This is a genomic window from Actinomyces sp. zg328 (genome assembly GCF_009829635.1).
Classification (GTDB): Bacteria; Actinomycetota; Actinomycetes; order Actinomycetales; family Actinomycetaceae; genus Actinomyces; species Actinomyces marmotae.
In genome coordinates, this window is record NZ_VWPE01000002.1 from 172,689 (window position 1) to 230,359 (window position 57,671).

Consider the following 57,671-nt stretch of genomic DNA (forward strand, 5'->3'; position numbering starts at 1 on the left):
CCGCCATCCTCGGCTTCATCGGCCTCAAGCTCATCAACCACGCCCTGCATGAGAACGAGCTCGGCCTCATCAACGGCGGCGAGCACTGGGAGGCCATCCCCGAGCCATCCATCCCCATCTCGCTCGGCTTCATCGTCGTCGTCATCCTCATCACCGTTATCGCCTCCGTCATCGCCTCCAAGCGGCAGGCCCGCGAGCAGGCCGAGGCCCCCGCCGAGCGGGCGGTGGTGGGGCGATGAGGGCCACCGCCGCCGAGGGCACCAGCGGCCTGACGAGCCAGGAGGTCGCCGCCCGCGTCCGCGACGGCCTCACCAACGCCTACGAGGAGACCACCTCACGCTCCGCGCTGGACATCCTGCGCGCCAACGTCCTGACGATCTTCAACGCGATCCTCGGCGCCGCGCTCGTCCTCATCCTCCTCATCGGGCACTGGGCCGACGCCCTGTTCGGCTTCGTGCTCATCCTCAACACCTCCACCGGCACGATCGCCGAGATCCGCGCCAAGCGCGCCCTCGACCGCCTCGCCGTCCTGGAGGCGCCCCGCGCCCACGCCATCCGAGACGGCGCCGAGAGCGAGATCGACGTCGCCGATGTCGTCCTCGACGACGTGCTCCGCCTGCGCTCGGGAGAGCAGATCCCCGCCGATGGGACCATCCTGGCCACCGACGGCCTCGAGGTCGACGAGTCCATCCTCACCGGGGAGTCCGACCCCGTCCGGCCCCAGGAGGGCGGGCGGGTCCTATCCGGCACCACCGTGACGGCCGGCGCCGCGCTCATGCGCACCACCGCCGTCGGCGCTCAGGCCTATGCCCACCGGCTCGCCCGCGAGGCCCGCCAGTTCTCCACCGTGCGCTCCGAGCTCCAGGACGGCACCAACCGGGTCCTCACCTGGATCTCCTGGGTTATCGTGCCCGTGGCGCTCCTGCTCATCTGGTCGCAGATGCGCCAGGCCGGGGGGCTGTCCGCAGCAATCGAGTCAGGCGCCTGGCGCCCCGCGATGGTCGCCGGCATCGCCGGTGTCGTCGGCATGGTCCCCCAGGGGCTCGTCCTGCTCACCAGCGTCAACTTCGCCACGGCCTCCCTCAAGCTCGCCCGCCAGAAGGTCCTCGTCCAGGAGCTCCCCGCCGTGGAGGTCCTGGCCCGGGTCGACACGCTCTGCCTGGACAAGACCGGCACGATCACCACCGGCCGCATCGCCCTGCGCGACGTCACCGCCCCCGACGGCGGGCCCGCCGACCCGCCCGCCCTCGCCGCGCTCGACGCCCTCGCCGCCGGCGGCGACGCCAACGCCACCGCCCTGGCCCTGCGCGAAGGCCTGCCCGGCATCGAGCCCGCCCGCGTTGCCGCCCCCGTGAGCGAGGGCCTCGTGCCTTTCTCCTCCCGGCGCAAGTGGTCCGCCGTCGTGATCGACGGGATCACCTGGATCATGGGCGCTCCCGAGATCGTCCTCGGCGCTTGCCCCGACGACGCCCCGCACCGGTGTCTCGCCCTTGAGCGGGTCCGCGAGGCGGCCGCCACCGGCGCCCGCGTCGTCGCCCTGGCCCGCTCCGAGCAGCCCTGCGGCCAGAGCGGCGCTGATTACGCGCTCCCCGGCGGCCTGCGCCCGGCCGCCCTCGTCATGCTCGCCGAGCAGGTCCGCCCCGACGCCCCCGAGACCCTCGCCTACTTCCGGGCCCAGGGCGTCGATGTCAAGGTCATCAGCGGGGACAACCCGGTCACCGTCGCCGCCGTCGCGCGGGCGGCCGGCATCACCCGCTCCGACGGCGAGGGGCTCACCGTCCTCGACGCCCGTGAACTGCCCACCACCGCTGATGACCCCGCCGACCTGGAGCGCCTCGCCGACGCCGTCGCCGACGCCCAAGTGCTCGGCCGCGTCGTCCCCGAGCAGAAGAAGGCCCTCGTCGCCGCCCTCCAGGCGCGCGGGCGCACCGTGGCCATGACCGGCGACGGCGTCAACGACGCCCTGGCCCTCAAGCGCGCCGACCTCGGCATCGCCATGGGCAATGGCGCGCCGGCCACCAAGGCCGTGGCGCGCCTCGTCCTCCTCACCGGCCGGTTCTCTGCCCTGCCCGGGGTCGTCGCCGAGGGGCGGCGCGTCATGGCGAACACCGAGCGCATCGCCTCGCTGTTCCTGTCCAAGACCGTCTATGCCTCCCTCATCGCCGTCGCCGTCGCGATCACGGCGATCCCCTACCCGTTCCTGCCCCGGCAGCTCACCATCGTCTCCTCACTGACCATCGGAGTGCCGGCGTTCGTCCTGGCACTGGCGCCGACCAACCAGCGCTACCGCGCGGGATTCCTCGGGCGCGTGCTCACCCTGGCCGTGCCCGCGGGCGTCGTCGCGGGGGTGGGGACGCTCGCCGCGCGCACCTGGCTGCGGGCCGCGGGGCTCCCGCTTGAGCAGATCACCTCCGGCACCACCCTCGTTCTCGTCGCGGCGGGCCTGGCCCTGCTCACCCTCACCGCGCGCCCGCTCCTGGGGTGGCGGCTCGGGCTCGTGGCTCTCATGGGAGCGCTGGCGGTGCTCGGCGTCGTCATCCCGCCCGTGCGCCGCTTCTTCCTCCTGGCCTGGCCGACCAGCACGACATGGCTGATCGTCGCCGCGATGGCCGCGGCGGTCGTCGCGGGCATGGAGGCGGTCCACGTGATGCGCCGCCGCGCCCGCCCGCGGGGCTGAGGCGCCCGATCAGGCGATCGCCAGCACCCGCAGCCAGCCTCGGCGGGGGTGGAGGTCCCAGTCCACCTTGGTGAAGCCGGCCTGGGAGGCGAGCGCGGACAGTTCCTCGCCGTCGGGAACGCTCATGTCCAAGCGGTCCGCCCAGAAGCCCGCCGCTTCCCTGCTGGCGTAGTCATTGATGATGAGCAGCCTCCCGCCGGGGCGCAGGACGCGATGGACCTCCGCCAGCCCCGCGAGCTGATCGGACCAGAAGTAGAGCGTCTCGAAGGCCGTGGCGGCATCGAAGTAACCGCTGCGCATCGGGATCCGATCGACGGGGGCCTCCAGGACGCGAAGGCGGCCGGTCTCGGCGGCGGCGCGGTTGAGCGCCAGGGACGTCCGGACGGCGTCAGCGGAGTGGTCGATCCCCGCCACCTCCCGGCGGGTCAGACCCAGGAGCCGCTTGAGGATGGCGCCGCCGCCGCATCCGATGTCGATGACGCGCTCATCGGGCTGGACGCCGAGCCCCTCCAGGCCCCACAGGTGCAGGGGGCGATGCCCCTTGTTCATCCCGCGCAGCAGGAGCCTGCCCGTGAGCGACCTGGGCCGCGCGAACTGGGAGTCCTGGGGGGCCTTCGTCATGAGATCGTCCCGATGACGGGGTTCCACTCGCGTGGCGCGCGCTCGGCGATAAGCCCGGCCTTCTGGAAGGGATCATCGTCGAGGAGGGTCAGGGCGCCGGCGGCGTCCTCGGCGCGCACGATGATGAGGGCCTTGTTCGTGCCCGTGTAGGGGCCCGCGGCGATGAGGCGGCCCTGATCGGCGAGGGCCCCGTTGAAGGCGCGGTGGCTCGGGCGGATGGCGGACAGCTCCTCATCCCGGCCGGTGACGTAGGTGTACTCGACGGCGAAGATCTTGCTCATGACGGCAGCCTATCGTCCCGGGGGCGCGCGCGTGAGCCATGGCACAGACCAACCCTGACGTGGCGAGTCGAACACACGTACGACGCCGGCCTGCCCCTAGACTCGCGCCCGTGAACGACACCCTCATCATCCGTGGAGCCCGCGAGCACAATCTCAAGGGCGTCAGCCTCGACCTGCCCCGCGACAAGATGATCGTCTTCACCGGGCTCTCCGGCTCCGGCAAGTCCTCCCTTGCCTTCGACACGATCTTCGCCGAGGGGCAGCGCAGGTACGTGGAGTCCCTGTCCTCCTACGCCCGGCAGTTCCTCGGCCAGATGGACAAGCCCGACGTCGACTTCATCGAGGGACTGTCCCCAGCGGTCTCCATCGACCAGAAGTCCACCTCCCGCAACCCCCGGTCCACCGTCGGTACCGTCACCGAGGTCTACGACTACCTGCGCCTGCTCTACGCGCGCGCTGGCATCCAGCACTGCCCCGTCTGCGACGCCGTCATCTCCTCCCAGACCCCCCAGCAGATCGTCGACCGGGTCCGCTCCCTGCCCGAGGGGACGCGTTTCCAGGTGCTCGCGCCCGTGGTGCGCGGCCGGAAGGGCGAGTACACCGAGCTCTTCGAGGAGCTGCGCTCGCGCGGCTTCAACCGGGTGAGGGTCGACGGCGGCATCCACCGCCTCGATGCCCCGCCCGAGCTGTCCAAGCGCCTCAAGCACGACATCGAGGTCGTCATCGACCGGCTCGTCGTCCGCGAGGGCATCCGGGGGCGCCTCACGGACTCCGTGGAGACGGCCCTCGGCCTGGCTGATGGCCTCGTCATCATCGAGGAGGTCGACCGCGACGAGGACGACCCCGCCCGCCTCCACCGCTACTCCGAGAAGCGCGCCTGCCCCAACGAGCACCAGCTCGCCCTGGACGAGATGGAGCCCCGGACCTTCTCCTTCAACGCCCCCTACGGCGCCTGCCCCGAGTGCACCGGAATCGGCGTGCGCCTCGAGGTGGACCCCGACCTCGTCGTCCCCGACGAGGAGCTCACCCTCGCCCAGGGCGCCGTCGCCCCCTGGACCATCCACCAGAAGCACTTCGACCGGACACTGTCCGCGCTCGGCGCCGAGCTCGGCTTCGACATCAACACTCCTTGGCGAGCCCTTCCCGAGCGCGCCAAGGACGCGATCCTGCGCGGCAAGGACTACGAGGTCAAGGTCAGCTACCGCAACCGTTGGGGGCGTGAGCGCGTCTACTCCACCGGCTTCGAGGGCGTCCTCAGCTACGTCATGCGCAAGCATGAGGAGACCGAGTCCGAGTGGTCGAAGGAGCGCTACCAGGGCTACATGCGCGAGGTGCCCTGCCCGGTGTGCTCCGGCACGCGCCTCAAGCCCGAGGTCCTCGCCGTGCGCGTGGGGGGCAAGTCCATCGCTGAGCTCTGCGACCTTCCCGTGGGGGAGTGCCGAGACTTCCTCGCCAGCCTGGAGCTCACCGGCCAGGCCAAGCAGATCGCCTCCTCCGTGCTCACCGAGATCAACGCCCGCCTGGGCTTCCTCGTCGATGTCGGACTGGACTACCTCAGCCTCTCTCGCGGCGCCGCCACCCTCTCTGGCGGCGAGGCCCAGCGCATCCGCCTGGCCACCCAGATCGGCTCCGGGCTGGTCGGCGTCCTCTACGTCCTCGACGAGCCCAGCATCGGGTTGCACCAGAGGGACAACGCCCGTCTCATCGAGACTCTTTCCCGGCTGCGCGACCTGGGCAACACGCTTATCGTCGTCGAGCACGACGAGGACACCATCCGCTCGGCCGACTGGATCGTCGACATCGGGCCCGGGGCAGGGGAGAAGGGCGGCGAGGTCATCCACTCGGGCGAGCTCTCCGGCCTTCTGGAGGCCGAGGACTCCTGCACGGGCGACTACCTCGCCGGGCGCCGCCGCATCACGATCCCACCCGCCCGCCGGCCCGTTGACAAGAAACGTCAGGTGACCGTCGTCGGCGCCCGGGAGAACAACTTGAGGGACGTCACCGTCGCCTTCCCCCTGGGTGTGCTCACCGCCGTCACCGGGGTGTCAGGCTCCGGCAAGTCCTCGCTGGTCAACTCCATCCTCTTCCAGGTGCTCGCCAACCGCCTCAACCGGGCCCATGGCGTGCCCGGGCGCCACAAGACGGTGCGCGGCCTCGACCAGCTCGACAAAGTCGTCCACGTCGACCAGTCGCCCATCGGCCGCACGCCGCGCTCGAACCCCGCCACCTACACCGGCGTGTGGGACCACATCCGCAAGATCTTCGCCGCCGTGCCCGAGTCGAAGGTCCGCGGCTACGGGCCCGGCCGCTTCTCCTTCAACGTCAAGGGCGGGCGCTGCGAGTCCTGCAAGGGCGACGGCACCCTCAAGATTGAGATGAACTTCCTCCCGGACGTCTACGTCCCCTGCGAGGCCTGCCACGGGGCCCGCTACAACCGCGAGACCCTCGAGATCCGCTACAAGGACCACACCGTCGCCGACGTTCTCGACATGACGATCGAGCGCGCCGCCGAGTTCTTCTCCTCCACGCCCATCATCGCCCGGCACCTGAGCACCCTCGTGGAGGTGGGGCTCGGCTACGTGCGCCTGGGGCAGGCCGCCACCACGCTGTCCGGCGGGGAGGCCCAGCGCGTCAAGCTCGCCACCGAGCTGCAGCGCCGCTCGACCGGCCGCACCATCTACGTGCTGGACGAGCCGACGACCGGCCTGCACTTCGAGGACATCCGCAAGCTCCTGGAGGTGCTCCAGGGACTCGTGGACAAGGGCAACACCGTGGTGGTCATCGAGCACAACCTCGACGTCATCGCCAATGCCGACTGGGTCATCGACATGGGCCCCGAGGGGGGCAAGGGCGGTGGCACCGTGGTGGCCACCGGCACCCCCGAGCAGCTCACGAGGGTGGCGGGGTCCCACACGGGCGCGTTCCTCGCCGAGGTGCTTCAGCGGCGCCGCTGCTGACGCGGTGGGGGCGGGCCCCGCCCGCCGCTGGGGGGGGGAGTCCTGGGTGGCCCACCCGCGCGCGGCGCCGCACGGACCCGCCCGGGGCGCTCAGTCGGCGATGTCCCCGGGCCCCAGCGCCTCCCGGAGGGCGTCGAGCAGTTCGCGCAGCCGCTCGGGCGAGCGACTGCCCAGGCCCAGGACGATCCCCGGCCAACCACCCCTTCCCTCCACCGACCAGTACGAGCCCAGGCCCTCAACGCCGAGCCCCGCCGCCCGGGCCCTCGCCACGGCGGCGGCCTCATCGGCGCCCGGGGCTAGCGGCACGACGGCGTGCAGCCCGCCCTCCATGGGGGTGCCGGAGGGGAAGACCTCGAGGAACACCCCGCGCCGCCTCCGGTCGAGGCGGCGGGCCCTGGCCGCGTGGCGGCGCAGGCCGTCCTGGCGGAGGTAGCGGGTCATCGCGTCCTGGACGATCCCAGACACCGGGACGCAGCGCTGGGCGACATCGTCGACGAGCCCCTCGGGGACCACGGCCCAGCCGAGCCCCAGGGCGGGAGTAAGGCTGGGCGAGAACGACCCCAGCAGGGCCACGGGCCCGTCGGTCCCCGAGGCGAGCAGCGGCGCCGGCGCCTCATGGAGCTCGGCGTCGAAGTCGTCCTCGATGAGCAGCGTCCCTCTCGACGACGCCGCGGCCAGGAGCGCGTGGCGCCGCACCGCGGGCATGCGCCCACCGGTGGGGAACTGGTGGTTCGGGGTGAGGAGCGCCGCCTCGACCCCCTCCAGGGACTCGGGCAGCGCGCCGTCGGCGTCCATGGCCAGGGGTCGCGCGCGCCACCCCAGCAGGCCGGGGATGGCGCGAAGGGAGGGGTAGCCGGGGTCCTCGACGCCGATCCTCCCCGCGACGCGCAGGGCGGAGAGGATGAGCCGCAGGCCATCACGGGCCCCCGCGGTGACGAGGATCCGGTGGGGATCGATCGTGACGCGCCTGGTCAGGCGCATGTGCTCAGCCAGGAGCTCGCGCAGTTCCTCCGATCCCCGCGGCGGATGGGGCCGAGGATCGGCCGCGGCGGCGCGCCAGGCCGCCCGCCACAGCGCTGACGTCACATCCGAGGCGTCCGGCGTGCCGGGCTTCAGCGCGGATGGGCCGGGGGCCGCGGCGGTTGACCGGGCCCTGGACGCGGTGGGCGAGGCGGGGCGGGGGAGCGCGGGGTCCACGCGCGTGCCCCCATGTGTCGCCATGAGGTAGCCCTCGCCGATGAGCTGCTCATAGGCGGCCACGACGCTGCCTCGGGAAACTCCCAGCTCGGCGGCCATCCGGCGGGAGGACGGGAGCCGATCGCCCGGCGCGAGGAGGCCGGAGGTGATCCGCTGGTGGATGTCGGCGACGATCCGCTGCGGCACTGACCTCCCCGCGGCCGGCCGCTCCCGCCCCGGCCGCCCGGGGAGCCCCGGGAGTGCCGGGAGCCCCGGGAGCGCCCCGGTGGGCTCCTCCCGCCGCGCCCGGGGCGCCTGTCGATTCGCGGTCATGACCGCAAGGGTAGCGGTGGTCCATGAGAATCGATCAGATGTGGACTCATCAATGGGCCACAAGAGCGGGGAGGATCACGCCATGACCACCATCACAAGCACCTCGCACCCCGCTGACCACTCAGTACCCGCCTCCACCACCGGCTCCCCACTCGTCAAGCGCGGCCTGGCCGACATGCTCAAGGGCGGCGTCATCATGGACGTCGTCACCCCCGAGCAGGCCGTCATCGCCGAGGAGGCCGGCGCCGTGGCCGTCATGGCGCTTGAGCGCGTGCCTGCGGACATCCGCGCCCAGGGGGGAGTGGCCCGCATGTCCGACCCGGACCTCATCGCGGGCATCATCGACGCCGTCTCGATCCCGGTCATGGCCAAGGCCCGCATCGGGCACTTCGTCGAGGCCCAGGTCCTCCAGCACCTCGGCGTGGACTACATCGATGAGTCCGAGGTGCTCTCCCCGGCCGACTACGCGAACCACATCGACAAGCAGCCCTTCACCGTCCCCTTCGTCTGCGGGGCCACCAACCTCGGGGAGGCCCTGCGCCGCATCGCCGAGGGCGCGGCCATGATCCGCTCCAAGGGCGAGGCTGGAACCGGCGACGTCTCCGAGGCCACCCGGCACATCCGCACGATCAACGCCGAGATCGCCCGCTTGCGGGGCCTGCCCGCCGACGAGTTGTACGTCGCCGCCAAGGAGCTGCGCGCCCCCTACGAGCTCGTGGCCGAGGTGGCGCGCACCGGAGCCCTCCCCGTGGTGATGTTCACCGCCGGGGGCATCGCGACCCCGGCCGACGCCGCCATGATGATGCAGCTCGGCGCTGATGGCGTCTTCGTGGGCTCGGGGATCTTCAAGTCCGGGGACCCGGCCGCCCGCGCCGCCGCCATCGTGCGCGCCACCGCCGCCTACGACGACCCCGCCGTCATCGCCGAGGTCTCCCGGGGCCTGGGTGAGGCGATGGTCGGCATCAACGTGGCCGACCTCCCCGCGCCCCACCGCCTGGCGGAGCGCGGCTGGTGAGCCGGCGCGTCGGCGTCCTCGCCCTCCAGGGCGGGGTGGTTGAGCACGCCCGGATGGTGGAGGAGCTCAGGAGCGAGGCGGTCCTCGTGCGCCGCGCTGGCGACCTGGACCGTCTGGACGCGCTCATCCTGCCGGGAGGGGAATCCAGCGCCCTCCTGCGCCTGCTCGCCGCCTTCGACCTCACGCGGGCCCTCGCTGACACCGCTCGGGCAGTGCCGACCCTGGGCACCTGCGCGGGCCTCATCCTGCTCGCGCGCCTGGGCGTGCTGGACGTCGACGTCGAGCGCAACGCCTTCGGTCCTCAGGTGGACTCCGCCGAGGCCGTCCTGCCGTGGCGCGGCGGGCAGGTGCGGGCCGCCCTCATCCGGGCGCCGCGCATCACCCGCATGGGGGAGGGCGTGGAGGCGCTGTCCACGTGGACGGATCCCAAGCGGCCGGATGAGGCGCCCAGCGTCGTCGGCGTCGAGCAGACCGGCGCGGGCGGGCGGATCATCGGGGTCGCCTTCCATCCCGAGCTCACGGGGGACACCACTATCCACCGCGAGCTGCTCGCATGAGGGCGCGCGCCGTCGGGGGAGCCCAACCGGGCGTGAGCGGATCAGGCCCGGGGCGCTGAGCGTCATCGTTCGCATCCGGCGGTCGCGCGGGTAGGCTCTGGCCATGAGCGAGAGCGGATTGCGAGCAGCGCAGGCAAAGATGCGGCGGGGCGAGGTGGCCCCGGAGGCCATCGACGTCTTCACCCACTACTACAAGGAGTTGGAGGCCGGCGCCACCGGCCTCATCCCCGAGAGCACGATCGAGCCACTGACCTCCATCGACTCCATCGACGACGTCGAGATCAGTGACGAGGACGCTCGTGAGGCCCTGTCGCGCACCGTCCTGATCAAGCTCAACGGCGGGCTTGGCACCTCGATGGGGATGAGCCGCGCCAAGAGCCTGCTGCCGGTGCGCGACGGCAAGTCCTTCCTCGACCTCCTCGTGGGGCAGGTGGAGGCCGCCCGCGCCAAGCACGGCGTCACCCTGCCGCTCATCTTTATGGATTCCTTCCGCACCCGTGAGGACACCCTGGCCGCGCTGGGGCGCCACCCGGGGATCGCCGTCGACGGCCTGCCGCTCGACTTCCTCCAGAACCGCATCCCGAAGATCCGGCAGGACGACCTCGAGCCGGTCGAATGGGAAGCCGACCCCTCCCTGGAGTGGTGCCCCCCGGGGCACGGCGACATCTACACCGCCCTCGTGGCCTCCGGCGTGCTCGACGCCCTCATCGAGCGCGGCTACAAGTACGCGATGACGTCGAACGCGGACAACCTGGGCGCGGCGCCCTCGGCCCGCATCGCCGGATGGTTCGCGGCCTCCGGCGCCCCCTACGCCCCGGAGATGTGCCGCCGCACGCCGGCGGACGTCAAGGGCGGGCATCTGGCGGTGCGCAAGTCTGATGGGCGCATCATCCTCAGGGACACCGCGCAGACGCCGGCCGACGAGATGCACTACTTCACCGACCAGTTCCGCCACCCGTTCTTCCACACGAACAACATCTGGTTCGACCTGGAGGTCCTGCGCGCCACGCTCGCCGAGAGGAAGGGCATCCTGGGGCTGCCGCTCATCCGCAATGAGAAGACCGTCAACCCCTCGGACGCCTCCTCAACGCCCGTCTACCAGTTGGAGACGGCGATGGGCGCGGCGGTCGAGGCCTTCGAGGGCGCCACCGCCGTGGAGGTGCCGCGCAGCCGCTTCCTGCCGGTCAAGACGACGAACGACCTCCTTCTCGTGCGCTCGGACGTGTACGAGGTCGATGAGGACGGCCTGCTGCGCATGGTCTCCGAGACCTCCTGCACCGTTGACCTCGACCCGCGCTACTACAAGAGGATCCAGGACTTTGAGGCGCGGTTCCCCGACGGGGTGCCCTCGATCCGGGGGGCGCTAACGCTGACGGTGCGCGGCGACTGGACCTTCGGCAAGGGCGTCGTGGCCTCGGGCGACGCCGTCGTGACGGAGGAGGGCTCACCCGGCTCGATCGCCGATGGGGCGAGGCTCTGAGAAGCGTCCACCATCCCGGCGCGCGGGGCCTCCGGCCGCCGCGCGCCGGCACGCCCGGCACCCGCCGAGAGCGTGAAAAGCACTGGGGCCCGGACTGTGAAGTCCGGGCCCCAACGCGCTGGTGGGCGATACTGGAATCGAACCAGTGACCTCCTCGGTGTGAACGAGGCGCTCTAACCCCTGAGCCAATCGCCCGATGCCCGCACAGACTAGCCAGAACCGGGCGCGCCCGGCAAACGGGAGCCCGGTGAGGTGAGTCACCGCGATGTCATTTGCATAGGCGCGGAGGTGGGGTGATATGGTTGCGCAGCACCGAGCGAACCGGCGTCGAGCCGGGGAGAGCGGCAGCCATGCGGATGTGGCTCAGTTGGTAGAGCATCACCTTGCCAAGGTGAGGGTCGCGGGTTCGAGTCCCGTCATCCGCTCCGAGGAGCCGGGCGGCCACCCAGCCCCCAGCATCTCACTGGTGGGTTGGCCGAGAGGCTAGGCACCGGCCTGCAAAGCCGTTTACACCGGTTCGAATCCGGTACCCACCTCGGGCGATTGGCGCAGCGGTAGCGCGCTTCCCTGACACGGAAGAGGTCACTGGTTCGAACCCAGTATCGCCCACTCGCAGCCCATCCCGCCCGGACCCCACGGTCCGGGTTTTTCTGTCCGTCCCCGGGCTGCGGGAGTGAGGCACCGGCCATGGCAGACCCCTCGACGTACCGGCCCGCCGCGGGCGAGATCCCTACGTCGCCCGGCGTCTACCGCTTCCTCGATCCCGAGGGCCGCGTCATCTACGTCGGCAAGGCCAAGAATCTGCGAGCGCGCCTGAGCAACTACTTCCAGGACCTGGCGGCCCTCCACCCGCGCACGCAGAGAATGGTCACCACCGCCTGCGCCGTCGAGTGGACCGTCGTGGCCACCGAAGTGGAGTCCCTTGCCCTGGAGTACTCCTGGATCAAGGAGTTCCACCCGCGCTTCAACGTCATGTACAAGGACGACAAGTCCTACCCCTACCTCATGGTCTCCCTGAACGAGGAGTTCCCCCGCGCCCAGGTGGTGCGGGGGGCGCGCAAGCGCGGCGCCCGGTACTTCGGCCCCTACGTCCAGGCCTGGTCCATCCGCGACACCCTCGACCAGCTCCTGCGCGTCTTCCCCATCCGCTCCTGCTCCGCCGGCGTCTTCCAGCGCGCCAAGGCCGCCGGTCGCCCCTGCCTGCTGGGGTACATCGACAAATGCTCCGCCCCCTGCGTCGGCCGCGTCTCCGCCCTCGACCACCGGGCCCTCGCTGAGGACCTCTGCTCCTTCCTCGCCGGCCGCACCGGGCCCTACCTGCGCGAGGTCGAGTCCCAGATGCGCGCCGCCGCCGGCGCGCTCGACTTCGAGAAGGCCGCCCGCCTGCGCGACGACGCCGCCGCGCTGCGCAAGGTCATCGAGCGCAACGCCGTCGTCCTGCCCGACGCCACCGACGCCGACGTCTTCGGCCTCGTGCGTGACGAGCTCACCGCCGCCGTCCAGGTCTTCCACGTCCGCGGCGGGCGCATCCGCGGCCAGCGCGGCTGGGTCATCGACACCCCCGACGACGCCACCGACTCAGAGCTCGTTGAGCGCCTCATCCAGCAGGTCTACGCCGATCTTCTCGACCCCGGGGACACCGGCGCCCCCGAGTCGTCGTCGGCCGGCGCGGCGGCCGCCCCCAGCGGGCCCGTCTCCGGTCCCACCACCTCCGTCGGCGTCGGGCGCGCGCCCGCCTGCCCGGCCCCGCGCGCCCGACGCGAGGATGAGCCGACTCCCAGGCGGGCCGAGGCGGCGGCCACCAGCGTCGACGACGTCGCCCACGCCTCCACCACCGCCGTGCCCCGCGAGGTCCTCGTCCCCGTGCTTCCCGATGACGCCCCCGCCGTGCGGGCCTGGCTCGCCGGGCTGCGCGGCGCCGCCGTCGACCTGCGCGTGCCCGCGCGAGGGGACAAGGCGGCCCTCATGGAGACCGTGCGCAAGAATGCCGAGGAGGCCCTGCGCCTCCACAAGACCCGGCGCGCCGGCGATCTCACCCAGCGCTCCGCCGCCCTCGACGAGCTCGCCGAGGCCCTCGACATGCCCGAGGCGCCCCTGCGCATCGAGTGCTACGACATCTCCCACACCCAGGGCACCCACCAGGTCGGCTCCATGGTGGTCTTCGAGGACGGCGCCCCCCGCAAATCCGACTACCGCCGCTTCATCATCCGCGGCGAGGACGGCGGGGGCGCGACCGACGACACTGCCGCCATGAGCGAGGTCCTGACCCGGCGCTTCAAGCGGCTCCTCGCCGAGCAGGGCCGGGGCGCGGCCGGGCTGAGCGCGACCGAGGCCGCCGAGCAGGTTGAGGACGCCGAGGGCGTCGCCGTCGTCTCCGGGCCCATCGATCCCGAAACGGGGCGGGCCAAGCGCTTCTCCTACGCGCCCGGCCTCGTCGTCGTCGACGGCGGGCTGCCGCAGGTCGGGGCCGCCCGCGCCGTCCTCGACGAGCTCGGCATCGACACCCCCATCGTCGGCCTGGCCAAGCGCCTGGAGGAGATCTGGATCCCCGGCGAGGAGTTCCCCGTCATCCTGCCGCGCACCTCGCCCGCGCTCTACCTCCTCCAGCACCTGCGCGACGAGTCCCACCGCTTCGCCATCACCCACCATCGGGCCAAGCGCTCCGCCGGCATGACCCGCTCCGCGCTCGACGGCGTCCCCGGTCTCGGGCCCGCCCGCCAGGCCGCGCTGCTCAAGGCCTTCGGATCGGTCAAGCGCCTGCGCGCCGCCAGCGTGGAGCGGATCGCCGAGGTCAAGGGCATCGGCCCGGCGCTCGCCGCCGCCATCCACGAGCACCTGGGCGACGGAGGTGAGACGGCGGGGTGAGGAGCGTGGCGCGGCGTCGTTCAAGAGGGTCCTCGTGGTGGCTGGGAGGCCCGTGCCCCGCCCGCTTTCGTGTGACGCGCAGCACATGGAGGTGCTCTTGTCGGGTCAGGAGCGCTCCGCCTATCGTCACCCGTGGGCAATAGCCCACCAGGATTGTGACCCACCCGGGGCAAGACCTGAGACGCCTCGCGCCATGCCGCGCGAATCGCGCCTCGGGTCTTTTTTATTGCCCAGGCGCGGATGATGGGAAGGCAAGGAGGCTCTTCATGGCAAAAGTCGACTACGCGGCAATGGCGCCGGACCTGCTCGAGCGGATCGGTGGGGAGGCGAATGTCTCCGCGCTCTCCCACTGCGCCACGCGCATGCGATTCGTCCTCAGGGACGCCTCCAAGGCCGACACCGCCGCCATCAAGGACATGACCGGCGTCGTCACCGTGGTGCAAGCCGGGGGCCAGTACCAGGTGGTCGTCGGCAACGACGTCCCGCTGCTCTTCGGCCAGATGCAGGCGCTCCTGCCGGGTCTCGGATCGGAGGGGAGCGATGGTGGTAAGGGCGGGTCCGCGCGGTCGCGCAACCCGCTGGACGCCTTCATCGGCCTCGTCTCGGCGATCTTCTCCCCGGTGGTGTGGACCCTGGCGGCGACCGGCCTCTTCAAGGCCTTCCTCGCCATGTTCGCCACCTTCAACTGGATCGACCAGGCTTCGGACACCTACACGGTGCTCAACGCCGCGTCCGACGCCTTCATGTACTTCCTCCCCCTCGTCCTCGCGGTGACCGCGGCCCGGCACTTCAAGGCGAACCAGTTCACCGCGATGGCGATCGGAGGGGCGCTGGTCTACCCCTCGATCGTCGCGATGAATGACGGCGGCTCCCACGCCTTCCTCGGCATCCCGCTGGTCATCATGAGTTACACGTCCTCAGTGCTGCCTATCATCGTGGCCGTGTGGGTGCAGAGCCACGTGGAGAGGGCCTGCGACCGGCTCTTCCCCGGCGCCCTGCGCAACTTCATGACCCCCTGGGCCAGCGTGCTCGTCATGGTGCCGCTCACCCTGCTCACGATCGGCCCGCTCACCACGACCATCGCCGATGGCATCGCCTCGGGCGTCCAGTGGCTGTTCATCCACGTCCCGCTGCTCGGCGGCATCGTCATCGGAGGGTTCTGGCAGGTCTTCGTCATGTTCGGCCTCCACTGGGGCCTCGTGCCCATCATGACCCAGGAGATCACCACCAACGGCTACTCCCTCATCTACGGGCCCATCGAGGCCGCCGTCCTCGCGCAGGCCGCCGCCGGCCTGGCCGTCATGCTCCGGACCCGCGACGCCAAGGTCCGCGAGCTCGCCGGCCCCGCCTCCCTGTCCGGCTTCCTCGCCGGAGTGACCGAGCCGATCATCTACGGCATCAACCTGCCCCGGAAGCTCCCCTTCTACTTCGGAATCCTCGGAGGCGCCGTCGGCGGGGCCATCGGGGCGATCGCCGGGGGCCGGGTCTCCCAGGCCGGGGTCTTCCCCTCGCTCATCGCGATTCCCGCCTACCTGGAGACCCCGCGCCTGCTGCTGTGGGCCATCGGCGTCATCGTCGGCGTCGCCATCGCCTTTACCCTCACCTTCATGTTCGGCGTCAAGGACGATGTCGCTGCTGGGCCGGGGGAGCGGGCGGGCGGCCCCGCCGGACCCGACGCGACCACTGGCTCCAGCGCCGTCGCCGACGCCGAGCCCACCCGCGCCCTGGTTGCCCCCGTCGATGGATCCGCCGTCCCGCTGGAGAGGGTCAAGGACCCGGTGTTCTCCTCGGGCGCGCTGGGCAACGGCGTCGGCATCGTCCCGGCCTCCGGCCGCCTCTGCGCACCGGCTGCGGGGACGGTCGTCACCGCCATGGAGACCGGGCACGCCTTCGGCATCAGGACCGACGACGGCGTCGAGATCCTCATCCACGTGGGCATCGACACCGTCAACCTCAAGGGCGCCGGCTTCACGCCGCGCGTGGCCGTGGGGGACCGCGTGATCGCCGGTGACCCGCTCGTGGACGTCGACCTCGAGGCGGTGCGCGCCGCCGGCTACGACACCACCACTATCGTCGTCGTCACCTCCACCGCCGGCCTGAGCGCCGTCGTGCCTATCGTTGACGGCGATGCGCGCGTGGGTGAGACCATCATCGAGATCGACCACTGACGCCCCGGCGGCAGCAGACCACCATCGACCAGGAACGACCCAGGAGACCGCAATGACAGGATCAACCACGTTCACGCCCCGATTCCCCGAGGGATTCCTCTGGGGAGGCGCCACCGCCGCCAACCAGGTCGAGGGCGCCTACGACGCCGACGGCAAGGGGCTGTCCATCCAGGACGTCATGCCCAGGGGCATCATCGCCCCCCGCACCGAGAGGCCGACCCCCGACAACCTCAAGCTCGAGGCGATCGACTTCTACCACCGCTACGCCGAGGACATCGCGCTGTTCGCCGAGATGGGCTTCAAGGTCTACCGCTTCTCCATCGCCTGGTCCCGCATCTTCCCCCTCGGTGATGAGACCGAGCCCAACGAGGCAGGCCTGGCCTTCTACGACCGTGTCCTGGATGAGCTCGAGAAGCACGGCATCGAGCCGCTTGTGACCCTCAGCCACTACGAGACCCCGCTGCACCTCGCGGAAACCTACAACGGCTGGACCGACCGGCGGCTCATCGGCTTCTACGAGCGCTACGCCCGCACGGTGATCGAGCGCTACGGCCACCGCGTCAAGTACTGGCTGACCTTCAACGAGATCAACTCCGTGCTGCACGCGCCCCTCCTGTCAGGGGGCATCAACACGCCCAAGGAGCACCTCGCGCCCAAGGACCTTTACCAGGCGATCCACCACGAGCTCGTGGCCTCGGCCAGCGCCACGAGGATCGCCCACGAGATCAACCCCGACATCAAGGTCGGGTGCATGGTCATCGGCGTGCCGATCTACCCGCTGACCCCCGACCCGCGCGACGTGCTCGCCTGCCTGGAGGCCGACCACGCCAACCTCGCCTTCTCCGACGTCCACGTGCGCGGCGAGTACCCCGGCTACCTCCTGCGAACCCTGGCCGACAAGGGCATTGAGCTCGACATCGCCGAGGGTGACCTGGCCACCCTCAAGGAGCACACGGTGGATTTCGTGTCCTTCTCCTACTACATGTCCGTGTGCGACACCGCCACCGAGGCGGCGGGCCAGGGGCCGGGCAACATCATGGGCGGCGTGCCCAACCCGACCCTCAGCGCCTCGGAGTGGGGCTGGCAGATCGACCCGGTCGGCCTGCGCATCATCCTCAACCAGTTCTGGGACCGCTGGGGCAAGCCGCTGTTCGTCGTCGAGAACGGGCTGGGGGCGAAGGACGAGCTCATCGAGGGGCCTGACGGGCCCACTGTCGAGGATGACTACCGCATCGCCTACATGAACGACCACCTCGTGCAGGTGGCCGAGGCCATCGCCGACGGCGTCGAGGTCATGGGCTACACCTCCTGGGGCTGCATCGACTGCGTCTCGGCCTCCACGGCCCAGATGTCCAAGCGCTACGGCTTCATCTACGTCGATCGCGACGACGACGGCGCGGGCAGCCTGGCGCGCTACCGCAAGAAGTCCTTCGGCTGGTACAAGGAACTCATTGCGTCCAACGGGGCGACGCTCCGGGTCTCCGGCGGCTGACGACCGGGCCCGGGCCGGCGCTGGGGCCGGCCCGGGAACCACGGCCGGGCCCAGCGCCGGTTCGGGAACCACGGCCGGGCCAGGGGAGGGCCCCGGGGCGAGCCCGCCCCTGGCCTGTGGAGAGCGGACCGGTCTCGATCCTGTTTTCGACCGGTCTCGATGGGAGGGGTGGGCGTGGTGTGGCACACTCAGGGAGTGAGAATCCTGCGGGTCTTCAACAATAACGTCGTTCTGGCCCGTGACGCCCTGGGGCGGGAGGTCGTCGCCACGGGCCGGGGACTCGCCTTCGGGCGCAAGGCGGGTCAGGACCTCGATGAGTCCCTCATCGCCCGCCGCTACGTCACCGCGCAGGACGCCGGCCTCGTCGGCCAGATGCTCTCCGAGATCCCGCTCGGGCGCATCACCCTCATCGAGGAGGTCTTCACCCAGGCGGTCAAGGAGCTCGGGGCCACCATCACCTCGGCGGGCCTCATCGCCGTCGTCGACCACGTCCACCAGGCGCTCGAGCGCACCCGGCGCGGCGAGCGGATGGACTACCCCCTGCGGGCCGAGGTCGCCCACCTCCACCCCGAGGAACTGCGCCTGGCCGAGCGGATGGTGGCCGACCTCAACGCCTCCCAGGCCGTGCGCCTGCCCGACGGCGAGGCCTTCGCCCTCGCGCTCCACCTCTTCGCCGCCTCCACCGGGGCCGGCTGCCTCCAGGAGGCCGCGGCGCAGTCACGGATCGTGGCCCGGGCCATCGAGTTGATCGATGGCGCCGCGCCCGGCGGCATCGATCAGGGCTCCATCCACGCTGCCCGGTTCGCCACCCACCTGCGCTATTTCCTCGCGCGCGCCCGCACCGGCGCCCAGATCGACGATGGAACCGCCGACATCATCTCCGCGCCCCTGCGCGGGCGCCATCCTGACGCCTTCAGGCTCGCCGAGGAGGTGGCCTCCCTCCTCGGCGAGTGCATCGGGATTGCGGTCCGGCCGGACGAGATCAGTTACCTGGCCATCCACATCGCGCGGCTTCTCAGCTCCTCCACCCCAGCGGGGCAGTAGCGGGCGATGCCGGGGCCGCCTGGAACCACTGCCCCCGCGCCGGGGCCTTGTCGGCCCGGCTTGTGGAGGGCCGACCGGTTTCGATCTTGTTTTCGACCGGTCTCGCTCCTGATTTCGACCGGTCTCGGTGGAGGGAGTGGGAGCGGGCCACGGGCCCGCTTGGCGTGCCATGCTTGGCCCATGGAGAACCAACGCACGCCACGGCCCCGGTCCTCCGGGCGCGAGGACGGCGCCGACGGCGGCCGGGCCGCTGGGCCCCGCCAGGACACGGTGCCCATCGAGATCCCCCGGATCGACGAGGAGGCGCCGCCCGTGGCCCCCGCCACCAGCCCCCAGATGATCATCGTCACCGGCATGTCGGGGGCCGGCCGCTCCCGGGCCGCCAACGCCCTGGAGGACCTCGACTGGTACGTCGTCGACAACCTCCCGCCCCAGCTGCTGCCCGCGCTGGCGGGCATGATGACCACCGTCGGCGCGGGCGTCCACCGGCTGGCCGCCGTCGTCGACGTGCGCAGCCGGGAGTTCTTCGCCCACTTCATGCGCTACCTCTCCGAGTTGCGCGAGAGCGGGACCAATGTGCGAGTCCTCTTCCTCGACGCCTCCGACGCCGTCCTGGTGCGGCGCTTCGAGTCCTCCCGCCGGCCCCACCCGCTGCAGGGCACCTCCTCCATCCTCGACGGCATCGAGCACGAGCGCACGCTGCTGGGCGGCCTCAAGGGCGCCGCGGACATGGTCATCGACACCTCCGACCTGTCCGTCCACGACCTCGCCCGCCGCGTGCGAGACCTCGTGGCCACCGAGTCCGACCTCGCGCTGCGCGTCAACATCATGAGTTTTGGCTTCAAGTACGGCCTGCCCGTGGACGCCGACCACGTCCTCGACGTCCGCTTCATCCCGAACCCGTACTGGGTCTCCGAGTTGCGCCACCTCACCGGGCGCGACGATCCCGTGGCCGAGTACGTGTTCCGCCAGCCCGGCGCCGCGGCCTTCGTCGACGGGTACGCCGACCTGCTCGCGCACGCGCTACCCCGCTACGTCGACGAGCTCAAGCCCAACGTCACCATCGCCGTGGGCTGCACCGGCGGCAAGCACCGCTCCGTCGCCTCCGCCGAGCGCGTCTCGGCTCGCCTGCGCTCGCGCGGCTTCCGCGTCAACACCCAGCACCGCGACCTCGGACGGGAGTGAGCCATGCCGACCACCATCGACCCCGGGGGCTGGCCCCGGCGCGGGGAGGAGGGCCCCGCCGTCGTGGCCCTGGGCGGGGGTCACGGGCTGTCGGCCACCCTGCGGGCCCTGCGGCACGTGACCAACCGGCTCACGGCGGTCGTCACCGTCGCCGACGACGGCGGCTCCTCGGGCCGCCTGCGCCAGGAGTTCGACTGCCTGCCCCCGGGCGACCTGCGCATGGCCCTGGCCTCCCTGTGCGATGAGTCAGAATGGGGTCTCACCTGGCGCGACGTTCTCCAGCACCGCTTCTCCGGTGAGGGCGAGCTGGACAACCACGCCCTGGGCAACCTCCTCATCCTGGCCCTGTGGCAGTTGCTCGGCGACGAGGTCGAGGGGCTGAACTGGGTGGGCCGCCTGCTGGGGATCCACGGCCGGGTCATCCCGATGAGCGCCTCCCCGCTGGTTATCGAGGCCGATGTCGTCGACGGCGATGAGCGCTCGCGCGTGAGCGGCCAGGTCGCGGTGGCCACGACGCGCGGCCGACTCGAGAACGTCGCCGTCGTCCCCGAGGGCGCCCAGGCCCATCCCGAGGCCATCCGCGCCATCGAGGAGGCCGAGTGGGTGGTGCTCGGCCCGGGCTCCTGGTACACCTCCGTCCTGCCCCACGTCATCCTGCCCTCCCTGCGCGAGGCCCTGGTCACCACCCGCGCCAGGCGGGCCGTCGTCCTCAACCTCACGGCGCAGAGCGGGGAGACCGATGGCATGACGGCGGCCGACCTCCTGAGGGTCCTGCGCGAGCACGCGCCCGCGCTGCGCCTCGACGTGGTCCTCGCCGACCCCTCCACCATCGAGGATCTCGGTGATCTTGAGCGGGTCGCGGGGGCCATGGGCGCGACTGTGATCCTGCGGCAGGTGCGCACCGGGGACTCCATGTGCAACCATGACCCCTTGCGGCTGGCCGCCGCCTTCCGGGACGCCTTCGACGGCGTCGTGGGCGATGTCGGCATCGGCGGCGCCCCGGGGGACTGAGCCCGGGCGGGGCCCAGCCCCTCAGCCAGGCACGAGCGAGGAGAGCGGAAGGTATGTCGCTGACCGTCACCGTCAAGGACGAGTTGGCGCGCGTGAGCGCGGAGAGCGCCGCGCAGCGCCGCGCCCAGGTGGCGTCGATGCTGCGCTTCGGCGGTGGGCTCCACATCGTCTCCGGGCGCATCGTCGTCGAGGCCGATCTCGACCACGGCGGGGCGGTGCGCCGCCTCCATCACGACCTCAAGGAGCTCTTCGGAATGGAGCCCGAGGTCATGGTCGTCCAAGGCGGCTCCCTGCACCGCGGCACCCGCTACGTCCTGCGCGTGAGTGAGCGCGGCAAGGAGCTCGCCCGCCTCATCGGACTGGTCGACGGGCGCGGCCGCCCCGTGCGCGGGATGCCCGTGGCCGTCGTCCACGGCGTGCGCACCTCAGCCGCCGCCGCCTGGAGGGGCGCCTTCCTCGCCCGCGGCTCCCTGACCGAGCCGGGCCGCTCCTCCTCCCTGGAGGTCACCTGCCCGGGCTCCGAGGCGGCCCTGGCGCTTGTGGGCGCCGCCCGCCGCTTCGACGTGACCGCCAAGGCCCGCGAGGTGCGCGGAACCGACCGCGTCGTCGTGCGCGACGGCGAGGCCATCGGCGTCCTGTTGGACCGGATGGGCGCCAAGGAGGCCTTCAAGACCTGGGGCGAGAGGCGCAGCCGCCGCGAGTCGCGCGGAACCGCCAACCGCCTGGCCAACTTCGACGACGCCAACCTGCGCCGCTCCGCCCGGGCCGCCGTCGCCTCCGGGGCGCGGGTGGAGCGGGCCTTCGAGATCCTGGGCGACGACGTCCCCGCCCACCTCGTCGAGGCCGGCCGGCTGCGCATCGCCAACAAGCAGGCCAGCCTCGAGGAGCTCGGGCAGCTCTCCGACCCCCAGCTCACCAAGGACGCCGTGGCCGGGCGCATCCGCCGCCTGCTCGCCATGGCGGACAAGCGCGCCCACGACCTGGGCATCCCCGACACCGAGTCCGTCCTCACCCCGGACATGCTCGACCTGTAGCCGTCGGCGCCCGCTCGGAGCCCGCGCCACGCAGGGTCCTGGGACGTCCGTCCCCCTCACTGAGGCCGTCACGATGAGATCACGCCGGTGGCGCCGGGGGCGTTCGCCGAGGGCGTGGACCCCAGTCGCGCCTCACCGCGCCACGACGGTAGACTCGGCGAGCCGGCTCACGGAACCTCTTGAAAACTCTTCCGGCGGGCCGGGGCGCATCGATGATGCGCTGGAACTACGTAACCGTGCGCCTCACCGGCGCATTAGGAGGACACAAAGTGACCACCCGCGTTGGTATCAACGGCTTCGGCCGCATCGGCCGCAACTTCTTCCGCGCCGCGCTTGAGCAGGGCGCCGACATCGAGATCGTTGCGGTCAACGACCTGACCGACAACAAGACCCTCGCCCACCTCCTCAAGTACGACTCCATCCTCGGTCGCTTCGACGGCGAGGTCTCCTTCGACGACGACGGCATCACCGTCAACGGCAAGCGCATCAAGGTCCTGGCGCAGCGCGACCCTGCCGAGCTCCCCTGGGGCGAGCTCGGCGTCGAGGTCGTCGTGGAGTCCACCGGCTTCTTCACCGATGGCGAGAAGGCCAAGGCCCACATTGACGCCGGCGCCAAGAAGGTCGTCATCTCCGCTCCCGCGAAGAACGTCGACGGCACCTTCGTCGTGGGCGTCAACGAGGCCGACTACGACAACGCCACGATGAACATCGTGTCCAACGCCTCCTGCACCACCAACTGCCTCGCGCCGCTGGCCAAGGTCCTCCACGAGAACTTCGGCATCGTCCAGGGCATCATGACGACCATCCACTCCTACACGGGTGACCAGCGCGTCCTCGACGCCCCGCACGGCGACCTGCGCCGCGCCCGCGCCGCCGCGCTCAACATGATCCCCACCAAGACCGGTGCCGCCCAGGCCGTGGCCCTCGTCCTGCCCGAGCTCAAGGGCAAGTTCGACGGCCTCGCCGTCCGCGTGCCCACCCCGACGGGCTCCCTGACCGACCTGACCTTCCAGGCCGAGAAGGAGGTCTCCGTCGAGTCCGTCAACGCCGCCGTCAAGGCCGCCGCCGAGGGCGGGCTCAAGGGCATCCTCGCCTACACCGAGGACCCGATCGTCTCCACCGACATCGTCGGCGACCCGCACTCCTCGATCTTCGACGCCTCCGAGACCAAGGTCATCGGCAACCTCGTCAAGGTCCTGTCCTGGTACGACAACGAGTGGGGCTACTCCAACCGCCTCGTGCAGCTGACCGCCCTGGTCGGCTCCAAGCTCGCCTGAACCAGCGCACGAGCTGAGCCGGCGATCGGGAGGCGCGGCGTGCTGAGCACCGTGAGCCCCCGATGAGAAGACGCCCGCGCACGCCCAGCGTGCGCGGGCGTCGGCCACCCGTCCTCCATCCACCGTTCACTCGAACGCCACAACACACCTTGAGAGGTTCCATGAAGACCATCGAGTCCCTCGGCGACCTGGCCGGCAAGCGCGTCCTGGTCCGCTCCGACTTCAACGTCCCGCTCGACGCCGACAAGAACATCACCGACGACGGCCGCATCCAGGCCGCCCTGCCCACCCTGCGCGCGCTCCTCGAGGCCGGCGCCAAGGTCATCATCACCGCCCACCTGGGCCGCCCCAAGGGCCAGGCCAACCCGGACTTCTCGCTGGCGCCCGTCGCCAAGCGCCTGGCTGAGGCCACCGGCGTCAAGGTCGTCCTCGCCGAGGACACCGTCGGCGAGTCCGCCAAGGCCGCCGTCGCCGCCATGAGCGCCGGCGAGATCGTCCTGCTGGAGAACGTGCGCTTCAACGCCGCCGAGACCTCCAAGGACGACGCCGAGCGCGAGGCCTTCGCCGCCCAGCTCGCCGAGCTCGCCGACGCCTTCGTCTCCGACGGCTTCGGCGTGGTCCACCGCAAGCAGGCTTCCGTCTACGACATTGCCAAGATCCTCCCGGCCGCCGCGGGCCTGCTCGTGGTCAAGGAGATCGAGTCCCTCGGCCGCGCCGTCAACGACCCCGAGCGCCCCTACACCGTGGTGCTCGGCGGCTCCAAGGTCTCCGACAAGCTCGGCGTCATCGCCAACCTCCTGTCCAAGGCGGACCGGCTCCTCGTCGGCGGCGGCATGGCCTACACCTTCCTCGTCGCCCAGGGCCACGAGGTCGGCGCCTCCCTGCTGGAGAAGGACCAGGTCGAGACCGTCAAGGGCTACCTGGAGACCGCCAAGGCCAACGGCGTTGAGCTCCTGCTGCCCGTCGACACCGTCGTCGCCCCGGAGTTCAAGGCCGACGCCCCCGCGACCGTCGTGGCCGCCGATGCCATCCCGGCCGACCAGATGGGCCTGGACATCGGCCCCAAGACCGCCGAGATCTTCGGCGAGGCCATCGCCTCGTCCAAGACCGTCGTGTGGAACGGCCCCATGGGCGTGTTCGAGTTCGACGCCTTCGCTGGCGGCACCAAGGCCGTGGCGCGGGCCATCTCCGACTCCGAGGCCTTCAGCGTCATCGGCGGCGGTGACTCAGCCGCGGCTGTGCGCACCCTCGGCTTCGACGAGTCGACGTTCTCCCACATCTCCACCGGCGGCGGCGCCTCCCTGGAGCTCCTCGAGGGCAAGACCCTGCCGGGCATCGCCGTCCTCGAGGACTGATCGCGCCAGCCGACCCACACACCGATAGACAACGAAGGACACCACTGAAATGTCGAACCGCACCCCCCTTATGGCGGGCAACTGGAAGATGAACCTGGACCACCTCGAGGCCAACCACCTCGTCCAGGGTCTCGCCATGGAGCTCAAGGACGCCGGGCACGACTTCGCCAAGTGCGAGGCCGTCGTCATTCCGCCCTTCACCGACCTGCGCACCGTGCAGACCGTTGTCGACGCCGACGACCTGGAGATCAAGTACGGCGCCCAGGACGTCTCCATCCACGACAACGGCGCCTACACCGGTGAGATCTCCACCGCCATGCTCACCAAGCTCGGCTGCTCCTACGTGGTCATGGGCCACTCCGAGCGCCGCGAGTACCACAACGAGTCCGACGAGCTCGTCGGCGCCAAGGCCCGCAAGGCCCTCGACGCCGGCATGACGCCGATCCTGTGCTGCGGCGAGGCCCTGGAGATCCGCAAGGCCGGCACGCACGTTGAGTTCGTGCTCGGCCAGATCCGCGCCGCCCTCAAGGGCTGGAGCGCCGAGGACGTCGCCAGGATCGTCATCGCCTACGAGCCCATCTGGGCCATCGGCACCGGCGAGACCGCCACCGCCGCGGACGCCCAGGAGGTCTGCGGGGCCATCCGCGCGGCCCTGCGCGAGGACTTCGGCGAGGCCACCGCCGAGGCCACCCGCGTGCTCTACGGCGGCTCCGCCAAGCCCGACAACATCGTCGAGCTCATGGCCCAGCCCGACATCGACGGGGCCCTCATCGGCGGCGCCTCCCTCAAGGCGGACTCCTTCGCGGCCATGTGCCGCTTCTACGCCGCCTGAGCCCGACCGGGCGCCGCGCCACCCGCCGCCGCATGAGTGGCGCGTGGGCGGGGCGGCGCCCGTGACGCAACCGCGATCGGGGCCAGGGCGCCTCACAGGAGGCGGGCCCTGGCCCCGGCGCGCGATTCGGGTAGAGTCGGCCACGGTCGTGCCGCGCGATCACCCGCCAGCGGCGCATCAGCTCCTCCCGGGCCCCGCGGGCCCCTCAATGAAAGGACGACGGCGTGGACATCCTCCGCATCATCCTCCAGGTGCTCCTCGTTCTGTCGAGCTTCTTCCTCATCATGTCGATCCTCCTGCACAAGGGGAAGGGCGGCGGTCTGTCCGACATGTTCGGCGGCGGCATCTCCTCCTCGGCCGGCTCCTCCGGCGTCGCCGAGCGCAACCTCGACCGGATTACCGTGGGCGTGGGCCTCGTGTGGAGCGTGACGATCATCGGCCTCGGACTCCTGGCGAAGTTCTCCTGACCACCCCGTACAGCCACGTAGCAGACCCGCGTGGGGACGCCCTCGAGCGCTCCCTGCGCGGGTATCTCGCGCATCTGCGGGTCGAGCGGGGCCTGAGCCAGAACACCCTGGCCGCCTATCTGCGGGACCTGTCCCGATACGCGGGGTTCCTTAGGGGACGCGGCATCACCGGGCCCGGCGGAGTCGCCGAGGAGGACGTCTCCGTCTTCTCCCAGGCCATCCGCACCGGCGAGGACGGGGGGCGCCCCCTGGCCGCCTCTTCCGCCGCCCGCGCCGTCACCGCCGTGCGCGGCTGGCACCGGTTCCTCCTCGACGAGGGCACCACGCCGACCGACCCCTCGGCGGCCGTCCGACCCCCGCAGGTTGGGCGCCGCCTGCCCAAGGCCCTCAGCGTCGAGGAGGTGCGCGCGCTCCTGGAGGCGGCCGCCGTCGACGACTCGCCCGTGAGCCTGCGCGACCGAGCCCTCCTGGAGATCCTCTACGCCACGGGGGCCCGCATTTCCGAGGCGGTCGGCCTCGTCGTCGACGACCTCGACGCCGGCTCGGGCGTGCTCCGGCTCTTTGGCAAGGGGCGCAAGGAGAGGATCGTCCCTGTGGGTCAGTACGCCTGGGCGGCCCTCGACGCCTACCTCGTGCGCGGGCGGCCGGCCCTGGCCTCCAAAGGCAGGGGAGTGCCCGAGGTCTTCCTCAACACGCTCGGGCGGCCCCTGTCCCGCCAGACCGCGTGGAGCGTCCTCCAGCGGGCCGCCGCCCGCGCCGGCCTCGGCGGCCAGCCCACCGGGCAGGCCCCGGCCGCTCCCGATGGCGTCATTGGGGGGGACGGCGGCGCGCGAGCCGACCGCCATATCTCGCCCCACACGCTGCGCCACTCCTTCGCCACCCACCTGCTCGCGGGCGGGGCCGACGTGCGGGTCGTCCAGGAGATGCTCGGCCACGCCTCGGTCACCACCACCCAGATCTACACGAAGGTGACCGTCGACCACCTCAGGGAGGTCTACGCCACGAGCCACCCCCGGGCGCACTGATGATGCCTGCTGATGATCCCAGTGCCGTCCGCTACCCTGGCCCTGTGAGTGACTCCAAGCAGCCCGGCCTGATCGACCTTCCCGCCCCTGAGCAGAAGGAGTTCCCCGTCCCCGCGCCCCTGGAGTCCCACGGGCCGGCCCGGATCATTTCCATGTGCAATCAGAAGGGCGGCGTCGGCAAGACGACGACCACGATCAGCCTGGGGGCCTCCCTCGTGGAGTACGGGCGCAAGGTGCTCATCGTCGACTTCGACCCGCAGGGAGCCGCCTCCGCCGGCCTTGGCGTCAACGCCAATGAGCTCGACACCACCATCTACGACCTCCTCGTGGCCGCCCGCCCCGACATCCTGCCCGTCATCCAGCAGACCTCCATGCCGGGCCTGGACCTCGTGCCCGCCAACATCGACCTGTCGGCCGCCGAGGTCCAGCTTGTCAACGAGGTGGCTCGCGAGCAGGCGCTCGCCCGGGTGCTTCGCCCCGTCGTCGATGACTACGACGCCATCATCGTGGACTGCCAGCCCTCCCTCGGCCTGCTCACGGTCAACGCGCTGACCGCCTCCCACGGCGTCATCATCCCGCTGGAGACCGAGTTCTTCGCCCTGCGCGGCGTGGCCCTGCTTGTGGAGACCGTCGAGCGGATCAAGGACCGCCTCAACCCGCGCCTCGACATCGACGGCATCCTCGCCACCATGGTGGACTCCCGCACCCTGCACTCCCGCGAGGTCCTGGAGCGCCTGGATCAGGCTTTCGGCGAGCGCCTCTTCGACACGCGGATCCGCCGCACGGTGAAGTTCCCCGACGCCTCCGTGGCCGCCGAGCCCATCAACACCTACGCCCCCACGCACGTCGGCGCTGAGGCCTACCGGCGCCTGGCACGGGAGATCGTCGCTCGCGGCTGTGTCGCCTGAGCCGGCCGCCGCGCTCGACGCCCGGGCGCGCGCCGGCATCGGCGGGCGCGAGGGCGCCGGGCAGGAGGGGCCCGCCAGGCTCCCGGGCTTCTCCGTCAGCCTTCCCCAGTTCGAGGGGCCCTTCGACCTCCTTCTCAGCCTCATCGCCAGGCGCCGGCTCGATGTCACCGAGCTCGCCCTGGCCGAGGTCACTGACGAGTTCATCGCCCACATGCGCGCCGACTGGGACCTCGGGCACGCCAGCGAGTTCGTCGTGGTGGCATCTACGCTCCTGGCCCTCAAGGCCCACCGCCTCCTGCCCCAAGTCGACGGGGAGGACGACGAGGACCTGGAGTTGCTGGAGGCCCGTGACCTGCTCTTCGCCCGCCTCCTCCAGTACCGCGCCTACAAGCGGGCCGCCTCCGCCCTGTCCGCCATGGCCGCCGAGGCGGCCACCGCGCACCCGCGCGTCGTCGCTCTCGCCCCTGAGTTCGCCACGCTGCTGCCCAGGCTCGTGGCCACTGTCGGCCCCGCTGAGCTGGCCCGCATCGCTCTGGCCGCTTTCAACCGCCCCGACGCCCCGGGCGTGCAGACCGTCCACCTCCATGAGGCGGTCCCGGTCGGCGAGCAGATCACCCTGCTCGCCCAGCGCCTGCGCGCCGCTGGGACGCTCACCTTTTCCGAGCTCACTGGCGACGCCGAGCGCGTCGCCGTCGTCGTGGCCCGCTTCCTGGGCCTGCTCATCCTCCACCGGCAGGGCAGCGTCGACCTTGAGCAGGGTGAGGCCATGGGCGAGATCACGGTGACGTGGTGCGGCGGGCAGGACGGTCCGGCGGGCATGATGGCCCCGGATATGGACGGCTTGGGGGAGGAGTTCTCATGAGCGCGGATGCCGCTGCGGCGCGGGCCGCCGCGGGGGTCGACGGCCAGGGGGCGCCCGCGGCCGGCGTCACCGTGAGCGATGAGCTGCTGGCCGCGGCTGAGGCGGTGCTCGTCGTCTCCGATGAGCCCGTGGCGCCCGCCGCGCTCGGCGGGGCCCTGGGCCTGGGGGCCGAGGAGGCAGAGGCGTTGCTTGAGGCCTTGGCCGCCGAGTACCGGGGCGAGTCCGCGGGCGGGGCGGCCACGCGCCGTCGGGGGTTCATCCTGCGTCGCGTGGCCGGGGGGTGGCGCCTCGCCTCCGCGCCCGAGCACGCCGGGATCGTCGAGGGCTTCGTCGTCGGCGGGGCCTCCGCGCGCCTGTCCCAGGCGGCGCTGGAGACCCTCGCCGTCGTCGCCTACCGCCAGCCCGTCACCCGCGGGCGCATCGCCGCGATCCGCGGGGTCAACGTCGACGGCGTCGTGCGCACCCTCCACGCCCGCGGGCTTATCGAGGAGGCCGGCAATGAGACCTCCGGCGCGATCCTCTACCGTACGACCAACGAGTTCCTCGAGTACCTGGGGATCGACAGCCTCGACGAGCTGCCGCCCCTGGCACCCCACCTCCCGGACGCCTCCCAGTTGGAGGACATCGAGCACGAGACGGAGACGCGATGAGCACCCGCGGTCACAGCACCGGCAATGACGAGGTCCCCCTGGGCGACTTCGGGGCCGAGGAGTTCTACGACGAGGACGACATCGAGGAGCTCGGCGACGCGGGCCTGACCCCCGGCCAGATCGCCGCCTTCGACGACGGCGCCCTGGCCGAGGAAGAGGAGCTCAGGCTCATCGAGGAGCGCCGCAGGGCCTCCCGGGGCGGTGAGGATGACCCGCACGTCGACTCCGGGCAGCGCCTCCAGAAGGTCCTCGCCCACGCGGGCGTGGCCTCCCGCCGGGCCTGCGAGGCGATCATCGCCCAGGGCCGCGTGAGCGTTGACGGCGTCGTCGTCACCGAGGTCGGGGTGCGCGTGGATCCCGCCCGCCAGGAGATCCGGGTCGACGGCTCGCGCATCCTGACCAACCCCGACGTGCTCACCGTCATGCTGCACAAGCCCGCCGGCGTCGTGACCACCATGGAGGACCCCGAGGGGCGGCCCACCGTCGCCGAGCTGGGGGAGCGGTACGTGGCCGAGCGCGCCGAAGAGCTCTCCCAGCGGGGCGGCGCGCGGGGCGCGGATCGCGGGGATGGCGCGGGCGGGCGTATCAGGCTCGTCCACGTGGGGCGCCTCGACACCGACACCGAGGGCCTGCTCCTGCTGTCCAACGACGGCGAGCTCTCCCACCGGCTCATGCACCCCAGTTACGAGATCTCCAAGACCTACGTGGCGATCGTCCAGGGGAGGGTCGAGCCCTGGGTGCCCCGCAAGCTCAAGCGCGGCATCGAGCTCGAAGACGGCTTCATCAGCGCCGACCGCGTGGTCATCAAGGACTCCGGGCCCGCGGGCTCGATCCTAGAGATCACCCTGCACTCCGGGCGCAACCGGATCGTGCGCCGCATGTGCGACGCCGTCGGGCACCCCGTGATCCGGCTGTCCCGCACCAGGCTCGGGCCATTGGCGCTCGGCGGCCTCAAGCCCGGCGCCATGAGGGCTCTCACCGGTGAGGAGATCGCGGCCCTCCAGAGAGAGGTCGGACTATGAGCCGGTTGGAGGGGAATGTCATCCAGGCGGCCCAGCCCGGTCGGGGGACGGGCGAGGCCGCGGAGGGGGCAGGGGAAGGCCTGGCGGCGCGCCCTCCCGCCGCCACGCGCGGCCCCGTGCTCATCATCGGCACCGGACTGCTCGGCACCTCGCTCGCGCTCGTCCTGCGGGCGGCCGACGTTCCCGTTCAGCTCCAGGACACCTCGCCCACCTCGCTCGCCCTCGCTCGGGACATGGGCGCTGGGGCCATCAGGAGGCAGGGGGACCCCGAGCCGGCGCTCGTCGTCGTCGCGACCCCACCCGATGTGGCCGCGCAAGTGGTCGTGGGGGCCCTGGAGGCCCACCCCGGGGCGGTGGTCACCGACGTCGCCTCCGTCAAGGCGCGCGTGGGCGCGGAGGTGAGGGCCCGGGCCGGCGCGGCGGCCTCCCGCTACGTGGGCTCGCACCCCATGGCCGGCCGGGAGCGCTCGGGGGCCGGGGCCGCTGACTCCGACCTCTTCGCGGGCCGCCCCTGGGTGATCGTCGCCGACGGCGCCGAGCCGGCGGCCGAGATCGCCGTGCGCAACCTGGCGATGGACGCTGGGGCGGCACCGCTGCGCCTGGGCGCCACCGAGCACGACGACGCCGTCGCCGCCGTCTCGCACATGCCGCAGCTGGTCTCCTCCCTCGTCGCCGCCCGTCTTGAGGCCCTGCCGGAGGCGGCGCTCGAGCTCGCGGGCCAGGGCATCAGGGATGTGACTCGCATCGCCGCCTCCGATCCCCGGCTGTGGTCCGCGATCGTGGTTGGCAACGCCGGCCCCGTGGCCGGGCTGCTGCGCGAGCTGCGCGATGATCTCGACGCGCTCATCAGTGGGATCGAGCCGGCGGCCGTTGACGTCGCCGGAGAGGAGCGAGCCGCTCCGGGCAGGGCCGAGGAGATCGCGCCCGGCGCCGTCAGCGCCATCTCGGACGTCATGAGGCGAGGCAACGCGGGTCAGGCCCGCATCCCCGGCAAGCACGGCGGGGCCCCCAGGCGCTACGCGGTGGTGCAGGTCCTCGTCCCCGACAAGCCCGGCCGCCTGGGCCGCCTGTTCACAGAGGTCGGCGAGGCGGGGGTAAACATCGAGGACTTCTCCATGGAGCACTCCGCCGGACAGAGCGCCGGCGTGGCCATGATCTCCGTGCTGCCCAGCGCCGCCCAGCCCCTGGAGGCCGCGCTGGATGAGCGGGGCTGGCGGGTAGTCGTCGCCTAAGGCAGGGCGGGGCTCGCCCGTCTCGGCCCGCAAATACCGTCTCAGCCCGCAGGAACCGTCTCAGCCCGCAAATACCGTCTCAGCCCGCAGGAACCGTCTCAGCCCGGATTTGCGCCCTCATTCTCGCAGTTCGAGGGCGCAACGCCGGGCCGAGGCGGTATATCTGGGGTGAGGGCGTATTTGCGGGCCGAGACGGTTTCTGCGGCGTGACAGAGTGCCCGGATCGAGCGCGAGCCCCTTACGGATGACCCCTACCCGGCCCGCTGGTCTCTGCGGCGTGACAGAGCCCCCGGATCGAGCGCCCACCCCCGTCGGACCGGTCTCGGTCCTGTTTTCGACCGGTCTCGGTGAGGGGGAGGGGGCGGACGGGGTGGCTTTGGCGCGAGCGCGGGGGAATATGGGACGCTTGGCCGGTTGAGCGCGCGAGCGCATCGCGAGGAAGGGCCGGGAGCACATGGGAATCGTCGTCGCCATCGATGGGCCGAGCGGGTCGGGAAAGTCCACCGTCGCCAAGCGGGTCGCCGCCGCGCTGGGCCTGGCCTACCTCGACACCGGCGCCATGTACCGGGCCGCCGCCTGGTGGTGCGAGCGCACCGGCATCGACCTGACCGCCGAGGAGGTGGACGCGGGAGCCGTCACCCGCGCAGTCCTCACCATGCCCCTCGACATGGGCCTCGATCCCACGGCCCCGGGGGTGGCCTGCGACGGCGTCGACATCGCCGAGGCCATCCGCGACCCGCATATCGCCTCCGTCGTCTCGAGGGTCGCCACCAACCTGGACGTGCGCGCCGAACTCGCCCGCCTCCAGCGCGAGATCATCGCGGGCGAGTCCCGCGACGCCGTCGGTCCTCACCGCTCCTTCAGCGCGGGGGAGGGGATCGTCGCCGAGGGGCGCGACATCACCACCGTCATCGCCCCCGACGCCGACGTCCGCCTCCTGGTGACTGCCAGTGAGGAGGCCCGCCTGGCCCGCCGCGCGGGGGACCTGGAGGCCGCGGGCAAGAGCGTGGACGCCGCCGCCCTGCGCGACCAGGTGGTGCGCCGCGACCGGGACGACGCCACCGTCTCCCAGTTCCTCACCGCCCCCGAGGGCGTCACCGTCGTGGACTCCTCCGATATGACGCTTGAGGAGACCGTCGAGCACGTCCTGGGCCTCATCGAGGCCGCCCGCGTCGAGGCCGCCGAGCGCGACCAGGATGATGAGCGTCGGGCCGACGCCCTGCGCGCGGGCCTGGAGGAGTACGAGCTCGTTGAGGAGGACGTCGCCCTCCTCAACGGCGAGGAGGAACTCCCCTCCGGCGACGGCGCCTTCGAGGCGGGGCTGCCGGTGCTCGCCGTGGTGGGGCGCCCGAACGTCGGCAAGTCCACCCTCGTCAACCGGGTTCTCGGGCGTCGCGAGGCCGTCGTCCAGGACAGGCCGGGCGTCACCCGCGACCGCGTCTCCTATCCCGCCGAATGGGTCGGCCGGCGCTTCACCATCGTGGACACCGGTGGCTGGGAGGTCGATGTCGAGGGCCTCGAAGCCTCCGTCGCTTCCCAGGCCGAGGTGGCCGTGGAGCTCGCCGACGCCGTCCTGCTCGTCGTTGACGCGCAGGTGGGCATCACCGAGGCCGACGCCCAGGTGGTCCGCCTCCTGCGGCGCAGCGGCAAGCCGGTTGTGCTGGCCGCCAACAAGGTGGACTCCCCGGCCCAGGAGGGCGACGCCGCGGCCCTGTGGAACCTGGGCCTGGGCGAGCCCTACCCCGTCTCGGCCCTCCACGGGCGCGGCAGCGGTGAGGTTCTTGACGCCTGCATGGAGGTGCTACCAGAGGTCTCGGCCGTCGCCCCCGCCGCCCCCGAGGGGCGGATGCACCGCATCGCCCTCGTGGGGCGCCCGAACGTCGGCAAGTCCTCACTGCTGAATTCCATCGCCGGGCAGGACCGCGTCGTCGTCAATGAGTTGGCCGGCACCACCCGGGACCCCGTGGATGAGATCATCGAGCTCGACGGGCGCCAGTGGGTGTTCGTCGACACCGCGGGCATCCGCCGCCGGGTGCGCCAGTCGCGGGGTGCCGACTACTACGCCGTCCTGCGAACCCAGGGGGCCATTGAGAAGGCGGAGGTCGCCGTCGTCCTCCTGGACGCCTCCGAGCCGATCACCGAGCAGGACGTGCGCGTCATCCAGCAGGCGGTTGACGCCGGGCGCGCGCTCGTGCTGGTCAATAACAAGTGGGACCTCGTGGACGAGGACCGCCAGAAGATGCTCCGGTGGGAGATCGAGCACGACCTCGCGCATGTCTCCTGGGCTCCGCACATCAACCTCGCCGCCGCCACCGGCTGGCACACGAACAGGCTCGTGCGCGCTCTCGACGCGGCCCTGGAGGGGTGGGGCACCCGCGTGCCCACCGGCCGCCTCAACTCCTTCCTCGGCGAGCTCCAGGCCGCCAACCCGCACCCGTTGCGAGGCGGCAAGCAGCCCCGCATCCTTTTCGCCACTCAGGCGCAGGTGCGCCCGCCGCGCATCGTCATTTTCACCACCGGTTTCCTTGACGCCGGCTACCGGCGCTTCATCGAGCGCCGCCTGCGCGAGGAGTTCGGCTTCGTCGGCTCGCCCATCCAGATCGGCGTGCGGGTGCGCGAGAAGCGCGAGCGCAGGCGCTGAGACGAAGGCGCTCCCAGACTCGCGGGAAGCGGCGGGCCCAGGGCTGGAATCCCGGACCTCGCGCGGCGGCAGGCCCTACGATGGGCGGATGATTGACCACATCTCGCTGGCCGTCACAGTGCCCGACGTCTCAACCGACTTCTACGCCAAGGCCCTTGCCCCGCTCGGCTACGCCGTCGTCATGGAGATGGGGCCCGTGCGCGCCCTGGGAGCTGCGGGGGAGGAGGGCAGGAAGGCTGCCCCCGAGCTGTGGCTTGTGCCTGAGCAGCATCCCACGACGATCCACCTGGCGCTGGCGGCCGCGAGTCCGCAGCAGGTGGACGCCTTCCACGCGGCAGCACTGGCGGCGGGCGGGCGGGACAACGGCGCCCCTGGGGAGCGCGCCCACTACCACCCTGGCTACTACGCCGCCTTCGTCCTGGACCCCGACGGGCACAACCTTGAGGTCGTCTGCCACAACGGCCCCGTGGAGCCGGTGCCGGCCTGACACTCCTGACGGGCGGCGCCCAACGCTCGTCTTAGGCAGGGGACCGGAGTCCGGGTCCCAAGCGGCTGGGGAGGGCGAGCGACTAGGCTGGGTCCATGCTGAATCCGGTTGACCCCACCACCACGCCCGCCTGGACCCGCCTCACCGAGTTGCGTATCGGGATGCGCCCTGACCTGCGCGCCTGGTTCGCCCAGGACCCCGAGCGCGCCGAGCGCTTCACCTACCAGGTCGGGGACCTGACCATCGACCTGTCCAAGAACCTCCTGACCGACGACGTCCGCGACGCCCTGGCCTCCCTAGCCATCGAGGTGGACGTTCCCGGGCGCCGCGACGCCATGTACGCCGGTGAGCGCATCAACGTCACCGAGGACCGCGCCGTCCTCCACACCGCCCTGCGCCGCCCGGCCGACGACGCGTTCATGGTCGATGGCCAGGACGTCGTCGGCGACGTCCACAAGGTCCTCGACCGCGTCTACGACTTCGCGCGCCGCGTGCGCTCCGGCCAGTGGGTCGGCGTGACCGGCAAGCGCATCGAGACCGTCGTCAACATCGGCATCGGCGGGTCCGACCTCGGCCCCGTCATGGTCTACGAGGCCCTCAAGCCCTACGTCCAGGACGGCCTGGAGTGCCGCTTCATCTCCAATATCGACCCCAACGACTGCGCGGAGAAGGTCAAGGGCCTCAACCCCGAGACCACCTTGTTCATCATCGCCTCCAAGACCTTCACCACCCTGGAGACCCTCACCAACGCGCGCATGGCCCGCGACTGGTTCCTCTCCGCGCTGGCTGAGCGCGGCATCAGTGCCGAGGGCGCCATCGCCAAGCACTTCGTTGCCGTCTCCACCGCCCTGGACAAGGTCGCCGAGTTCGGCATCGACCCCGACAACGCCTTCGGCTTCTGGAACTGGGTCGGCGGGCGCTACTCCGTGGACTCCGCCGTCGGCACCGTGCTCGCCGTCGCCATCGGCCCGGAGAACTTCGCGGACTTCCTGGCCGGTTTCCACGCCGTCGACGAGCACTTCGCCACCAAGGACCCGGCGGAGAACGCGCCCATGCTCATGGGCCTGCTCAACGTCTGGTACGTCAACTTCTTCCACGCCGCCAGCCACGCGGTGCTGCCCTACTCGCAGTATCTGCACCGCTTCCCCGCCTACCTCCAGCAGCTCACCATGGAGTCCAACGGCAAGTCCGTGCGCTGGGACGGATCCTCGGTCACCACCGAGACCGGCGAGATCTTCTGGGGCGAGGCCGGCACCAACGGGCAGCACGCCTTCTACCAGCTTATCCACCAGGGCACCCAGCTCATCCCCGCTGACTTCATCGCCGTGGCCAACCCCGCCCACCCGGTGACCGACGGCGGCGTCGACGTCCACGAGTTGTTCCTGTCCAACTACCTCGCCCAGACGGCCGCGCTCGCCTTCGGCAAGACCGCCGAGGAGGTGCGCGCCGAGGGAACGCCGGAGCCGATCGTCCCCGCCCGGGTCTTCGCCGGCAACAAGCCGACGACGTCGATCCTCGCCCCCGCGCTCACCCCGAGCGTCGTGGGCCAGCTTATCGCCCTGTACGAGCACATCACCTTTACCCAGGGCATCGTGTGGGGCATCGACTCCTTCGACCAGTGGGGCGTCGAGCTCGGCAAAAAGCTCGCCCTGGAGATCGCGCCGGCCGTGCAGGGCGACGCCGACGCGCTGGCCGCGCAGGACTCCTCCACGCAGGCCCTCATCCGCCGCTACCGGGAGCTGCGTCACTGAGCGCCGCCATGACCCCTCAGGACCGCGCCCCGTGGGCGCCCATCATCAGTGACGGGCGCCTGCGGGCCCTGTCCGACGCCGAGCGCGCCCGGTACTCGCGCAACATGCTCGTCCCCGAGGTTGGCGTGACGGGACAGCGGCGCATCCGGGCCGCCCGTGTGCTGCTCATCGGGGCGGGCGGCCTCGGCGCGCCCGCCGCGCTTTACCTCGCCGCCGCCGGAGTGGGGACGCTCGGGATCGTCGAGTTCGACGTCGTCGACGCCTCCAACCTCCAGCGGCAGATCATCCACACGACGGCGGGAGTTGGCGCCTCGAAGGCGCGCTCGGCGGCGTCGGCGATCAACGCCCTCAACCCCGATGTCGAGGTCATCCTCCACGAGGAGCGGCTCGATGCCGCCAACGCGCTCGACCTTCTGGAGGGCTGGGACGTGGTGGTGGACGGCACCGACAACTTCCCGACCCGCTACCTCGTGGGCGACGCCTGCGCCATGCTCGGCATCCCGCTCGTCCACGGCGCGGTCCTGCACTCGGCGGGCCAGGTGGGGGTCTTCGACGCCGCCCGGGGGCCCTGCCACCGATGCCTCCACCCAGAGCCGCCGCCACCGGGCTCCGTGCCCTCCTGCGCCGAGGCCGGCGTGCTCGGCGTCCTGCCGGGCATCATCGGCACCATGCAGGCCGCCGAGGCCCTCAAGCTCATCGTCGGGGGAGGCGAGCCGCTTATCGGCCGCCTCCTGCTCCTGGACGCCTGGGGCGCCGACGTGCGCGAGGTGCCCGTGGCCAAGCGACCGGGCTGCGCCCTGTGCGGGGCGAGCCCGACCATCACGAGTCTTGAGACGGCGCAGGACGCCTGCGCCGCGCCTGAACCAGCACAACCGAACGAGGAGACCATGAGCACCATCACCGTATCTGAGCTGCGCGCCCGTATCGCGGCGGGGGAGAGGCCCGGTGAGGCCTACACCATCCTGGACGTGCGTGAGGCCGACGAGGTCGCCGCCATGCCCGTGGAAGGGGCGGTCCACATCCCGCTGGGGGAGGTGGTCGAGCGAGCCGGGGAGTTGGACACCGGCAAGGAGACGGTGGTGACCTGCCAGGGCGGCACCCGCTCCAAGAGGGCCATCGAGGCCCTTCAGGCCGCAGGGTACGCGGGAGCGCTGACTAACCTTGAGGGCGGCGCCCGCGCCTGGTACGAGAGCGCCTGAGGTGCCCGCGCGGGCCGGTCACGGCGGGATCGTGACGCGGCGGGATCAGTTGACTCCGCCGTCGCCCCTGCCGTGACCGGCGTCACCGCGCTCCGGTTTCGCCTGCGGGGCCGTGGTGGGCTAAGGTTCTACACGTTCCAAGCGGAGCCGAGCGGTGGAGGGGACTCCAGTCGCAGGGCCGTGAGGCAACGGGCTGTGGCGCAGTTTGGTAGCGCACTTGACTGGGGGTCAAGGGGTCGTGGGTTCAAATCCCGCCAGCCCGACCATCAACTTCATACATTTATCCGCGTCATGGTTCCCATGGCGCGGGTTTTTGCTTGTCTCGGGCTGCTTGATGGGTCTTCTGGGCGGGGTCGGGCTTGGTCTGGTGGATCGGATGGGGGCTCATGAGGCCGACTCCCAGGCCTGATCCGTTCTGGTGACTCCCTGCTTCTGGGCCTGGAGCGCCCACCTTCTCTGCTTCCTCTCGCTCTTCAGGCTCCTCCTGTGCTCCCAGGGTGTCTGTGTTCTCTCCAATCCAGGCCAGGATGCTGTTGAAAAGTGGTTGACTGCTTGCCTTATCTCGGTGACCAGGTTCTTGGATTTGAAGTCGGTGATGTAGGCCATGATGCCGTGCAGGAGTAGACCGCCGGGGCTGGTCGATGTTCTCGCTGATGGGGACCAGGCGGGTTCCCTAGTCGTCGAGGCTCTGCCCCAGGGCGGTTTCGTTGTAGCAGTCGCGCACCAGGCGGTCGAGTTTGTGCACGATGACGTAGTCGGTGCCCCGCCGTGCCACTGCCTCCTCTCATTGAGAAAGCGCAGCATGTCCTGGAGGGCGGGTCGTCGGGTAGTAGCAGCGGACAGGCCGCCTTCGATGAGCTCCTTGACGATGATCGCCCTGAGGCTCATCGCCTTGCGCGTGTAGGCGGCCCGTTGGGCGGGGATGGAGAAGCCCTGCTCCCAACCACCGCGTCTGGCCTGTTCACGGGAGGAGACCGGTAAGTAGGCCACGACTCGTCCTGGTGTCAGGTCGGCTGCCATGGCGGCCAACGGATCCTGGCGCGAGGGGCAGGCCAGCCCGTGGGCGTGGCGTTCCGGTTCCCGGCCACAGTGTCTCTTGACGGGCGTGGCCTTCACTTGGGTATTGATCGCCCGAGCAAGGACTTAGGCGGTAAGTTGAGCTACGACCCTCAAGTGGTGGGTCAAGTTTCTCTGATGGACTTTGCCCCCGTGATGACGGAGGCAAAGTATTGGATGAGCCGGACGCCTCCACCTTGCGCTACCGCTACGACGGCTGGCTGTTCCCGAGAGTTGGCCCGGTCTTCGTCTGGACGCTCCCCTCCGAGGAACTTCCAGCACAGCCGAAATCTCCGGAGGACTCAGACGCCACGCACCCCGCGCCTCACACCCCACCAGTACCTCTCCGCCCCACAAGACAACGTCCACCGCACAGGAGCCGTCTGACGGCGCCGCCACAGCCGGAACGTCCACTACGCCAAGTTGCATGAACCAAGAGTCACAGGCTCCGTCTCATAGCACTCATCCCTCAGTCTGTCGGCAGAGCACAGAGCACCCGCGGGACTCATTGTCTCTGGATCAGGGGTCGTGAGACCTATCGGATGTGCTGGTGGTTAGCTCCACCTCCAAGTCATCGCTCTCCGCCATGACTGGTAAGGTCGGTAGACGGGTGAGCCGGGGTCGTGAAGAGCCGAATCTGTCCCAAGATAAACTGGCCGAGCGCCGCACCTGTCACCCGATCGTTGCTATGGCCACTGATATCGTGACCGCCATCAGCCTGAGCACTGAACCGGCCATTATATCCAATATACGACGTGCGCATAGAATTGATGTGATGCATCATAGTCCTATATCCCACGCCGCCGAATCGGCCAGATAAACTCGTTCGCAACTCCATGGCAGAGTTTCTTATATTCACCGTCAAAGAAGGTGGCGATTCAATTCAGGTGCGCTATGAAGATGAGATGCCCTGGTTGACCAAGCAGCTCATGGCGGAACTGTTCGGCACGACTCAAGCTAACATCTCTATCCACCTTCGCAACATCTACGAGTCCGGGGAGGTGACGCAAGCAGCAACCTGTAAATAATTTTACAGGTTCGAACCGAAGGATCGCGTCAACTCAGTTAGAGCCACCCAGTTCCGCCAGTGGGCGACACGGGTGTTGCACGACTTCGCCATCCGCGGCTACGTCATTGACAGAGAGCGCATGGCCAATGGTGCCTTCCTGGGCTCGGATTACTTCGAGCGCCTTCTCGAGGAGATACGTGAAATCCGGCTGCCTGAACGACGCTTCTACCAGAAAGTCACTGACGTCTACGGCACCAGTGTCGACTATAACCGCCACGCTCAGCGGGCCTCAGGCGACCTCGGCGATCGCGGCCAGCACGGCGTCGGGGACTCCCACGGCGCGCAGGCCGCCGAGCAGCGCCCCGCCGGTCGCCCCCGACCGGACGACGTCCCAGGCGCGATCCTTCACCACGTAGTCGATCTCCACCGGCTCAAGGATCGAGAACACCTCATCGGCCAGAGCCGGCGGCGCCGCCCGCAGCCCCTCCAACTCCACCACCACGCCGTCGGCCGGGCGAACCTCTCCCAGCGCGATATCGAGCCCCGCGCCCAGCGTGAAACCATCGGCCAACCGGCCACGCACCTCCAGCGCCCGCCCATCCAAGGACGCCCGCACATCGCCACCGGTCGACAGGAGGCGCACGGTGATCTCCCGCGCCTCGGGCACCACGCCCCGCGGGCCCTCCTGGCCGATCTCCAAGCGCGCGCGCCCGGCACTCTCATCCCAGGTCAGGGTCAAGCGCGTGCGCACCACGGCATCCGGGCCGGGCTCGGGAGAGCCATCGTCCTCCTCCAGGACGAACACGCCGTCGGCCCCCGGCACCACCACGACGTCGAGGCGCCGGGGATTGGCGCCCGCGGCCTCGGCCAGGTCGCCTGCGAGCACGAGGAGGCTGCCCGCGCGCGCCAGCACCGGCACCTGCTCCAGGCGCCGCGAGAGCACGAGCTCGGCGCCACCCTCGACACCGGCCGTGTAGCGACGGCCGGTCGGCAGGTCGAACCAGGTCCCCTCGGGGAGCCAGGCGCTCTCCTGGGCGAGCCCGGTGGCGGCATCGGAGCGGTGAACCATGGGCACCACCAGGAGGTCGCCGAACAGGAATTCCGCGTGGTGGGAGTAAGCCCCCGCACGCCACGGATGGTCGTGGTAGAGCGGGCGGATCGGGGCGAGGCCGTCGGCCGCGGCGCGCCGGGCCCACGTGTACAGGCTCGGAACCAGCCGGTGGCGCAGGCGCAGGTAGGCGCTCATCGTGGCGCGGGCATCACGGGAGTAGCGCCACGGCTCCTTGGAATTGAAGACCGACGCCGTGGAATGGAGGCGATTGATGGGGGAGAAGCAGCCCAGCTGCGCCCAGCGCGCCATCATCTCGGAGTCCTTGACGCCGAGCATGTGACCGCCGATGTCATTCGACCACCAGAAGTACCCGATATTCGCGGCCCTCGCCGTGAACTCCGGCTGGAAAGCCAAGGAGTTCCAGCTGGTGACCGTGTCACCGGAGAAGCCGATGGGCGTGCGGTGGCTGGAAGCGTCCGCGAAGCGGGAGAAAGTGATGGGGCGGCGCCGTCCACCCGGGCGCTCCCTACCGGAATCCAAGTAGTGGATGTGGTTGAGCATCCACAGGGGGTCGAGGCCCGGGATATCGGTGACGCCTCCCTGCTGCCAGTCGAGCCACCAGAAATCGACGCCGTCCTCCTCCAGCACGTGGTGGGCGCGCTCCAGGTAGGCGGCCACGAAGGCCTTGTCCGTGATGTTGAAGGGGATCTCCTCGCCGGAGTCGGGATCACGGCCCAGATCCCGCATCATCGGGGCATAGGCGTCCTCGTGGCGCCGGATACCGGCCGCCGGATGCAGGTTGAGGGTCACCATCATGCCCCGCTCATGAAGCGCGGCGAGGAAACGCGAGGGGGAGGGGAAGAGCTCGGTGTTCCAGGAGTATCCGGTCCAGCCGTTGCCGATGGCCGGGTCGATGTCCACCCAATGCCAGTCCATGTCGAGCACTGCCACGGAGAAGGGCAGGCCCTCCGCGGCAAAGCGGTCGATGAGCGCGAGGTACTCCTCCTCAGAGTACGGGTGGTAGCGGCTCCACCAGTTGCCCAGGAGCGCCCGGGGCACCAGCGGCGTCGGGCCCGTCAAGGCGAAGAAGGCGCGCAGGGCGCCGCGGTAGTCCTGGCCGTAGCCGAAGAGGTAGAGGTCTTCCCCGCCCGGGGCTCCGTCCACCGGGCTGGCGCCCGGGCGCGGCCGCACCCACTGGTCCTCCTGGAGCAGCAGGGATCCGGAGTCGTCGACGACGGCAATGCCGTCCGTGGACAGCAGCCCCGGCCCCAGGTCCACCCGGCCGTCGGCCTCGTCCAGGGTACGGCGGGTGCCGCCGAGGTTCGTCGGGTAGTTCTCGTGGGGGTCCCACGCATCGCCGTGGTGCCAGGTGCCCCCGTGGAGGTTGAGGACCGCGGTGCGCAGGCTGACGCTCAGCCCGGACCGGGAGAATCCCCGCGAGGGCTGGTAGGCCAGGTGGAGGTGCTCGGTGAGTATCTCTAGGCGGTCATCGCCCCGCACCACCTTAAAGGCCGGCGTGGGGCCCAGGTTCCGGGACAGGACGAGCTGGGTGGCGGCGTCGGTGAAGACCCCGTCAGGGGAGTGCTCCATGCGGATGAGCCGATCGGTGAGCACGGTGAAGCGGGCCGATCCCGCCATCACGACGGCGTCGGGGCGGGCGGGGGCCATCCGGGGCTGGCTGGAGGCGGAGGACAGGGGAGAGGGCATGATCGGTCTTCGACTACGGCGGTGGCGGCGCCCGCCAGGGGGCGCTTATGGACGACGGGGCGGATGAGGAGCACCGGCCTGACCCCATCATCCATCACGGGGCGCCACCTGGGGTAGCCCTCCCGGGCCAGCCCGGGTGGGGGAGCGGCGCGGCGGCGCCATCCATCGATCGTTCTGACGCCGTGTGCTCATAAGCACACGTTTTGCACTTGGTGCAAGGCTGCACCGAGTGCAACGCTCATGCCATGACTCATCCACCCGCGAACGGCGCCGCTCCCCAGGCGGGCCTGCGCGCTACCAACACGCGCCGCACCCGCGAGGCCATCCAGGCCAGCGCCCTGCGCCTGGCCGCCGAGCGCGGCTACGAGGCCACCACCGTCGAGGACGTCGCCGCTGACGCGGGAGTGTCCCGCCGCACGGTCTTCAATTACTTCCCGACGAAGGCCGATCTCATCCTCCGCGCCCCCCAGGTGCCCACCCAGGCCGAGGTCGAGGTTTTCGTCGCCTCCGACGGCGAGCTCCTGCCCGATCTCCTCGGGCTGATCACTCACGCCGTCGCCCCCATGGCCAGCGATGCCGAGGACTTCCAGCGGCTGCGCCGCGTCCTGCGCGACGCCCCGGGCATCTTCCCCGAGCTCCAGTCGCGCGTGCGCCTCGTCCAATCAGTCATCCGCGCCGCCCTCGCCCGGCGCTTGGGGGCGGACCTCGACTCCCCGCGGGTCATCACGGCCGCCGCGCTGGCCACCACGTTGCACAGGGCGGCCTTCGAACTCTGGGCCGGCGACGGCGGCGATCCCGGTGCCGATGCGCCCTGCGACGGGGCGGCCCCGTCCTCCCGCGCATCGGCCGCGCCCGAAACCCTCGCGGAGGCGCTCGACCTCGTCACCGCCAGCCTCCACGACATCCTCGACAACCCCACGGCGCCCGCCGCCACGAGAAAGGACCACGCGTGACCAAGCGCGACACTGACTCACTCACCGCGCGCGCCGGGGCGTCAGGCACCGTCACGGCGGCGGACGTGTTCAAGCCCGACCGCCGCTTCTGGGCCGTTTACGCCTCCCTGCTGGTCGTCATGTTCCTGTCCGCCCTCGACCAGATGATCGTCGGCACCGCGCTGCCCACCATCGTCGGCGACCTCGGCGGCGCCAGCCACATGGCGTGGATCATCACCGCCTACACCCTCGCCATCACCGTGGCCATGCCGGTCTACGGCAAGCTCGGCGACCTCGTGGGCCGCAAGACCCTCTTCCTGATCGCCATCGCCCTCTTCCTGGTCGGGTCCGCGCTGTGCGGCACCGCCGACTCCATGACGGCGCTCATCGCCTGGCGGGCCCTCCAGGGATTGGGCGGCGGCGGCCTCATGATCTCCTCCCAGGCGATCACCGGTGACCTCATCCCGCCGCGCGTGCGCGGCACCTACATGGCCCCCATGGGCGCCATGTTCGGCATCGCCTCCGTCCTCGGCCCCATCATCGGCGGCTGGCTGACCGACTCCGTCTCCTGGCACTGGGTCTTCTGGGTGAACCTGCCGCTGGGCATCATCGCCTGGATCGCCGTGTGGGCGGTCCTCAAGCTTCCGGCCCACAGGCTCCAGGCCAGGATCGACTGGGCCGGGCTGGGCCTGATGAACCTCGGGGCCGTGCTCATCGTCCTCGTGGCCACGTTCGGCGGCAACCAGCTCGACTGGACCAGCCCCGCGCTTATCGCCATGGCCGTCGTCGGCGCGCTGGCCTGGCTCCTCCTGCCCCTGGTCGAGAATCGCGCGGCTGAGCCGATCCTGCCCATGACGGTCCTGATGAACCGCACTTTCGTCCTCTCCACCGTCCAGGGGATGCTGGCCATGGGCGGCATGATCGGCGCCAGCCTCTACCTGCCGACCTTCCTCCAGATGAGCTACGGCTACTCCGCGACCGCCTCCGGCATCCTCCTGGTCCCCATGACAGTGGGGATGCTGGTCGCCGGGATCGGCTCGGGCATCCTCGTCACCCGCACCGGGCGCTACCGGGTGTACCTCATCATCGGGCCGGTCATCGCCGGCGCGGCACTGCTGTGGATGGGCACGTTCAGCGCCTCCACCCCCGTGGGGATCATCTCCACCGCCGTCTTCGTCCTCGGCGCGGGGATCGGGCTGTTCTTCCAACTGCTGATCACGGTGGTGCAGAACGACGTCGAGCCGCGCCACCTCGGCACGGCCACCAGCGGCAACAACTTCTTCCGCGAGGTCGCCGTCTCCCTGGGCGCCTCCCTCATCGGCGTGGCCTTCTCCAACAACCTGACCGACCAACTCGGCTCCAAACTCATGGCCCTGGCCATGAGCGAGGACCCGCGGATCCAGGAGGCGCTGCGGGGCTTCCACGGCGCCGAGGCCGGCTCCTCGCTCACGCCGGCCCTCGTCAACCAACTCCCGGACGCCCTCCACACGGCAATCACCAACGCCTACGCCGACGCGCTCACCCCGATCTTCCTGATCATGGTGCCCGTCTTCGGCCTGGCCACGCTCATCGGGTTCCTTTACAAGGACGTCCCGCTGTCTCGCCAGTCCGCTCTTAAGCAGGTCGCGCAGGCCGAGGGCGTCAGTGCCCGCAACGCTGACAACGACGGCGAGCCCGGCGATGCTGGTGCCGCGGCCAAAGCGGGGCTCGACCGATGAGGCCGAATCACGGGGCCCTGTTCCTCTCATGGTGAGGAGGCTCTGACATGATGAGCGCCGTGAAACGTGAACCGCTCGACGCCCGCCTGTCCGCCTCCCTGCCCGAGACCGTCGACCTGAGACTGGTGGTCACCGACATGGACGGCACGCTCGTCGACGGCGAGGAGCGCCTCCCTGAGGGGCTCGAGGCCGCCGTCGCCGAGATGCGCGAGCGCGGCGTCCTCTTCGCCCCGGCCTCGGGGCGGCAGATGGCCAACCTCCGCCACGTGCTGGGCGGGGCCGTGGAGGACTCCCCCCTCATCGCGGAGAACGGGGCCCTCGTCGTGCATGACGGCGCGGAGATCCACTCCGTGACCATCAGCCCCGATGAGGCCCGCGCCGCCATCACCGCCGTTCACCGCCTCGCCTCCGAGGGGCGCGATCTGGGAGCGGTCGTGGCTTGCAAGGAGCGCGCCTACACCGAGAGGGATGACGCCCCCTTCGCCGCTCGGATCAGCACCTACTACACCGCCCACCGCCGCGTCGACGACCTCCTGGCCCTCCCGCTGGACACCGTCATCAAGGTCGCCGTGTTCGACTTCGACGACGTCGAGGACGGCACTGCTGAGGCGATGCGCGCGGCCGTTCCCACCGTCCAGGCCGTTGTCTCGGGCAAGCACTGGGTGGACCTCATGTCCCCCGGCGCAGACAAGGGGCGCGCCGTCGGCGCCATCCAGGAGCGCCTGGGCATCACCCCCGCCCAGACCGCCGTCTTCGGCGACTACCTTAACGACCTCAGCCTCTACGACTACTCCGAGCTCTCCTTCGCGATGGCCAACGCCCATCCCAGCATCCTGGCGGCCGCCAACCACATGGCTCCGGCCAACACCGAGGACGGAGTGCTGCGCGCCGTGGCCGCCCTTATGGAGCGGCTGCCGGCCGACCGCGGCTGAGGTCCCGCCCGTCATCGGGTCGGGGGCCGAGCCCCTCAGGCGCGGCGCAGCGCCCGCCCGAGCGCGTCGATGGACTCTGCCCGGAAGTCCCGCATCGAGCGGGCCCACTGGCAGATATCCGCCCCGTGGTACATGCCAGGCTCCACGCGCAGCCGCGCGGGCACGCCACTGGCCCCCAGCCGACCCGCGTAGTCGACGCACTCGTCGACGAACAGGTCGAGGTCTCCCACCCCGATCCACGCCGGGGCGAGGCCGGTCAGGTCCTCACAACGGGCCGCGACCGCCCAGGGGCGGTCCTCGGGCTCCCCCGGGGGATGCGAGAGATAGGCCTGCCAGCACTCCGCGTTCTGCCGGGCCGTCCATACGAAGTCGCCCCTGCCCGGGATGCCGACTCCGCCGACGCCGGTGCGGTCATCGAGCATGGGGTAGATGAGCATCTGGAAGACCAGGCCGACCCCCTCATCGCGGCAGCGCTGGGCCAGCGCCGCCGCCAGGCCCCCGCCGGCGCTCGCCCCTCCCACCGCCACGCGCGAGGTGTCCACATCCAGGGCCGGGGCGCTCATGCGCAGCCACCGCAGCGCGCTCCGCGCGTCGTCGATCGCCGCGGGGTAGGGGTGCTCGGGGGCGAGGCGGTAGTCCACCGAGACCACGAGGATGCCGAGCTCGCGGGCGATGCGCGAGCACAAGGCGTGATCCTGGGCGGGGCTGCCGGCGATGAGGCCGCCGCCGTGGATCCAGATCAGAGCGCCGCTCGGCCCGCCCTCGCGCCGGGCGGCCGTCTCGTAGAGCCACAGGCGCAGGCTCCGCCCGCCCGAGTCGATGACCTGCTCGCGGCCCAGTCGGCGGGGGAAGATCCTTCCCTGGGTGGCCAGCCGCGGCATTCCGCGGAAAGTCTCGGGGGTAATCGGCTGGGGCTCCCCCGTGGGCCCGTGGCCGTGGACCAGGAGGGGAGCGCGCAACTCAGGGGCGACGTCGTGGAACGCCGGGCCCAGGTCACGGCGCCGGGTGCCCACCGCCCTCGCCGTGACGCCGAGCGCGGCGAGGCCGGCCAATGCCGCGGCGCCCATGGACGGGCGCCCTCCGAATCCCGGCATCTCAATCCTCCTCATCAAACGCCCTGGCGAGCTTGGCGTCCAGTTCATCGACGATCACCCGCTCGCCGTGATCCGCCGCGGCGCCTCCCATAAGCGCGTCGAGCCGGCGGCGCTCCCGTTTCGTGGGGCGGCCCGCCCCACGGTCCCGGATGATCGCCGCCGGGGAATCCAGGGGGGAGGGCCTGGGCGCGGAGAAGTCCTTGTAGGCGGCGCGGGCGATAGGGGCGCCGACCCGCTTGACGAGGATGCGCGTGACCAGCAGCAGGCGGTCGAAGCCATCCACCCGGTAGCGGATCTCGTCACCGACCTTGACCTGCTGGGCGGGCTTCGCCGACTCCCCGTTGACGCGCACGTGCCCGGCCTTGCAGGCGGCGGTGGCCGCCGACCGGGACTTGATCTGGCGCGTGCTCCACAGCCACACGTCCACGCGCGCGCTGGTGGGCCCGCCCGCTCCCGCGGCGTCCTCGATCGCGCGTCGGCGCGCCTGATCGAGGGACTCCCGCCTCCCGGAGCCGTCGTCGGTTCTCACAGGGGCATCCTAGCCTTGGAGGGGCTCAGCCTCGACGCCGACGGCCGGGCGCCCGCCGGAGGCAACGGCGCGCCCGCGCCACGATCCCTGCGCCCAGCAAGAGCATCCCCGCGGTGAGGAGCGCCCGGTGGTAGCCATCGCCCAGGAGTGCCCCGGGCAGGCGGGCGACGGCGTCCCTCGTAGTCCCGATGATGCTGGGGGCGCCATCCCCGCCGGCCGCGCAGTCGGCGAGCGTGGACCGCAGGGCCTGGCGATCCGCGTCCGGCAGGCCGAGCCGGTAAGCGGCGGCCACGCTCACGAAGCGCTGCGCGTACTCGCACCGGAACGAGTCATTGGGGGGCCACCAGCCGGGGGAGGCAGCCGTGGACCACGTGCCGGTCTCGGTGGAGCCGATAGGGCAGGTGGCCGGACCGCAGGCCCCCTTGGACTGGTTGGCCTGGCCCTCAACGGCCACGAGGTTAAGCGGGTCGTTGGCCACCAGCAGGCGGGTGCGGGCGTCCCACGCCCAGGCTCCATGGGCGTAGAGGTAGTTGAGCGGGATGACGTGGTCGATCTGGACGGCGTCGGAGGTTGAGCGCCCGCGCTGGAAGCTCACCGAGGCGCCGGTGTACGGGTCGTGGAGGACCCCGCTCCACACCGTGGCGTCGGGGCAGACCGCCGCGCCCTGGCCCCTGCCGTCCTCACGGCCCTGCTGCCCGTCGGCGCGGGAGAAGTCCGCGTGGGACAGGTCCCGGGCCAGGATCTCGTTGCGCGTGTCGCAGCCATCGCCGTCGACGTCTTCCCAGGCCTTGCCGAACCAGCCGGTGCGGCTGCCGCCGGCGCTCCAGGACTCGGCGGCGGGCTGATCGGCGGGGAGCGCGTCGAGCGCCGCGATCGCGGCGGCCGGATCGAGGACGGCGCTGGCCCGATCGTCCCAGGCCACACCGTCGAGCCATGCCTGGGTGGCGGGGGCACCGACGGGCATGGCGGGAGGCGACGGCTCCGACTCGGCGGGCGCGGCGATCGGGGCGGTGGCCAGGGCGAGGGCGCACGCCGCCATGCCGAGGGGCAGGGCGTGGATGGGACGGCACATGGACCGACCGTACGTCGCCGCGCCGACCCGTGAGTGCAGGCCTGTGGACAGCGCGCCTTACCGGCCTGGATCCACAGGCCCGGGGCGCGATGCGCCCGGAGGGTCGGAACAGGTCACCGAAGAAGGGCCCCTCCCAGCCGGGCTAGCCGTGCCCAGCGCCACCTGGATCCGGGCCGGGCGGCGCTCGGGCCGACGGCGCTCATGCCCCGGGCCCACGAGCGCGAGAAGACCCGCGCCACAGGGAGGACTACCGGTCTCGGGGATCGGCCGCGTCGTCGAGGAACCACAGGGTCCGCTCGCCCCGGGCGCAGGAGATCGGGGCGAGCGCGGCGTCGGGGGAGCCCAGGCCGGCGCGGGCGGCGTCGCGCTTGTCCTGCCCGAAGGCCAGGAGCACCACGAGCCGGGAGCGGTGGAGCGCGGGGAAGGTGAGGGTGGCGCGCTGAGGCGGGGGCTTGGGGGAGTCCTCGACAGCGGCCATGTCCCGTCCCGTGGTCAGCGCCACGGGGTGGCCGGGGAAGAGGGAGCAGACGTGCCCGTCGGGGCCCATGCCCAGGTGGATCGCATCGAAGCGCCCACCGGCGGGACCCGCGATGGCCAGATCGCGCTCAAGCGCCTCCGTGGCGAGGCGGACATTGGCGGCGGCCTCCGGCCCGGCCAGGCGGTGGATGTTCTCCCCGGGCACGCCGGCCTCCGCCAGGGGGGCGGCGAACAGGTCGTTGCGCTCGGCGTCGCCCGCGGGCACGAAGCGCTCATCGCCGAACCAGATGTGCAGCCCCCGCAGGTCCTGGGGCGAGATCCCGGCTTCGGCGAGAGCGGTCGGCAGCGCGTGGGCGATGGCCTTGCCACCGGAGCCCCCGGTCAACGCGAGATGAGCGGCGCCCCTGGCGGACAGGCCCTCGGCGATGGCCGCGGCGATCGCGGCGCTGGCGCGCCCGGCGGCCGCCTCGCGGGTGGGCGCGATATCGACCACCGGGGCGGGCAGGCCCGCCGCCCGGGACTCGATGTCGTGGCGCGCGCCGGGGCGCGCGGAGGTGGGCTCGGTCATCGCGTGGCCTCCTGTGAGGGATGTGGCCCCTGGGTCCGGGGGCCCTCGGCGAGGAAGGCCGCGAGGACCTCCCCATAGAGCGGGTCGGGGGACAGCCGGCGCAGCTCCTCGTCGAGGGTCATCACGTCGCTTCGGCGGGTCATGGTGGCGATCTGCGGCTCACGCCCGTCGGGGCGGCAGACGCGTACGCGGTCTGTGTCGACGCGGGTGATCGTGATCTCGCCGTCCGGGGTGCGGGCCTGCACGGAGGCGATGCCCTTGAACCCCTCGACATCGCGGCGCTCCACGGGCACGCCTAGGCGGAGCCTCAGCCAGGAGGTCATAAGCGCCACGGAGGCGTTGCAGTGCTCTCCCTCGATGACCATCGAGGTCACGCCCGCGCCGCGCAGGGCGGGGGCCAGGGCGGAGGCCACCATGGCGCGCCACAGGGTGATGCGCGTCCACGCCAGGTCGATGTCCCCGCGCCGCGAGCACGGCGCCAGGCCGCGCAGGGCGGTCTCGGGCCGCTCGAGGGCCGGGGTGTTGGTGATCCTCGCCGTGGCGAGGCGCCCCAGGGGATCGTCGGCGGGCACGGGCGGGCACTCATGGGGCCACCACACGACCACGGGCGTGTCGGGCAGAAGGAAGGGGACGACGAGCGTGTCGATGTGGTCGGCGGCCTCGCCCCAGGGGCGCAGGACGATCGTCTCGCCCGCCCCGGCGTCATGGCCGGTGCGGATCTCGGCGTCGAGGTGCCCCCCGATGCCGGAGGCGACGTGGCCGTCGCGGCTGCGGGGCCCCGAGGGCTCCTGGGCCTCCTCGCGCTCGGGGACCACCGCGATGATGCGGCTGGGGTGGTCCCGGCTGGCGCCGTGAGCGGCCTCAAGAGAGGCCTCAAGGCGCTCGGCGTCGCAGGCGATAAGCAGGGTCAGGACGTGGGAGCGCCCATGGGCGCCCTCGTCGGCCAGGATCGCCGAGGTGATCCTGGCGGTGGTGGTGGCGGTGAGCGTGGTGATCATGAGCGCCTCCAGGCACGGCCCTCGCGGGCGAGCAGATCGTGTGCATCCCCGGGCCCCCAGGACCCGGGGCGGTAGTCCTCGGGCGACCCGGAGGCCGCCCAGTGCTCGATGACCGGGTCGAGGATCCTCCAAGACAGGTCCACCTCCCGCTGGTGGGGGAACAGCGGGGCGTCCCCGAGGAGCGCGTCGAGGATGAGGCGCTCGTAGGCCTCGGGGGACTCCTCATTGAAGGTGGCGCCGTAGCCGAAGTCCATCGTCACGTCGCGCAACTCCATCTGCGTGCCGGGCACCTTGGAGGCCACTCGCAGGGTCACGCCCTCGTCGGGCTGGATGCGCAGCACGATGGTGTTGGCGCCGATACCGGCGGTCGCGGCGTCGTCGAAGGGCAGGAAGGGCGGCTGGCGGAAGACGATGGCGACCTCGGTGACCCTGCGGGCCAGGCGCTTGCCCGCGCGCAGGTAGAAGGGCACGCCCGCCCAGCGGCGGTTGGCGATCTCCAGGCGAAGCGCCGCGAAGGTCTCCGTGCGCGAGTCCGGCGCCACGCCGTCCTCCTCCAGGTAGCCCTTGACCGCAATGCCGCCCTGGTAGCCGGGGGCGTAGCGGCCCCGGGAGGTCGTGGCGTCCAGGTCGAGGACGCCGTCGCGCTCCAGGCGCACCGAGGCCAGGACCTTCTCCTTCTCGGCCCGCACGGCCGCGGCGTCCATCGAGGTCGGCTCCTCCATGGCCACCAGGGCCAGGAGCTGAAGGAGGTGGTTCTGAATGACGTCGCGCGCCGAGCCGATGGTGTCGTAGTAGCCGGCCCGCGTGCCGATGCCGATGTCCTCGGCCATGGTGATCTGCACGTGGTCCACGTAGCGCTGGTTCCACAGGGGCTCGAACATCGTGTTGGCGAAGCGCAGCGCCAGGATGCTCTGGACCGTCTCCTTGCCCAGGTAGTGATCGACCCTGAAGACGTCATCGGGCCGCACGATACGGCCGATGAGCTCGTCGAGCTCGCGCGCGGAGGCGCGGTCGTGACCGAAAGGCTTCTCGACGACGACGCGCCTCCAGGCCCGCTCATCGCGCTCCACCAGGCCGGAGCGGGCGATGCGCTCGGTGACGGCGGGGAACCAGCCCGGGGGGATCGACAGGTAGAAGGCCCGGTTGCCGGCCGTGCCGCGCGAGGCGTCAAGGTCCTCGACCACGCCGGTCAGGCGCTGGTAGGCGTCATCGTCCTCGAAGGAGGAAAAGGTGACGAAGCGCATCCCGGCCGCCAACTGCTCCCAGGTGGTGTCGCGCCACGGGGTGCGGGCGCCCGCGCGCGCCCACTTCTCGACGTAGTTGCGCATAGCGTCATCGTCCCATTCGCGCCTCCCCACGCCCACCAGGGAGAAGCTGGGGGAGAGCAGGCCGCGGTTGGCCAAGTCGTAGATGGCCGGCAGCAGTTTGTTGCGCGCCAGATCGCCGGTGATGCCGAACATCACCAGGACGCAGGGGTCGGCGATCCTTGGGAGTCGCAGGTCACGGCTGTCGAGCAGCGCCGTCGCCGAGGGGGGACGGGAGTGGGCCGGTGCTGTGGATGCTGGCACGGGTGCCTTCCTGGGGTGGCGTTGGCCGCGGGGCTCCGCGGCCGGCCTCACTCTAGGCGCCCGGCGCGCTGGGCCCTGACGCGTTTCACGTCGAGAGTAAGGGGCGTGGGCCGGTGGGGCCGCGGGCCCCCGCGGGGGCTACTGTTGGCAGCGGCCCACGCGAGTATCCCCGCGCGCAGCGGGGCTGAAGGCGCCAGCCGCATCGGCTGCTCGGGCCGTGATCCACCGAAAGGCAACGCGATGACCAGTTTCACCCCTGCCCGCTCAACCGCAGACCTCGGCGTCGTCGGCCTGGGGGTGATGGGGGCCAACCTCGCCCGAAACCTGGCCCGCCACGGCCACGAGGTGGCCGTCTTCAACCGGACCCTGGCCCGCACCGAGAGGCTCATGGACCGCTACGCGGACGAGGGGACCTTCGTGCCCGCCGCCGAACTCGCGGACTTCGTCGCCTCCCTGCGCCGCCCCCGCGTGGCCATCATCATGGTGCAGGCGGGGCCCGCCACCGAGGCGGTCATCGACGCGCTCGCCGATCTCATGGAGCCCGGCGACATCATCGTTGACGCCGGCAACACCCTCTACACCGACACCCGCCGCCGCGAGGAGGCACTGCGCGATCGCGGGCTGCACTTCGTGGGCATGGGCGTCTCCGGTGGGGAGGAGGGCGCGCTGCTGGGCCCCTCCATCATGCCCGGTGGGACGGCGGAGTCCTACAACCGCCTCGGCCCCATGCTCGAGTCCATTTCCGCCCAGGTCGACGGCGCCCCCTGCTGCACCCATGTGGGCCCCGATGGCGCGGGCCACTTCGTCAAGATGGTCCACAACGGCATCGAGTACGCCGACATGCAACTCATCGCCGAGGCCTACGACCTCCTGCGCGGCGTGGCGGGCATGAGCGTCGCCGAGATCGCTGAGGTCTTCCGCACCTGGAAGGACTCCGAGCTCGACTCCTACCTCATCGACGTCACCACCGAGGTCCTGTCCCGCACGGACCCCGCCACGGGCGGGCCCTTCGTCGACGCCGTCGTCGACGCCGCGGGCCAGAAGGGCACCGGCGTGTGGACCACTCAGACGGCCCTGGAACTCGGCGTGGCCGTGCCCGCCATCGCCGAGGCGACCTTCGCGCGCGCCGCCTCCTCCTCGGCCGGCGCGCGCCTGGCCGTGCGCAACGCCTCCCTCGACGCGGGCGCCCAGCCCCCGGCGCTGGACGAGCCTAAGGCGCGCGAGGAGTTCGTGGCGGCGGTCAAGGACGCGCTCTACGGCTCGAAGATCGCCGCCTACGCGCAGGGCTTCGACGAGATCGCCACAGCCTCTCAACTCTACGGCTGGCAAGTCGACCTGGGCGCCATGGCCCGCATCTGGCGCGGCGGCTGCATCATCCGCGCCCGCTTCCTGGATGACATCACCCGCGCCTACGACGAGGAGCCGGCGCTCGGCAGCCTCCTGACCGCTCCGGTCTTCGCCTCAGCGCTGGAGGCGGTCCTGCCCGCCTGGCGCCGCATCGTCGCCACGGCGGCCCTGGCCGGCGTCCCAGCGCCCGCCTTCGCCTCCTCGCTGGCCTACGTGGACCAACTGAGGGCAGAGCGCCTGCCCGCGGCCCTCATCCAGGGCCAGCGGGACTTCTTCGGCTCGCACACCTACCACCGCGTGGACGACCCGGAGGGCACCTACCACGTCACCTGGTCCGCGCCCGAGCGCGTCGAGGAGAAGTGGGCCTGAGGCCCGAGCGGGGCGCGGGCGCCGCGGGGGCTCGCGGCGCCCGCGCCCGTTCCCCTCGCCGGCGCCTTATTCCCGCGTTCGATGAGGGAGTGAGAGCCACAACGGCGCGACGACGGCGCGCGGTGACCGGTATTGTGGGCCCATCGCGGCGCGACGAGCGCCGCCCTACCAGAGGGGGCCACGATGACGAGCATTCCATCGGATTCGGACACCACGTCGACCCAGACCCTCGGCGCGATCGACTTCTCCGCCGATATCGACGTCCAGGTCACCGGCCTCTCGGCTCAGGACCGGGCTGCGATCGCCGCCCTGCCTGCGGGCACGGCGCTTCTCATCGTCCAGCACGGCCCGGTGACCGGGGCGCGATTCCTCCTGGACGCCCAGCAGACGACAGTGGGCCGCCATCCCCGCGCGGACATCTTCCTCGATGACGTGACGGTGTCCCGCAAGCACGCGATCTTCTCCGCCGTCGACGGCGGGTACGCCGTGCGCGACTCGGGGTCGCTCAACGGCACTTACGTCAATAGGGAGCGCGTGGAGCAGGCGGCACTGCGAGCCGGCGACGAGGTCCAGATCGGCAAGTTCCGGATGACCTACCACCCCGGCCCCGCCGCGGCCGCCCAGTGAGCCAGCCCAGTCGATCCCGCGAGCAGGGCCCCGCCGCCGGGCAGGGGGCTCCGGGGCCGTGGCCTCGCGGTGCCTCCCGCGAGGCCACGATGAAGATCAGCGAGGTCGTCGAGGCGCTGAGGGCCGAGTTTCCCGCGCTGTCGGTGTCCAAGTTGCGCTACTTGGAGACTGAGGGGCTTATCTCGCCGCACCGGATCGGCAACGGCTACCGGCGCTACTCGCAGGCCGACGTCGCCAGGCTGCGCTTCGCCCTGACGGCCCAGCGCGATGAGTACCTGCCGCTGGGCGTCATCCGCGAGAGGCTGGAGGACATGGACGCCTCCGCCTCGGCGCCGGATCCGGCCCCCGTTGCCCGGGTGGTGGCCTCGCGGGGGCGCGCCGTCGAGGGAGCCGACATGAGCCTGGAGGACCTCAGGGCCCTCACGGGGGCCTCCGAGGCGGATGTCAACGAACTCATCTCAGCAGGCCTCATCGCCGCGGATGCCCGCGGGCGCTTCGCGCCCCAGGCCCTGCGCATCACGCGCCTGGCCCTGGAGGCCGCGCGCCTGGGGCTGCCCCTACGCAACCTGCGGTCGGTGCGCACCAGCGCGGAGCGGACGGCTGACTCCATCGATCAGGCCACACGGCCCGCCCGGCGCCGCTCGGCCACGGCGGCCGAGGACTCGGCCACCCGGCTCGCCGGCCTCATCGGCGAGCTGCACGGGGAGCTGCTGCACCTGGCCGTGCGCGCCCTGTCCTGAGCCGGGAGGCCTCCCGGCGGGCCCGGCAACGGCGAGGGCCAGAGTCGCTGATGAGTCGGTGCGCCCATTCGCCGGACGCGGCGCCCGACTGACCCGTAGCCTTGTGGTGTGCGCCCCATGCATCTCGTGGGCATCCGATCCACCCAAGCCTCCACCGGCCTCGTCGCGATCCTCGTCGAGGCCGGTGGCCCCGGCATGATCGCCGTCCCCGTGACCGCGCGCGAGGGGCTCGTGCTCTCCGAGCCGGCTCCCTCCACGCGACCCGACTGGGTGAGCCTGCTGGCGCGCAGCGTCCAGGTGCTGGGCGGCTCCCTGCTCCAGATACGGCTCGGGGTCGACGCCGATGCCCGCCTCGTCTGCGGCCTGGCCATCGCCGGAAGGGACGAGCGCGGAGAGGTAGGGGAGGTCCCCTGCGCCCCGGGCGACGCCCTCGTCCTGGCGAGCGCCCTGGACCGGCCGATCCTCGCCTCCGAGACGCTGCTGAGGCTGCGCGGGGTGGACCTGGGCGAGCAGACGACGCACGAGCGGATGGCGCGCTGGCGCCGGAGCCTGGCCACCGCCATCCCGGAGGAACCCCCGACCCGATGAGGGCGGGATCCGGGGCCACCCGGGGCCACCCGGCGCGACACGCGGGACACGTGTGACAGATGTGAATATTGAGGTGATGGCGATCACGCCCACACTGTTTAGTGTGCCGATGAAGCCCTCGAATACCAGCGAAAAACCGGCCTTCCGCCGTCATCCCTTGAGTTGAGGTTGAGATTGACATCCAATGGAGGGGCCCCGCCCGGCGCGCCCTTCGTTGAGTGGGAGCGGATCGCCCTCTATCGTGGGGCATGCGGTCGTTGACGGCAGCCCGTCGCGATCCAAGAGCCAGTAACCGATCCGTGAGGAGCAGCCCTGTGAGCGCCAACGAAGCGAGTCGCCACGCACCCGCACCGCAACTCGTCCAGGGCATGCTCTTCGGTGACACCCTTCCGGACCTCGACACCTCCTCGGGGTACCGCGGGCCGGTCGCCTGCCGCGCCGCCGGCATCACCTACCGCCAGCTCGACTACTGGGCCCGCACCGGGCTGGTCGAGCCGACGGTGCGCGGCGCCAAAGGCTCGGGCACGCAGCGCCTCTACGCCTTCCGCGACATCCTCCTGCTCAAGATCGTCAAGCGCCTGCTCGACACCGGCGTCTCCCTCCAGCAGATCCGCACGGCGGTGGACGCCCTCCACGAGCGCGGGGTCGAGGACCTCACCTCCATGACCCTCATGAGCGATGGCGCCTCCGTCTACGAGTGCACCTCCGCCGACGAGGTCATCGACCTCGTCCAGGGCGGGCAGGGCGTCTTCGGGATCGCCGTCGGCCGGGTCTGGCATGAGATCGAGGGATCGCTCGCCGAACTCCCGGTGGACCACGCTGAGGCGCCCGTCGTCGAGGATGAGCTCGCCAAGCGCCGGGCCGCCAAGCGCCAGGCCGGCTGATCCACTCCCCGCGATCGCGCGCCTCCAGCCCCTGGGGGTGATGGGGGAGGGATCCCACTGGATGGCCCCCACTCCGCGCCGCCCATCGCGGCCTAATGAGGCGCCCCGCCGCCCCGTTCCAGGGGGCCAGCGGGGCGCCGACGCGCCTCCAAGGGCCTCAGGCGGTCTGGCGGCCCAGGACGTAGTGGCGTGAGAAGCCGTCCTCGAGGTCGGTGATCGTCACCCGGACGAGGCCCGCGGAGTCGATCTCGTAGCGCTCCTGAACGCGGCGCCCCGCGCCCGTGCGCTCGACAGGGCGCCCGGAGAGGTCCTCATCGCGCAGGGCGGGGTCGAAGGGGAAGATGATCTCCTGGTACGGGGCGAGTTCGCCGCGGGGCTCGCCGTCGGCGTCCACGCCCGCGCACTCGACGAACCGGAAGCGACCGATGTTGTGGACGGCCGTGTACTGGCGGGTGATGACCGTGCCCTCGCGGGTGGCGCCGGCCTGGATCGCGTCCTCACCCAGGATGGCGTCGAAGGTCGTGCGCTGGCCGCCATCGGCCTCGCGGAACACACCAAAGCCGCGCGAGAGGCGGTCGATGAGGTCATAGCCGGAATCGCGGTCCGAGGCGATGGCGAGGCCGATCGCGGTGGAGGCCCCGGGGTAGGGGGAGCGGTGGACCCTCGCGCCGAAGCGCTCGCGCAGCATCCTGGGCACGAGGGGCAGAGCGGAGCCCCCGCCGACCAGGTGGACGCCCGCGACCTCGGTGAGATCCGGGTCGCCGTCGGCGAGGCGGCCGATGAGGGGTTCCATGACGTCCA

48 protein-coding genes, 5 tRNA genes and 2 pseudogenes (2 of these 55 cut by a window edge) are annotated in these 57,671 nt (G+C 71.3%); 41 read left to right on the forward strand and 14 right to left on the reverse strand.

Annotation, left to right across the window (positions count from 1 at the left end):
- Positions 1–239: the 3' portion of a TerC/Alx family metal homeostasis membrane protein gene (locus GVV75_RS02045; protein ID WP_159523014.1), read on the forward strand. The gene continues 793 nt to the left of window position 1, outside the view; the window shows 239 of its 1,032 coding nt (coding positions 794–1,032); the start codon falls outside the window, past its left edge; the stop codon is at positions 237–239.
- Complete coding sequence (locus GVV75_RS02050; protein ID WP_159813260.1) at positions 236–2,677, forward strand: HAD-IC family P-type ATPase; 2,442 nt, start codon at positions 236–238, stop codon at positions 2,675–2,677. The genes GVV75_RS02045 and GVV75_RS02050 overlap by 4 nt, the downstream gene beginning before the upstream one ends.
- Positions 2,678–2,686: 9 nt before the next feature.
- On the opposite strand, the gene GVV75_RS02055 is transcribed toward GVV75_RS02050, so the two are convergent.
- Both GVV75_RS02055 and GVV75_RS02060 read right to left on the reverse strand, forming a co-directional pair.
- Positions 2,687–3,298: a class I SAM-dependent methyltransferase gene (locus tag GVV75_RS02055; RefSeq protein WP_159813261.1), complete on the reverse strand. Its 612-nt coding sequence runs from the start codon at positions 3,296–3,298 to the stop codon at positions 2,687–2,689.
- Positions 3,295–3,579, reverse strand: coding sequence for a YciI family protein (locus GVV75_RS02060; RefSeq protein WP_159523008.1), 285 nt, complete (start codon positions 3,577–3,579; stop codon positions 3,295–3,297). Before GVV75_RS02060 ends, GVV75_RS02055 begins: the two co-directional genes overlap by 4 nt.
- 110 nt (positions 3,580–3,689) lie before the next feature.
- On the opposite strand from GVV75_RS02060, the gene uvrA reads away from it, so the two are divergent.
- Entirely contained in the window at positions 3,690–6,536 is a 2,847-nt protein-coding gene (gene uvrA, locus GVV75_RS02065) for an excinuclease ABC subunit UvrA (RefSeq protein ID WP_159813262.1), read from the forward strand.
- 90 nt (positions 6,537–6,626) lie between these two features.
- Here uvrA and pdxR read toward each other — a convergent pair whose 3' ends face one another.
- On the reverse strand, positions 6,627–8,045 hold the full coding sequence (gene pdxR / locus GVV75_RS02070; protein ID WP_159813263.1) for a MocR-like pyridoxine biosynthesis transcription factor PdxR: 1,419 nt from the start codon (positions 8,043–8,045) through the stop codon (positions 6,627–6,629).
- 82 nt (positions 8,046–8,127) lie between these two features.
- On the opposite strand from pdxR, the gene pdxS reads away from it, so the two are divergent.
- The 3 genes from pdxS to GVV75_RS02085 all read left to right on the forward strand — a co-directional run bounded on the left by pdxS (position 8,128) and on the right by GVV75_RS02085 (position 11,097).
- Positions 8,128–9,060, forward strand: a complete 933-nt coding sequence (gene pdxS / locus GVV75_RS02075) for a pyridoxal 5'-phosphate synthase lyase subunit PdxS (protein WP_159813264.1) — start codon at positions 8,128–8,130, stop codon at positions 9,058–9,060.
- The gene (gene pdxT, locus GVV75_RS02080) at positions 9,057–9,617 is read left to right on the forward strand and encodes a pyridoxal 5'-phosphate synthase glutaminase subunit PdxT (protein WP_236266028.1); all 561 of its coding nucleotides are present in this window, start codon (positions 9,057–9,059) and stop codon (positions 9,615–9,617) included. Before pdxS ends, pdxT begins: the two co-directional genes overlap by 4 nt.
- Positions 9,618–9,720: 103 nt before the next feature.
- On the forward strand, positions 9,721–11,097 hold the full coding sequence (locus GVV75_RS02085; protein WP_159523000.1) for a UTP--glucose-1-phosphate uridylyltransferase: 1,377 nt from the start codon (positions 9,721–9,723) through the stop codon (positions 11,095–11,097).
- A 119-nt stretch (positions 11,098–11,216) separates the two neighbouring features.
- Here the strand turns inward: GVV75_RS02085 and GVV75_RS02090 are convergent.
- Positions 11,217–11,292: transfer RNA gene (locus GVV75_RS02090), tRNA-Val, on the reverse strand.
- 157 nt (positions 11,293–11,449) lie between these two features.
- Between GVV75_RS02090 and GVV75_RS02095 the strand changes: the two genes are divergently transcribed.
- The 25 genes from GVV75_RS02095 to GVV75_RS02215 all read left to right on the forward strand — a co-directional run bounded on the left by GVV75_RS02095 (position 11,450) and on the right by GVV75_RS02215 (position 37,870).
- Positions 11,450–11,522, forward strand: a tRNA-Gly gene (locus GVV75_RS02095).
- A gap of 40 nt (positions 11,523–11,562) precedes the next feature.
- Positions 11,563–11,633, forward strand: a tRNA-Cys gene (locus GVV75_RS02100).
- A 1-nt stretch (position 11,634) separates the two neighbouring features.
- A tRNA-Val gene (locus GVV75_RS02105) sits at positions 11,635–11,706 on the forward strand.
- A gap of 78 nt (positions 11,707–11,784) precedes the next feature.
- Complete coding sequence (gene uvrC / locus GVV75_RS02110; protein WP_159813265.1) at positions 11,785–13,962, forward strand: excinuclease ABC subunit UvrC; 2,178 nt, start codon at positions 11,785–11,787, stop codon at positions 13,960–13,962.
- A gap of 266 nt (positions 13,963–14,228) precedes the next feature.
- A complete protein-coding gene (locus GVV75_RS02115; protein WP_159813267.1) occupies positions 14,229–16,130 on the forward strand; it encodes a beta-glucoside-specific PTS transporter subunit IIABC in 1,902 nt (633 codons plus the stop codon).
- 52 nt (positions 16,131–16,182) lie between these two features.
- Positions 16,183–17,622 carry a glycoside hydrolase family 1 protein gene (locus GVV75_RS02120; protein WP_159522994.1) on the forward strand — a complete coding sequence of 480 codons (1,440 nt, stop codon included), beginning with the start codon at positions 16,183–16,185 and terminating at the stop codon, positions 17,620–17,622.
- Positions 17,623–17,817: 195 nt separating this feature from the next.
- Positions 17,818–18,666: a PRD domain-containing protein gene (locus GVV75_RS02125; RefSeq protein WP_159813269.1), complete on the forward strand. Its 849-nt coding sequence runs from the start codon at positions 17,818–17,820 to the stop codon at positions 18,664–18,666.
- Between the two features lie 180 nt (positions 18,667–18,846).
- Positions 18,847–19,851 (forward strand): RNase adapter RapZ, encoded by a 1,005-nt coding sequence (gene rapZ / locus GVV75_RS02130; RefSeq protein ID WP_235905156.1) that lies wholly within the window; start codon positions 18,847–18,849, stop codon positions 19,849–19,851.
- 3 nt (positions 19,852–19,854) lie between these two features.
- Entirely contained in the window at positions 19,855–20,862 is a 1,008-nt protein-coding gene (locus GVV75_RS02135; RefSeq protein WP_159522990.1) for a gluconeogenesis factor YvcK family protein, read from the forward strand.
- Positions 20,863–20,915: 53 nt separating this feature from the next.
- On the forward strand, positions 20,916–21,896 hold the full coding sequence (gene whiA, locus GVV75_RS02140; protein ID WP_159522988.1) for a DNA-binding protein WhiA: 981 nt from the start codon (positions 20,916–20,918) through the stop codon (positions 21,894–21,896).
- A gap of 269 nt (positions 21,897–22,165) precedes the next feature.
- Positions 22,166–23,173 carry a type I glyceraldehyde-3-phosphate dehydrogenase gene (gene gap / locus GVV75_RS02145; RefSeq protein WP_159522986.1) on the forward strand — a complete coding sequence of 336 codons (1,008 nt, stop codon included), beginning with the start codon at positions 22,166–22,168 and terminating at the stop codon, positions 23,171–23,173.
- 161 nt (positions 23,174–23,334) lie between these two features.
- The gene (locus GVV75_RS02150) at positions 23,335–24,528 is read left to right on the forward strand and encodes a phosphoglycerate kinase (RefSeq protein ID WP_159522984.1); all 1,194 of its coding nucleotides are present in this window, start codon (positions 23,335–23,337) and stop codon (positions 24,526–24,528) included.
- 49 nt (positions 24,529–24,577) lie between these two features.
- Entirely contained in the window at positions 24,578–25,360 is a 783-nt protein-coding gene (gene tpiA / locus GVV75_RS02155; RefSeq protein WP_159625349.1) for a triose-phosphate isomerase, read from the forward strand.
- Positions 25,361–25,584: 224 nt separating this feature from the next.
- A complete protein-coding gene (gene secG, locus GVV75_RS02160) occupies positions 25,585–25,827 on the forward strand; it encodes a preprotein translocase subunit SecG (protein ID WP_159522980.1) in 243 nt (80 codons plus the stop codon).
- 53 nt (positions 25,828–25,880) lie between these two features.
- Complete coding sequence (locus tag GVV75_RS02165; protein WP_159813316.1) at positions 25,881–26,852, forward strand: site-specific tyrosine recombinase XerD; 972 nt, start codon at positions 25,881–25,883, stop codon at positions 26,850–26,852.
- A 44-nt stretch (positions 26,853–26,896) separates the two neighbouring features.
- On the forward strand, positions 26,897–27,760 hold the full coding sequence (locus GVV75_RS02170; RefSeq protein WP_159522978.1) for a ParA family protein: 864 nt from the start codon (positions 26,897–26,899) through the stop codon (positions 27,758–27,760).
- A 37-nt stretch (positions 27,761–27,797) separates the two neighbouring features.
- Positions 27,798–28,622 (forward strand): segregation and condensation protein A, encoded by an 825-nt coding sequence (locus GVV75_RS02175; RefSeq protein ID WP_159523142.1) that lies wholly within the window; start codon positions 27,798–27,800, stop codon positions 28,620–28,622.
- A 71-nt stretch (positions 28,623–28,693) separates the two neighbouring features.
- The gene (gene scpB / locus GVV75_RS02180; protein ID WP_235905184.1) at positions 28,694–29,272 is read left to right on the forward strand and encodes an SMC-Scp complex subunit ScpB; all 579 of its coding nucleotides are present in this window, start codon (positions 28,694–28,696) and stop codon (positions 29,270–29,272) included.
- On the forward strand, positions 29,269–30,294 hold the full coding sequence (locus GVV75_RS02185) for a pseudouridine synthase (RefSeq protein WP_159522974.1): 1,026 nt from the start codon (positions 29,269–29,271) through the stop codon (positions 30,292–30,294). Before scpB ends, GVV75_RS02185 begins: the two co-directional genes overlap by 4 nt.
- Positions 30,291–31,526: a prephenate dehydrogenase gene (locus tag GVV75_RS02190; protein ID WP_235905154.1), complete on the forward strand. Its 1,236-nt coding sequence runs from the start codon at positions 30,291–30,293 to the stop codon at positions 31,524–31,526. The genes GVV75_RS02185 and GVV75_RS02190 overlap by 4 nt, the downstream gene beginning before the upstream one ends.
- 454 nt (positions 31,527–31,980) lie before the next feature.
- Positions 31,981–34,167 carry a bifunctional cytidylate kinase/GTPase Der gene (gene der, locus GVV75_RS02195; RefSeq protein ID WP_159813271.1) on the forward strand — a complete coding sequence of 729 codons (2,187 nt, stop codon included), beginning with the start codon at positions 31,981–31,983 and terminating at the stop codon, positions 34,165–34,167.
- An 88-nt stretch (positions 34,168–34,255) separates the two neighbouring features.
- A complete protein-coding gene (locus GVV75_RS02200) occupies positions 34,256–34,654 on the forward strand; it encodes a VOC family protein (protein WP_159625341.1) in 399 nt (132 codons plus the stop codon).
- Positions 34,655–34,749: 95 nt separating this feature from the next.
- Positions 34,750–36,405 carry a glucose-6-phosphate isomerase gene (gene pgi / locus GVV75_RS02205; protein WP_159813273.1) on the forward strand — a complete coding sequence of 552 codons (1,656 nt, stop codon included), beginning with the start codon at positions 34,750–34,752 and terminating at the stop codon, positions 36,403–36,405.
- Positions 36,406–36,413: 8 nt separating this feature from the next.
- Positions 36,414–37,604: a molybdopterin-synthase adenylyltransferase MoeB gene (gene moeB / locus GVV75_RS02210; protein ID WP_159813275.1), complete on the forward strand. Its 1,191-nt coding sequence runs from the start codon at positions 36,414–36,416 to the stop codon at positions 37,602–37,604.
- Between the two features lie 189 nt (positions 37,605–37,793).
- Positions 37,794–37,870: transfer RNA gene (locus tag GVV75_RS02215), tRNA-Pro, on the forward strand.
- 118 nt (positions 37,871–37,988) lie between these two features.
- On the opposite strand, the gene GVV75_RS10225 is transcribed toward GVV75_RS02215, so the two are convergent.
- Both GVV75_RS10225 and GVV75_RS10525 read right to left on the reverse strand, forming a co-directional pair.
- Complete coding sequence (locus GVV75_RS10225) at positions 37,989–38,210, reverse strand: hypothetical protein (RefSeq protein ID WP_236266029.1); 222 nt, start codon at positions 38,208–38,210, stop codon at positions 37,989–37,991.
- Positions 38,211–38,396: 186 nt separating this feature from the next.
- Positions 38,397–38,624, reverse strand: a pseudogene (locus GVV75_RS10525) (recombinase family protein); the annotation flags it as partial.
- An 872-nt stretch (positions 38,625–39,496) separates the two neighbouring features.
- On the opposite strand from GVV75_RS10525, the gene GVV75_RS10230 reads away from it, so the two are divergent.
- Positions 39,497–39,688 carry a hypothetical protein gene (locus GVV75_RS10230; RefSeq protein ID WP_236266030.1) on the forward strand — a complete coding sequence of 64 codons (192 nt, stop codon included), beginning with the start codon at positions 39,497–39,499 and terminating at the stop codon, positions 39,686–39,688.
- Positions 39,689–39,724: 36 nt separating this feature from the next.
- Positions 39,725–39,946, forward strand: a pseudogene (gene rhuM / locus GVV75_RS10430) (RhuM family protein); the annotation flags it as partial.
- Between the two features lie 12 nt (positions 39,947–39,958).
- Here the strand turns inward: rhuM and GVV75_RS02230 are convergent.
- On the reverse strand, positions 39,959–42,427 hold the full coding sequence (locus GVV75_RS02230; protein ID WP_159813280.1) for a glycoside hydrolase family 31 protein: 2,469 nt from the start codon (positions 42,425–42,427) through the stop codon (positions 39,959–39,961).
- 245 nt (positions 42,428–42,672) lie between these two features.
- Between GVV75_RS02230 and GVV75_RS02235 the strand changes: the two genes are divergently transcribed.
- Genes GVV75_RS02235 through GVV75_RS02245 form a run of 3 tightly spaced genes read left to right on the forward strand, consistent with a single transcriptional unit; the run spans position 42,673 to position 46,009 of the window.
- On the forward strand, positions 42,673–43,380 hold the full coding sequence (locus GVV75_RS02235) for a TetR family transcriptional regulator (protein ID WP_159813282.1): 708 nt from the start codon (positions 42,673–42,675) through the stop codon (positions 43,378–43,380).
- A complete protein-coding gene (locus GVV75_RS02240; RefSeq protein WP_236266031.1) occupies positions 43,377–45,077 on the forward strand; it encodes an MDR family MFS transporter in 1,701 nt (566 codons plus the stop codon). Before GVV75_RS02235 ends, GVV75_RS02240 begins: the two co-directional genes overlap by 4 nt.
- Positions 45,078–45,136: 59 nt before the next feature.
- A complete protein-coding gene (locus GVV75_RS02245) occupies positions 45,137–46,009 on the forward strand; it encodes an HAD family hydrolase (RefSeq protein ID WP_159716826.1) in 873 nt (290 codons plus the stop codon).
- Positions 46,010–46,044: 35 nt separating this feature from the next.
- Here GVV75_RS02245 and GVV75_RS02250 read toward each other — a convergent pair whose 3' ends face one another.
- The 6 genes from GVV75_RS02250 to zwf form a co-directional block, all read right to left on the reverse strand.
- Positions 46,045–47,103, reverse strand: a complete 1,059-nt coding sequence (locus GVV75_RS02250) for an alpha/beta hydrolase (protein WP_235905150.1) — start codon at positions 47,101–47,103, stop codon at positions 46,045–46,047.
- Position 47,104: 1 nt separating this feature from the next.
- The gene (locus GVV75_RS02255) at positions 47,105–47,572 is read right to left on the reverse strand and encodes an RNA-binding S4 domain-containing protein (protein ID WP_159813320.1); all 468 of its coding nucleotides are present in this window, start codon (positions 47,570–47,572) and stop codon (positions 47,105–47,107) included.
- A gap of 85 nt (positions 47,573–47,657) precedes the next feature.
- On the reverse strand, positions 47,658–48,704 hold the full coding sequence (locus GVV75_RS02260) for an HNH endonuclease family protein (RefSeq protein ID WP_159813284.1): 1,047 nt from the start codon (positions 48,702–48,704) through the stop codon (positions 47,658–47,660).
- Between the two features lie 247 nt (positions 48,705–48,951).
- The gene (gene pgl, locus GVV75_RS02265) at positions 48,952–49,749 is read right to left on the reverse strand and encodes a 6-phosphogluconolactonase (RefSeq protein ID WP_159522948.1); all 798 of its coding nucleotides are present in this window, start codon (positions 49,747–49,749) and stop codon (positions 48,952–48,954) included.
- Positions 49,746–50,747, reverse strand: coding sequence for a glucose-6-phosphate dehydrogenase assembly protein OpcA (locus GVV75_RS02270; RefSeq protein WP_159522946.1), 1,002 nt, complete (start codon positions 50,745–50,747; stop codon positions 49,746–49,748). The genes pgl and GVV75_RS02270 overlap by 4 nt, the downstream gene beginning before the upstream one ends.
- Entirely contained in the window at positions 50,744–52,315 is a 1,572-nt protein-coding gene (gene zwf / locus GVV75_RS02275) for a glucose-6-phosphate dehydrogenase (RefSeq protein ID WP_328703515.1), read from the reverse strand. Before zwf ends, GVV75_RS02270 begins: the two co-directional genes overlap by 4 nt.
- Before the next feature lie 240 nt (positions 52,316–52,555).
- On the opposite strand from zwf, the gene gndA reads away from it, so the two are divergent.
- From gndA to GVV75_RS02300, 5 genes are all read left to right on the forward strand, one after another.
- On the forward strand, positions 52,556–54,031 hold the full coding sequence (gene gndA, locus GVV75_RS02280; RefSeq protein WP_159522944.1) for an NADP-dependent phosphogluconate dehydrogenase: 1,476 nt from the start codon (positions 52,556–52,558) through the stop codon (positions 54,029–54,031).
- Between the two features lie 183 nt (positions 54,032–54,214).
- Positions 54,215–54,658 carry an FHA domain-containing protein gene (locus tag GVV75_RS02285; protein ID WP_159522942.1) on the forward strand — a complete coding sequence of 148 codons (444 nt, stop codon included), beginning with the start codon at positions 54,215–54,217 and terminating at the stop codon, positions 54,656–54,658.
- A gap of 89 nt (positions 54,659–54,747) precedes the next feature.
- Positions 54,748–55,398, forward strand: coding sequence for a transcriptional regulator FtsR (ftsR, locus tag GVV75_RS02290; protein WP_159522940.1), 651 nt, complete (start codon positions 54,748–54,750; stop codon positions 55,396–55,398).
- Between the two features lie 117 nt (positions 55,399–55,515).
- A complete protein-coding gene (locus GVV75_RS02295; protein ID WP_413227738.1) occupies positions 55,516–55,986 on the forward strand; it encodes a bifunctional nuclease in 471 nt (156 codons plus the stop codon).
- A gap of 368 nt (positions 55,987–56,354) precedes the next feature.
- Complete coding sequence (locus GVV75_RS02300) at positions 56,355–56,870, forward strand: MerR family transcriptional regulator (RefSeq protein WP_159523132.1); 516 nt, start codon at positions 56,355–56,357, stop codon at positions 56,868–56,870.
- Positions 56,871–57,027: 157 nt separating this feature from the next.
- On the opposite strand, the gene GVV75_RS02305 is transcribed toward GVV75_RS02300, so the two are convergent.
- Positions 57,028–57,671 carry the 3' portion of an Hsp70 family protein gene (locus GVV75_RS02305; protein WP_159522936.1) on the reverse strand. 985 nt of this gene lie beyond the right edge of the window, so the window shows 644 of its 1,629 coding nt (coding positions 986–1,629); the start codon falls outside the window, past its right edge — the gene reads right to left on this strand; the stop codon is at positions 57,028–57,030.

Coding starts and splice junctions, on each gene's coding strand:
- GVV75_RS02050 (WP_159813260.1), top strand. CDS start 236: ATGAGGGCCACCGCCGCCGAGGGCACCAGCGGCCTGACGAGCCAGGAG.
- GVV75_RS02055 (WP_159813261.1), bottom strand. CDS start 3,298: ATGACGAAGGCCCCCCAGGACTCCCAGTTCGCGCGGCCCAGGTCGCTC.
- GVV75_RS02060 (WP_159523008.1), bottom strand. CDS start 3,579: ATGAGCAAGATCTTCGCCGTCGAGTACACCTACGTCACCGGCCGGGAT.
- pdxR (WP_159813263.1), bottom strand. CDS start 8,045: ATGACCGCGAATCGACAGGCGCCCCGGGCGCGGCGGGAGGAGCCCACC.
- pdxS (WP_159813264.1), top strand. CDS start 8,128: ATGACCACCATCACAAGCACCTCGCACCCCGCTGACCACTCAGTACCC.
- GVV75_RS02085 (WP_159523000.1), top strand. CDS start 9,721: ATGAGCGAGAGCGGATTGCGAGCAGCGCAGGCAAAGATGCGGCGGGGC.
- uvrC (WP_159813265.1), top strand. CDS start 11,785: ATGGCAGACCCCTCGACGTACCGGCCCGCCGCGGGCGAGATCCCTACG.
- GVV75_RS02115 (WP_159813267.1), top strand. CDS start 14,229: ATGGCAAAAGTCGACTACGCGGCAATGGCGCCGGACCTGCTCGAGCGG.
- GVV75_RS02120 (WP_159522994.1), top strand. CDS start 16,183: ATGACAGGATCAACCACGTTCACGCCCCGATTCCCCGAGGGATTCCTC.
- rapZ (WP_235905156.1), top strand. CDS start 18,847: ATGGAGAACCAACGCACGCCACGGCCCCGGTCCTCCGGGCGCGAGGAC.
- GVV75_RS02135 (WP_159522990.1), top strand. CDS start 19,855: ATGCCGACCACCATCGACCCCGGGGGCTGGCCCCGGCGCGGGGAGGAG.
- whiA (WP_159522988.1), top strand. CDS start 20,916: ATGTCGCTGACCGTCACCGTCAAGGACGAGTTGGCGCGCGTGAGCGCG.
- GVV75_RS02150 (WP_159522984.1), top strand. CDS start 23,335: ATGAAGACCATCGAGTCCCTCGGCGACCTGGCCGGCAAGCGCGTCCTG.
- tpiA (WP_159625349.1), top strand. CDS start 24,578: ATGTCGAACCGCACCCCCCTTATGGCGGGCAACTGGAAGATGAACCTG.
- GVV75_RS02185 (WP_159522974.1), top strand. CDS start 29,269: ATGAGCACCCGCGGTCACAGCACCGGCAATGACGAGGTCCCCCTGGGC.
- GVV75_RS02190 (WP_235905154.1), top strand. CDS start 30,291: ATGAGCCGGTTGGAGGGGAATGTCATCCAGGCGGCCCAGCCCGGTCGG.
- der (WP_159813271.1), top strand. CDS start 31,981: ATGGGAATCGTCGTCGCCATCGATGGGCCGAGCGGGTCGGGAAAGTCC.
- GVV75_RS02200 (WP_159625341.1), top strand. CDS start 34,256: ATGATTGACCACATCTCGCTGGCCGTCACAGTGCCCGACGTCTCAACC.
- pgi (WP_159813273.1), top strand. CDS start 34,750: ATGCTGAATCCGGTTGACCCCACCACCACGCCCGCCTGGACCCGCCTC.
- moeB (WP_159813275.1), top strand. CDS start 36,414: ATGACCCCTCAGGACCGCGCCCCGTGGGCGCCCATCATCAGTGACGGG.
- GVV75_RS10225 (WP_236266029.1), bottom strand. CDS start 38,210: ATGGCCTACATCACCGACTTCAAATCCAAGAACCTGGTCACCGAGATA.
- GVV75_RS10230 (WP_236266030.1), top strand. CDS start 39,497: ATGGCAGAGTTTCTTATATTCACCGTCAAAGAAGGTGGCGATTCAATT.
- GVV75_RS02230 (WP_159813280.1), bottom strand. CDS start 42,427: ATGCCCTCTCCCCTGTCCTCCGCCTCCAGCCAGCCCCGGATGGCCCCC.
- GVV75_RS02235 (WP_159813282.1), top strand. CDS start 42,673: ATGACTCATCCACCCGCGAACGGCGCCGCTCCCCAGGCGGGCCTGCGC.
- GVV75_RS02250 (WP_235905150.1), bottom strand. CDS start 47,103: ATGCCGGGATTCGGAGGGCGCCCGTCCATGGGCGCCGCGGCATTGGCC.
- GVV75_RS02260 (WP_159813284.1), bottom strand. CDS start 48,704: ATGTGCCGTCCCATCCACGCCCTGCCCCTCGGCATGGCGGCGTGCGCC.
- pgl (WP_159522948.1), bottom strand. CDS start 49,749: ATGACCGAGCCCACCTCCGCGCGCCCCGGCGCGCGCCACGACATCGAG.
- GVV75_RS02270 (WP_159522946.1), bottom strand. CDS start 50,747: ATGATCACCACGCTCACCGCCACCACCACCGCCAGGATCACCTCGGCG.
- gndA (WP_159522944.1), top strand. CDS start 52,556: ATGACCAGTTTCACCCCTGCCCGCTCAACCGCAGACCTCGGCGTCGTC.
- GVV75_RS02285 (WP_159522942.1), top strand. CDS start 54,215: ATGACGAGCATTCCATCGGATTCGGACACCACGTCGACCCAGACCCTC.
- ftsR (WP_159522940.1), top strand. CDS start 54,748: ATGAAGATCAGCGAGGTCGTCGAGGCGCTGAGGGCCGAGTTTCCCGCG.
- GVV75_RS02295 (WP_413227738.1), top strand. CDS start 55,516: ATGCATCTCGTGGGCATCCGATCCACCCAAGCCTCCACCGGCCTCGTC.
- GVV75_RS02300 (WP_159523132.1), top strand. CDS start 56,355: ATGCTCTTCGGTGACACCCTTCCGGACCTCGACACCTCCTCGGGGTAC.